Genomic DNA, 57,671 nt, shown 5'->3' with positions numbered 1-57,671 from the left:
ACGAGCGCCAAACAATGCTGTTCTCAGCAACAATGCCTCCTAACATTCAAAAATTGGCACAACAATTCTTGAACAATCCTGAGCACATTTCTGTGATCCCGAAACATGTTAGTGCACCATTGATTGACCAATCTTATATCGAAGTACCTGAGCGTCAAAAATTCGAAGCACTTAGCCGTTTGTTGGATATGGAATCTCCTGAGCTGGCGATCGTATTCGGACGTACAAAACGTCGTGTTGACGAATTGGCTGAAGCTTTGCAAAAACGTGGATATTCTGCAGACGGTCTTCATGGTGACTTGTCCCAGAATCAACGTGATGCGGTAATGCGTAAGTTCCGTGACGGCAGCATTGACGTTCTCGTTGCAACAGACGTGGCTGCACGTGGTCTCGATGTATCCGGCGTAACTCACGTTGTGAACTTTGACCTTCCGCAAGATCCGGAGAGCTATGTTCACCGTATCGGCCGTACAGGTCGTGCGGGTAAAGAGGGTGCTGCATGGTCTTTCGTTACTCCGCGTGAGATCGACCACCTGCACTTTATCGAGCGTGTAACACGTCACCGTATTCCGCGCAAACCACTGCCAACAATGGCTGAGGCTGTAGAAGGAAAACAACGTTTGACAGCTGAGCGTTTGCTCGAAATCGTACAATCTGGCGAACTGAACGAATACAAAGGTATCGCGATTCAAATGCTTGAGCAATATGATTCTGTTCAACTGTTGTCAGCTGCTCTGAAGCTCCTGACAGGTGACAAAAAAGATGCTCAAGTTGATCTGACTCCTGAAGATCCGATCCGTGCAAAACGTCGTAAACCGGATGTTCGCTCTGGCGGACGCAAACCATCTGGTTACAGCGGCAACCGCAGCAGCAGTGGTGGTGGCGGTAGTTACAACCGTGATCGCAACAGCAGTGGCGGCGGACGTGGTGGATACAACCGCGATCGTAACAGCAGTGGAACAGGAAGTGGAAGTGGAAGCAGAGAAGGTGGTTACAACCGTGACCGCAAACCGCGTCCAAGCAACAACGAAGGACGTCGTCCTGCCAAAGATTCTTCTTTCGAATAATATACAAGTGTGAACTGGAAAATGGGGCAGGGCGACTGCTCCATTTTTTTATGTGCAGATTATGCCAAACCAGTGAGCCGTCGATCTCTTTTCGGGAAGGGCTGGCTTTTCCTATCTATAATAAGGTATATTAATATTATTAGAATTAAGGCTAGACGCAAGGCTGCGGAGGAGGAGAATTGTTTGGAATTTAAAGGAGCTATGGGTGGGATCTACCGACTTACAGAGTGGATTACGAGACTGGCCGCAACCAATCTGTTGTGGGCTATTTGTTCGTCTCCGTTCTTGTTTTTCTTGTTTATGAAACTGCTCGTGATGCAGCAGAACCTGGCTAACGAATCACTACAAATGAACTGGGCTATAGCCATTGTGGCACCGCTTACACTATTCCCGGCAACGTCGGCGCTGTTTACGGTTGTTCGTAAATGGAATATGGGTGATACGGACGTGCCGATCTTCCGTACTTTCTTTGTAGGTTACAAAGAGAACTACAAGCAGAGTTTAATCGGAGGCATCTTCTATACGTTGCTGTTTGCCATCATGTATCTGGATTACACAGTATACATGACACAATTCAAGAATATGCAGCTGGTTGGAATTATTATGCTCGTACTGTTGCTGCTGCTGTTTGTTTCTCTCTTTAACTTCTTCTCGATGGTTGTACATTACCACATGTCCATCGGATTGATTATCAAAAATGCGGTTCTATTGACGCTGATTAGACCATTCCGTGTATTTTCCACGTTGTTGGGAAGTGGATTGTTGTTCTATATCGGTTTTCGTTATCCGGTCTTGTTCATCTTCTTCATTATTAGTATTGTTGCCTGGTTTGCTTTCTTCAACTTCTACGCAACGTTTAATAAGATGCAGGAGCAGATGGAGAAGATGCAGCTGAAGAAAGAAGAAGAGGAAGCTGCACAAGCCGCTGAACAGGCAGGAGAGTCAGTTGAGACGATAGAGACGGCTGAACCATCTGAGCTTAAATCATCTGACGAAAAACACGATAATCTCCAAAAATAAAACATGAGCTGTCACCATTTACTTTTTACACAGTTAGGGATATAATAATTGTACATCCTGCGATGTACGTTTCGGTTATTCGTTGTTTTGAACCAATGATGATGTCTTCGGGAGATCAATACAGAATGTTGCTGAAACGCCCTGTCTATATGACATGGGGACTTCAAAAAACATTTTTGCGGCCACCCACCTGCCAAGCAGGTTCATAAGACAATGTAGCCGGACGGCATAGGCGGGTTCCTATTTTATCATGTACAGCACCCTGACTCTTTCCTTTAATCGAGGAATTTCAGGGTGCTTTTTATTTGAGCTTATTTTGTTGAATAGGCTGTATTTTGTTAAAAGTGTCGCTTGCCCTTTTGTTACTACATGAACAATGTTACACTAGTATACATAAATGGAACGGTTACATTCAAAGGAGGAAGGGTCTTGACCTTAAAGAGAACGCTCGTCGGTATCATCCGCAGCATGGAGGGAACCAGCGATCGAGCCAAGGATCCCAAATTAAAAACACGGTATTATAACTTATCCAAAGACAGAGCCTGGGAAGAGGTTTCTTCGACACTCAAAAAAATTCCGGGTTATAAAGTGCTGCATGAAGTGCCTTCTGTAGGAGAGGTCATACTGGAGAAGCGGACTACCTTTGGACGGACGATGGATATTACGGTTTCCATTATATCGGTAAGTCCTGTACGCAGTGCGGTCGATATGTATTCGGCTTCACGTGGTTCACTTGGAGATCTGGGTTCTAATTATCGCACGATCATGAACTTGTTCTCCGTATTGGATAAGAAGCTAAGTAAGTATAAGTCAAATGATTGAAATAGATGGGTGAATAACAAAAAGCGAGAGAAGGTTAACCTTCCTCGCTTTTGTTCTGAACGTGAACTACCTTTTACAGCAAGGCTTTTACAGCGGAAATCGCTTGCTCGAAGTTAGGGGAGTCTGTCATTTCAGGCAGATATTCCACATATGTAATTCGGTCTTCAGCATCCAGCACGAAGATGGAGCGCATGTCCAATTGGAATTCTTTGATCAGAACACCATAGTCTTCACCGAATGAACGTGTTTTGTAATCAGACAGTGTTACGACGCGATCAACTCCGGCTGCTCCACACCAGCGTGCTTGTGCAAATGGGAGGTCAACGCTTACTGTCAATACGACAACATTGTCTCCAAGATCTCCTGCTTCAACGTTGAAGCGACGGGTTTGGGCATCGCATACGCCAGTATCCAGTGAAGGAACAACGCTGATTAATTTGATTTTACCTGCGAAGTCTTTCAAGGATGCATCTTCAACCAGGTTTTTACTCAGTGTAAAATCGGGTGCTTGATCGCCCACTTTCAATTCGGGTCCGATCAATGTAATAGGGTTGCCTTTAAAGGTGGCTGCGCCTGTACGTTCTTGTGCCATAATAATGTTCCTCCTTATAAGTTGGTGATCCGTGCCAAAATCCATTATAATCTTTTATGAAAGGCATTGTCCAATTCGGACGAAGGATCATTAGAATGGGTCAGACTTACAGGCCGATCTGAACAGGGTGGAGTGAAAGCAGAAACTTATGATATTTATAAGGTATGAGAACTGGAAAAGTTATTTGAAATTTTTTCCTTTGACGTCGATTCTTTTAATTGCCAATGTTGTTATGTTTATTGTATTGAGTTTGAACGGTGGTTCCACAAACAGTATGACGCTGCTTAAGTTTGGAGCGCTTGTTAACCACGAGTTATTTGCAGCAGATTGGTGGCGTTACATTACGTCCATGTTCTTGCATGCTGGTTTCAGTCATTTGTTGTTTAACAGCTTTGCTCTCATCGTATTTGCACCACCAATGGAACGGCTGCTTGGGTCGGTAAGATATGGTGTGTTGTACTTGGGTGGAGGCATTCTAGGCAACATTCTGGCTGTTGCGTGGTATAACTCGGTTGGAGCGACGACAATCTCGGTGGGTGCTTCAGGAGCAATCTATGCAATCTATGGTGCGTTTCTGTATGTAGCTTTGTTCCAGCGGACAATGATGGACGAGACCTCACGTAAAACGTTGTATACACTGCTTGTATTCGGAATTATTTTTTCCTTTGCCATGACAGGCATTAACTGGATGGCGCATTTGGGTGGGTTGTTAGGTGGATTCTTCATTTATGGACTTCTCATCCGCTTGTGGAAACCCCGCAGCTTTAAGCAGTAGTCGGATTGATCTGAAGACGGAATGCAATCAAGGATAAGTAGGGTATAGCAGATTGGAGAGATCAGTGGCAGTGGAATTAAGACAGTTGCATTACTTTTTGAAAGTGGCACAGAAGGAGCATGTTACGCAGGCGGCGGAGGAATTGCACGTAGCGCAGTCTGCGGTGAGTCGTCAGATTCATCAGCTGGAGGAGGAACTGGGAGTAGACCTCTTTATGCAAAAAGGGCGAAATCTGCAGTTGACCGCCGTTGGGCAGCTCTTTTGCAAACGGGTTGAAGGTATATTGAAAGATCTGGACAAAGCGGTCGGGGAGGTTCATGAGTTTCTCGACCCGGAGCATGGTGAAATTCGTATCGGTTTTCCTCATAGTCTCGGTATTCACTTGATTCCTTCGGTTGTAGCAGCGTTCCGTCAGCGTTATCCTAACGTCAAATTCAGATTCAAGCAAGGCATGTTCCCAACGCTCATTCGTGATGTGTTATCGGCTGAAGTGGACTTGGCATTTATATCTCCATTTCCGGAAAAGCACGACCAGGTAGATGGTGACATTGTGCTTACGGAAGAACTGCATGCAATCCTTCCGCCCAATCATCCATTGGCTGGTGAAGAGAGCATTGCGTTAGAGCAACTTAAAGATGATAAGTTTGTATTATTCAGTAAAGGGTATTCTCTGCGTCCGATTGTTTGGCACGCATGTCTTGAAGCAGGGTTTACGCCCAAGATTGCTTTTGAGGGTGAAGAGACGGATACCATTCGTGGGCTGGTTGCCGCTGGTATGGGAGTGAGTTTACTGCCAGAAATGGCGCTTTTCCAGACGAATCCGCTGCAACCGGCCCATGTAGCCATTTCTCATCCCAAAGTCACGCGTACGATTGGGTTAATCCATCGAGCGGATGACAAGCTTCCGCTTGTTGCGCAGTCATTTCGTTCATTCTTGCTTAATTATTTCGGTTTACAGCAAAACAATACCCCATCCGATTAACGGTGGGGTATTGTTTTTTTTTGTTTTTGTATTAAATTAGTCGCGGCTATTGAAAATTCCGATGTAACGAACCAGTTCCAGCAATGAGATTAACGCTGCAGCGACGTAAGTTAATGCTGCGGCATTTAATACTTTGGCGACGCCTCTTTCTTCTTCGTTCCGGATATAACCTTCCGATACCATAATCTCTCTTGCGCGATTACTAGCATTAAACTCAACCGGCAACGTAATGAGTTGGAACGCAACGGTTACGGAGAAGAAAATAATACCAATACCGACAAGGTTCATTGCATTAAAGATGAATCCGGCAATGAGCAAGAAGGGCGCAAGTCCGGATGCAAAGTTGACGATCGGGAAAATCCGGTGACGTAGTGCCAACATTGGATAACTTTCCTTGTGCTGGATCGCATGGCCAACTTCGTGACACGCAACGGAGACAGCCGAGATTGAATTTTCATAATATACAGGCTCAGACAACCTCACGACACGATTGATTGGATCGTAGTGATCGGAGAGTGCTCCACGCACGGGTTCAATAGGAACGTCGTGTAGGCCATTGGAATCAAGCATGTGACGGGCAGCATCGTAACCGGTCATTCCATTCAGGTTTTTAACATTAGACCAACGATTGAATGTACTCTTAACGCGAAATTGCGCCCATAAGGAGAGCAAAAAGGCGATAATGATCAAAACGAACATACCGTTATTAAAACTCATATTCATTCCTCCGCTTTCTAAATAATAAGCTACATCATGGTGTTCTCAAGCAAGATTTTCAAAGCTTCCATCGTACCAGCACTTTTGGTGAGCAGTCCGGCCATCATCTTGCGTGCTTGTACAGGTTTCATCTCGCCTAGCAGCGGTTTAAGCTCATTCACCTCTCGCTCCAGCTGTTGCACGTGGAGCTCCAATGTTGTCAGTTTGCTGGCAACCTGTTCTTCCGTGCTCACCAGACTCCACTTCTCAAGAGATTGCTTAATCTCGTCGAGACTATATTTCTCTTGTTTCATGTGTACAATACGTTCGAGCCTGGTTAAAGTTTCATTACTATAAAGACGATAGTTTTTTTCTGTGCGCTCTTCAGGAGCGATGAGACCGAGCTTTGTGTAATAATCAATCGTCCGTTCGCTCACACCTGCAGTTTTGGCAAGTTCGCCAATCCGAAACAATTTCATATCCCCAATGATATTCACCTCGCTTGCAAGTTCAAATGTAGGGAATTGTAGATTCCAGTTGCGGCTTTGCATAACCCGCCCAATTTTTTTCTTACTATTAGTTATGATACATGATCTTTAACCATACAGTCAAACGTTACGCTTTGGCGGCTGTCAAGCTGCGTTTCTATATCTATGTACTCATGGGACATGATTATGTACTTAAGTGCAAGAAAAAGACGTATGACTTTATTCCCAGAAATATTTTTCAATTTTGCTGAAAATACTCTTGTCAACTTTCCTGTCTTCTGCTTATAATGGCATTAAGAATTTCACGATATGTGAAGAAACTTAACATAAGAGGGAGTGGGGTATATGAGAAAGAAATGGTTGGTTTCGGTGTTAATAATGCTTACTTTATTGGCTTTCCCGGTCAGCGCATTTGCAGCTGCGGAGGGGCCGACTAACATCGAACTTCAAAGCGGTCTGAACTCAGCCTTTACGTTTCTGGCTGTTGTGCTGGTTTTCCTGATGCAAGGGGGATTTGCTTTACTTGAAGCGGGTTCAACTCGAATGAAAAACGCAGGACACATTGCGGGTAAAACAATCCTGACATTGGGAATTTCAGTTATTGCCTTCTGGGCTCTAGGCTTCGGTCTTGGTTTCGGTAATGGTAACAGTTTCTTCGGTACAACCGGATTTTTTCTGAGTGGGGACGGAATGGCTGCTTCGTTCGAATCACTGGCCTTCTCTGATGTTCCGCTAACAATCAAGTTTGTATTCCACCTTGCCTTTGCAGCAGTATCCCTGGCCATTGCCTGCGGTGGTATGGCTGAACGTGCAAAGATGAGTGTATATATCGTTTTCGGTACGCTGTACACCATTATCATGTATCCGGTTGTTGCTCACTGGGTATGGGGCGGCGGCTGGTTGGCTGAGCTTGGTATGCAAGACTTTGCAGGTTCGACGGTTGTCCACTTGACGGGTGCAACTGCTGCACTGGTAGCTACCATCTTGTTGAAGCCGCGTATCGGCAAATATAACAAAGATGGTAAACCTAACATCATTCCAGGTCATAACCAAGTTTACTCTGTACTCGGTGTAATTATCCTTTGGATTGGTTGGTTCGGTTTCAACCCAGGTAGTACATTATCTGCCATGGGTGATGGATTCTTCGGTTATGTAGCATTGACTACAAACGTAGCTGCGGCTGCTGGTGGTGTTGCAGCACTGTTGATCTCATGGGCTGTATTGGGTAAATCCGATATTCCTAGCATGCTGAACGGGGTGCTTGCGGCACTCGTTGCCATCACAGGTGCTTGTGCTTTCGTTGAACCATGGGCAGCGCTGGTTATTGGTGCTCTGGCAGGTATTATCACATTCTTCACTGCTCAATTCTTTGAGCGTAAAGGAATCGACGATCCAATCTACGCTTTCTCTGTACACGGTATTGCTGGTATGTGGGGAGCGATCTCGACAGGTTTGTTCGCAACACCAGAACTTGCTGAGAATGCAGGTGTAGGTCAAGCGGGTCTGTTCTACGGTGGCGGTTTCCACCAACTGGGCGTTCAACTTCTGGGTCTGGCTGGCGCATTTGCCTTCGTACTGATCATGTCCTTCATTATTCTCGGTGGTATGAAAGCTATCATGGGAATCCGTGTAACGGAAGAAGAAGAAACGATGGGTCTGGATTTAAGTGAGCATGGTACTTACGGGTACCCTGAACAAATGAAAAATGTAGAAACTAAATCCAATGGCGGTACGTTCAGCTCCTAAGAGGAATGATTGCTGAATCATGCTTCAAGGAGGCTGGACATGATGGAACCCATCCCGTATATAAATCAATCCTGGTCCTATCAGGGAATAGATGGTGCGGCATCTTCTCAAGAACTGCGCCAGGCACGTGTGATATTGCAGAATGAGCTCCAGGAACTGTTGTCCGCTTCCTTGTCGCCGATTGAATGGTACCAGACGGTAAATGAACTGCATGACCGGGTTGCTCGGCGGGCAGTAGAGTTATGCATCCAGGGGATGGTAGAGGAAGGCTTAGGCCGACCTCCCGTCCCCTATGCCTTTATCGTATTTGGCAGTTCCGGCAGGCAAGAAGCGACGTTATGGAGTGATCAGGATAATGGCATGATTATCAGCGATACCCCAGATGAGGGGAAAGAGGTATATTTTGCCGAACTTGGACTTCGAATGACCGATATGTTGGAGGCACTTGGCTACGCCAAATGTGAAGGCAAAGTGATGTGCTCGGAGCCTTTATGGAGGAAAACGCTGGAATCATGGAAGGAACAACTGATAGCATGGGGATCGGACCTGTCATGGGAGCCGATTCGCAATCTGATTATCGCTTCAGACATGCGTTTTGTTGCAGGTGAGCCACAGCTCGCGGAAGAATGGATTTCTGCATTTTACGAAGGATTCAGATCGGTTCCTGAGCTTTCTGATGCTGTGCTGCGCAATACCGTTAAACATAAGGCAACACTGAACATCCTCGGAAGGGTAGTGACCGAACGATTCGGTGAACATGCAGGTGGATTCGATGTGAAATACGGCTTGTATATTCCGCTGGTGAACAGTGCGCGTTTTCTGGCTTTACAGCATGGTATTAAAGAAACGTCCACGCTCAAGCGGATTCAGAGATTGGTATCACTCGAAGCAGTTCCGCTTACTTTGCTGGATTCAGCTCAGCGAGCCTTTATGACGGCTTTGAAACTGCGACGCAGTACACCCGTTGTGATGAAACAGGGGTTACAGCATAGCGGTGGTTTCCTAAATGAGAGACAGTTGAAGGAAAAACAAATGCTTTATGAACTCCGGGATACGTTAGGGTTGGTGCGGCGAGTACATCGTGCGCTGCAAAGACAACTTCGTTTTGCAGAAAGGAGACGTCCATGAGAGAGCCGGCAAGGGGCAATACTGGATTCTGGAATTCGCTGCGCCAGGGAGGGGTTCCTTCCGCCATCGCTTCCATAATGGGAGCCCCTACGGCGCAACATATGGCGTTCATCCGTTCGATGATGAGAGAACAGCGCAGACCCGAGGTACTGCACACACCCTTGAACGAATTGAATGCTGTCGTATTCGATCTAGAAACGACGGGCTTCTCTCCTCAGCATGGGGATGAGATCCTTTCCTTTGGGGCGGTGCGTATTAATGGCGGTGTGATGTTGGAGAATGAGCAGTTCTATACGTTGGTTCAGTCCAAAGTCTCCGTTCCGGAACATATTACTGAATTGACGGGAATTACTCAGGAAATGACGATGCATGCTCCGTCGTTGCTAGAAGGCTTGCATGACTTCATGTCTTTTGTTGGCGGGAGTGTACTGGTTGCCCATGCAAGCGCGCATGATCGGGCTTTTCTGAATGCGGCCTTGTGGCGGACATCCAAAGTAAGGTTAACGCACCGGCTCATCGATACGATGATGCTGGCACGTTGGCTAGAACCAAACAGGCCGGGCTATGGTCTGGATGAATTGCTGGAATCCAAAAGCATTCCGATCTATGGACGCCACCACGCTTTGGAGGACGCCAAAATGACTGCACAGTTATGGTCCTGTTACCTGGAGGATATGTCTCGCAAAAATGTAGAAACATTGGGTGATCTGTACACCCAGTTAAGTCACGCATAGCTGGGCGGGCTGTAAGCTGTATGATTGGACATGGCTCATTCCAATGCTTGAATCAACATTTGAATGAATTTGATAACCATTTAGAAGCATCTTTGATTGTGTACCAGTTGTCTGATCAGGCGAGCCTATAAAATATACCTGGAGTAGTCTGGCGAAAATCGGTAGGTTACGCAGATCCTCATTGGAAGGTACGGGAGTGGTTCGGGGGTGGGAGTGAAAGAGTCCGATAAGTTGTGGCTCATTGAACACACACCGGATCCATTCTGCATCATCCAATGCAAAATGGTGCAGCGGGTCAGGCGCTACGTTACGAATGGGCTGAAACCGACTGATTCGTATGCCGCCCGCTGCGGCTTCACCCAGCACAACCCCGCAGGTTTCCTGTGGCAGTGAAGCGAACATGTACTTAGACATCTCCTGTTCTACGGAGGAAGGGATGTATAAGGTGTTTTGCTGCCCGTGAAGTGCTGCCATTTGTATTCACCCCTCTCTCTTTGGCTCCTGCTTCGGCAGGAGTCCTTTTTTATTTTATTTTGTGTGACTCCGATTGTAAAATTTTAAAGGAAAAGGGTACAATATGATAGAGATCTTGAAATATCTCACATGTTAGAAGAGCGTGAATCTCAATATGTTTGATTATACAAAAGGGTGGCTGGTCATGAAACGAAATATATACATACTGCTGGGTGTTGTTTTGCTTGTGGGCATTGCTTTGGCCCAAAATGCAGATAACGGAATCGCAGCCGTGTTTAAGCAAGAGGAGCCAATGCCGACGGAGACGGGGCCGAAAGCGGGTTTACTGGCACCAGCATTCTCTTTGAAAGCCATGGATGGGAAAACCTACGCTGTAGGTGGAGCCAAGGAAAAGGCCATCTTCGTCAGTTTCTGGGCATCCTGGTGTGAACCGTGCAAGCAGGAAGCTCCTGCGCTCAATACATTGGCAGCGAAATACAAGGAGAAACTGGATCTCTACGGTGTGAATGTAACTTCGTACGATAAAATCAGGGATGCCAAAGCTTTTGTAGATGAATACAAACTGACGTTCCCTATTCTGCTTGATGAAGACGGAACAGCATATGCCAAATATAACGGTTTAGCTTTTCCGACGAATGTACTGATTGATTCCCGAGGTGTCGTTCAGGAAATTATCTTGGGGATTTTGCCTGAGAAAGAGCTGGAGCGCAAAATCAAGGAGTTAATTGCGGATTAACCAAGCAAGAAGCTAGCCAAGCGAGAAGCAAAAGCGCCTGTCTTCCAATGTTTTTTGGAGACAGGCGCTTCTTTTATTTTCCGGGAAATATGCATTAATGGTTGCTTAGTCCGTGAGCAGGGACGTTGACTACGCCAGGCTCGTCCTGCAATTTTTCCTGAAGAAGGGCATAACGGAAACTGTGTACGAGGGCTTCCCAGCTCGCTTCAATCACGTTCTCGGATACACCGACCGTATTCCACGTGTTTTCTGTGTTTTTGGATTCAATTAATACACGAACCTTTGCGGCAGTAGCATCTTTCTCATCCAGAACACGTACTTTATAGTCGGACAGATGCATGTTGGCAAGGGAAGGGAAGTACTGCACAAGTGCTTTCCGAAGTGCGTTATCCAGTGCGTTGACCGGACCGTTTCCTTCAGCTGCGGTATACGCACTTGTTCCGCCTACGTTAAGTTTAACAAACGCTTCCGAAACAACAGACTTGCCAGCCACTTTTTCAACAAGCATCTTGAACGATTCAAAGGTAAACAATTCTTTCATGTCACCGTTGGCTTCACGAATCAACAATTCAAGAGAGGCATCGGCGCCTTCGAACTGATAGCCCTGATGTTCCAGATCTTTAATTTTCTCAATGATCTGACGTGAGTTAGCACTGCTTGGATCGAATTCAAGACCCAGTTCCTGTGCTTTGGACACAATGTTACTTTGTCCTGCCAGTTCGGAGACGAGCACACGCTGTTTATTACCAACCAACTCAGGAACGATGTGTTCGTAAGTTCGGGAATCACGCAAGATGGCAGAGACGTGAATACCGCCCTTGTGAGCGAAAGCAGCATTTCCGACATAAGGCTGGTTGATTGGCATATTTACGTTGGCAATCTCACTGACATAACGGGCAACATTCGTGAGCTGTCTCATTGAATCCTCAGAAACGCACTCATATCCGAGCTTCAGTTGCAGGTTAGGGATAATGGAAGCCAGATTAGCATTACCACATCTCTCTCCATAACCGTTCATCGTACCTTGCACCTGTCTGGCACCAGCTTGTACAGCGCTTAAGGTGTTGGCTACAGCAAGTTCACAGTCATTATGTGTATGAATGCCCAGATGGGCTTGCGGAAGTCGTCCAGCGAGAGTGGACACGATCTCGTACACTTCATGCGGCATCGTTCCACCGTTGGTGTCACACATTACAAGCCAGTCCGCTCCAGCTTCATGGGCTTTGGTCAATACAGCTTGTGCATATTCTGGATTGTTCTTAAATCCATCGAAGAAATGCTCTGCATCAAAAATGACTTCCATATCGTTTTGTTTCAGATAGGCAATGGAGTCGTAGATCATCGACAGATTTTCTTCCAAAGTAGTCTGCAAAGCAGTGTGTACGTGGAAATCCCACGATTTTCCTACCAGAGTCGCTGCCTGAGCACCGGATTCAATCATGCGCTTCAAGTTGGCGTCTTCACTGGCGATGCTACCTTTACGACGCGTACTGCCAAAAGCGACAACCTTCGCGTTCAGGTTCAGTTCCTTGACTCTTTTGAAAAACTCAATGTCCTTGGTGTTGCTGCCTGGAATTCCGCCTTCAATATAATGAGCACCCAGGTCATCGAGCTTCTTGGCAATTTTGAGCTTGTCATCTGCCGATAAGCTGACTCCCTCCCCTTGTGTGCCGTCACGTAAAGTCGTATCGAAGATGGAGATGGCCTTTGACATGAAGATCCTCCTTTAAGATGAAGCGCTTTTTTTAGAAAGTTTAATGGTGTGTTTAAAAAACATATGGGCATGTTGGTGACGAATCCTTCGATTCTGTACCGCTACACTGTATTAAATTCAAAGTGTAGATTTGTCCTAAAATCGTGAATTTGTATAATTAATTATTATAGCACCATTATCGCCAAATGCTACATCGAATTCACCATTTGGTGTAACAAATGATGGATTGTAGAGTTAAGTGAGCTGTAAACGTAGTCTTGTAATATGTTATGCTTCATCTAAATACAAGTATTCCAGGATTGCATAGGGATTCAAATCCTGTCTTTATAAATGGAGGGAAGAGGATGCATTTTGTGTGGGAGAATACAATTATTTCATTCATTATAATTGCTATTATCGTCGTTGCCGTGTGGGGTATCATTCGATCGATCGTTAAATCTGGCCGATAATAAGGGGATATAAATGATTTTTACATAAGGGAATTTGATATAATAGAGTAGAGATTGCATGTAACGGAATTGTGTATACGAAAGGGCGGTGGTGGATCATGTCTTCAGAGCAAACGCATAACAACATTAATGTAGATCGATATTATCCTACCGCCGGACGAGTGATTTTGCATGTCGATATGAATGCTTTTTATTGCTCTGTACATGAAGCCGAGGAACCGGAATTATATAGAGGAAAAGCGACGGCCGTTGCTGGCAGTAGTGAAGTGCGCAAAGGTGTCATTGTAACTTGTTCTTACACGGCACGAAGCAGGGGTATTTCCACAGGTATGGTCGTTCATCAAGCATTGAAGAAATGTCCTGACTTAATTGTGATTCGTCCGGATTTTCATTTATATCGTAGATATTCGAAAGAATTCATGAAAATAGCTTACAGCTATACACCATTGCTTGAAGCGACCTCAATCGATGAGTGTTACCTCGATATTACGGGGTCCAGACAGTTCGGTACACCGCTGGAGATTGCGGAAAGTATTCAGACCAGAATCCGGGATGAGCTGGGGATGCCCTGTTCGATCGGAATTGCACCCAACAAGCTGCTTGCCAAGATGGCCTCTGATTTGAAAAAGCCTAATGGCATTTCGATTTTGCGGATGAGGGATGTACCTCAGATTTTATGGCATAGACCTTGCAACGAGATGTTTGGGATTGGCAAAAAGACAGCGGAAAAACTGAAGAAGCTGGGCATTGAAACAATAGGCCAGCTGGCCAAATCAGACGAGCGGATGTTAACCGATGTGTTTGGTATTAATGGTTCTTGGTTAAAAAATTCAGCAAACGGCATTAATCATTCTGCAGTTCAGGCTGAACGTGAAGCGAACAAATCGATCGGACACACAACAACGCTGCCTGCGGATATATCTGAAATGGATGATGTACATCGGGTGTTGTTGAATATAAGTGACCAGGTTGCCAGGCGGTTGCGCAAGCACGAAATGCTCAGTCAGGGCATTCAGATTACGATTCGTACGCCGGATATGAAGACGATTACGAGATCACGGATGATGGAAGTGCCTACTGAAGATGCATCCATCATATACCGGGAGGCCTGTGCTTTATTTGCGAAACATTGGCGCGGCGGGAAGCCTGTTCGTATGTTGGGTGTGACCCTCCAAACGCTGATTCCACGTGAGGAGTCAGCGATACAGCTGGATCTGTTTGAATATGAGCAGAAACCGAAGAAGGAAAACCTGATTCGCATTATGGATCAGTTACGTGACAAATTTGGTGAGAATGCTGTCGTTACAGCTGGCATGCTGGGGGATGATCCTTCCGTATTACTGCGCAATCATAAAGTCCGGGGAACATCGCTGCAAAAAGATAATTTGCAAAGTCTTGATTAAATAGGGCATAATGGAGTCTTGAGGCTGTTAAAATTATTTGTAATAACTCTTACTTTGTATTAATATGTTTCTAGATAAAAATACTGTACGTTTTTGAATAATAGGAGGAGAGATTGGTAATGAGTAAATTTACTTGGGTAGAAAAAGATACATGTATTGCGTGCGGAGCGTGCGGAGCAACGGCGCCAGACATTTATGACTATGATGATGAAGGTTTGGCAGAAGTGATCTTCGATGGAGATGCCAACAAAGGGATCAAAGCAATTCCGGATGACTTGTTCGACGACATGCAGGATGCTTGCGACGGCTGCCCTACGGACTCCATTAAAGTTGCGGATGAACCTTTCAACAAAGAAGGTTAATTCCTTTCATATGAACATACAAGAGCACATTCTTCTGTCATTGGGACAGTCGAATGTGCTTTTTTTGTCGAATGTTGAGGCTTAGATCCGGGTACTCAAGTCCTATGGATTTCTTGTCATCATTTGCCGATATATATAGAAACGGAAAAAGGCGAAATGATGGAGGATCGGATGCAAAATACTCACCTACGAACATATGTAAAGAAACATCCTGATAATAAAATGGCCTGGTATTTACTTGGTAAGGAATATTTGGGTGAAGGGCAGGAAGCCAAGGCGAACTATTGTTTTCAACAGGCGGGTGAAGTCTACGAGGCTTTCGAGCGAAGCAAGGCACCGGCAGATATATGGGTGGATTATCAGGAGAAGCTGGTTGAGATGGCTGAGCAAAAGGAGAAAAAACATCGTGTTCGCAAGATGTGGCTTACCCTGCTTATGCTGCTTGTACTGGCAGGATTACCACCTGCAGACGCTCCTGGTTTCAATCGGGATGCAGCCGAGGCTTTGGCTTCAGCGTTGGAATCGACGGACGATTCCATGGATAGCGAATCAGGGAATAACCCGATGGAAGACTTGGCTCTTGTTGCAAAATCCAATGTGTTTACAGCTGGAGCATTCGGTGGAGGGGACCAGGGTGAGGCTGCACTTGCAGCTGCATGGTCAGGCTCTGGTGCGAAGGTACAGACATCGGCTGTGCTTGGAATGCAGGTCGCAGGTAACTGGACATTATGGAAGCGAAATATGGCGGTGAAATACATCGTTCAGACAAACAGCAGTGGCAAATTAACGGCACAGAGTTATGATGCCAAACAGTGTAACTGTGAACCGCCGGAAGTATTACCGGAGATCAAGCGTCTGGCACAAGCCTGGACAGCCAAACAGGAATCCGCGGCAGCTCTGTCGAGTGCAATGATTACATATAAAAAACAAAACGGTAGCTGGCCGAAAAGTGTGGCGCAACTTGCCCAGCCGTTTCCAAATAATATTCTGGGCGATACTGCACCTGGCATGACCCGGATGTTTCCGGCACTACTAGCCATGCATCAACAAGGGCAAATGGGAAAAGGGAAAAACACAGGTGAGGGAACACGTGAAGGTTCAGATTTGCCACAAGGCAAAAACGCTGCATTTGTGGATACGTTAGGCGGAAAGCCTTTTTTACAGGATCGGCTTGAAATCATCGTGGACAAGAGCAGACATAAGCTTGCGCTGATTAGTGGCGACACCATTATTCGGAATTACGAGGTGGGGCTTGGCGGAGATCGTACTCCAGAGGGTTCGTTTGTCATTTCAGACAAGGTTGTAAATCCAAATGGTCGCTCCAACGGCGAATTTGGAAGTAGGGGCATGCAGCTATCGGAGACGAATTATGCCATCCATGGGACCAACGAGCCAAACAGTATCGGGCTGGATGAATCCCTTGGATGTGTGAGAATGAGTACTGAAGATGTGGAAGAGCTATTTGCTCTTGCTCCTCAGGGAACTCCGGTACGCATCGGGAAAGATTTGCTGCCAGAGACAGCTATGGTTCCAGAAGCGAAGGATCGCTACCGGTACACACTTGTTCCCAAGCAAAATAATCCGAATAAAACGTATCATTGGTTGAATTAAACGATAAACCAAGTGATTCAGACCGAAGAAAACGTAAAATCCATGCTGGATTGGTATGTAGATGCAGAAACAGTCGGTTGAAGCATTTACAGGTTGGCGATAATAATAAGCGCACCAATGATAATGATCAGTCCACCGACGCTGGCTGCAGTCCAGATAATGGCTTTCCGGTTGACCTCATCTTTCTTTTGCTGCAAAGTAGGTGGTTTGCGTTTGGGAGCCATGGGCTGTTCCTCCTTCATGGAATAAGGCTATATAGATGTAGCCATGCTCCCATTGTAAAGAATTCAACTCGCCATTTCCAGTAGGCGGGTGGATTTCTTGTGAGCATTTTGCATAATACGATTCCTTCTGTCTATGCTCAAACTACTTTCCTTTTGAAGAAGAAACGGATAGACTTGTGTATAGAGTGTTTTTTTACATATGAAAAAGACGGAAAGCAGTTTTTTCAGCGTACCGGACCAGAACGGAGTGAGTGATTTGTTATACAGAAGTCTTGCTAAACCCTTGTTGTTCAAAATGGACCCTGAGCAGGCCCATCATCTAATTATCGGCGGCCTCAGTGGAATGGGGAGTATTCGCCCGGTTCCTTCCGGTTTGCGTGTCATGTATGGCGTGCGTGAAACATCGGATCTGGCTGTGGATATGTTTGGATGTCATTTTCCTACACCTGTAGGACTTGCGGCTGGTTTGGACAAAAACGGACAGGCTGTAACGGGCTTTTCTTCCATCGGGTTTGGCTTCATGGAAGTGGGCACAGTCACACCGCTTGCACAGCCAGGTAACGACCAGCCACGGTTATTCCGCCTGCCTCCCGATGAGGCATTGGTGAACCGGATGGGCTTCAATAACCTTGGAGCCGAAGCGATGGCGGGTGAATTGGCACGCCTCACGGAGCGCCGTATTCCAGTGGCCGTAAATATAGGTAAAAATAAGGCGACATCGAATGAAGAAGCGCATTTGGATTATGCAAAATGCATTCGAGCGCTATACGATTATGCGGACCTGTTTGTGGTGAATATCAGTTCACCAAATACACCGGATTTGCGTAATCTGCAACATGGGAATGAACTGAAGGAATTGCTTGCCGCTGTGATGAATGAGATGGAGACGCAGCGCAAGAGAGCGGGCGGTTCCGTTAAATCGGTACTGGTCAAAATCGCACCTGATGTGAATGACCAGGAGCTTCAATATATGGTAAGTACCATTACAGATAGTGGAGTTGCCGGTATCATCGCAACGAATACAACGATCAGCCGCGAGGGTCTGTCTCATCAGCATGCTAAAGAGACAGGTGGACTAAGTGGCAAGCCGCTGCGTGATCGTTCCACGGAAATCATTCGCCAAATCTATCGCCAGACGGAAGGCAAACTGCCAATCATCGGATCGGGGGGCATTTTCACAAGCGAAGATGCTTACGAAAAGATTAAAGCAGGGGCCAGCCTGGTGGAAATATATACGGCATTGATCTATGAAGGACCTGAAGTGAACCGGCGCATTCATGCCGGACTGCGTGAATTGCTGCGCAAAGACGGTTACAGTCATATTTCGGAAGCTGTCGGTGCAGAGCATCGTTAAGCAATGTTTCGGAGTTCCCCAGATTGGAAATTAGAAGCGTGGAAGAGGGTAATGTCGTACGGGACTCTTCCCCCCGCTTAACATCATGTATAATGGATAAGAACAGGGGAAGCTATAGAGACAGGAGGCATAAGCATGGACGGTAGAGACTGGGGTACATTTTTACTTCCTTATGAACAAGCGGTAGAGGAATTGAAAGTTAAGTTTAAAACGATGCGGGCGGAGCTTAAGAAAAGGGAAGAATACGCCCCGATCGAATTCGTTACCGGTCGTGTCAAAAAAATATCCAGCATTCTGGAGAAATCCAGACGCCTGAATGTGCCGCTTGATCAGGTGGAAACAGGCATTGAGGATATTGCAGGTATCCGCATTATGTGCCAGTTTGTGGATGATATTCGGCGGGTAGCCGAGTATATACGTGGACGTAAGGATTTGACGGTATTAATCGAGAAAGATTATATCACCAATTTCAAAGAAAGCGGCTACCGCAGTTTCCATATGATTATTGAGTATCCTGTTCAGACGGCTCTTGGGCAGAAGAATGTACTGGCCGAGATTCAGATTCGGACGCTGGCGATGAACTTCTGGGCCACGATCGAGCACTCCCTTAGTTACAAGTTTCGGGAGAGTCTGCCGGATGATATGCGCGCACGATTGAAAAAGACGGCGGAAGCCGCTTTTGTACTCGATAATGAGATGTCGGCGATCCGTCTGCAAATTCTGGAGGCGCAAAAGGCCTTTGAAGATGACTCCAATATTGTATCAAGAACGCTGAGCATCATACATCAATTGTATTTCTACCACCTCGTGAACGAAGCGATAGAGGCACAAAAGCGCTTCAATGACTGCTGGGAGCGTCATGATATGGAAGGGTTAAAAGACCTTCTGGATGATGTAAAAGCACTTCTGAATGCGGCTAGAAAGGGCGAAAACCCGGATGAGCAGCTATGAGCCGCTGTATGTTGACTATCTGATCTACTTCAATCGCGATCGGGACTACTTTGAATGCCATGAGGTATTGGAAGAACTGTGGCTTGAACGGGATCGAGATTCTCTGTACAAAGGATTGCTACAGATTGCAGTGGGGCTGTATCATTTCAGGAATGATAACCTTCGCGGAGGACGCATGATGTTACAGAGTTCGGTAGATCTGTTAAAGTCATATCCGGAAACTTCGCGAGGTATTGCCCTTGGACCGTTGGTGCAGGAAGTACAGGAGCTGGTTCATGGACTTTCGGGTCCTGAGCCGCAGAAGTTTCCTTACAGAGACTTGCATATTCAGATTCAGGATGAGGTACTGGTGCAGGAGGTTCGAGAACGTGCTCTTGAACTGAAGCCTAATATTCCCCAACGCCGGAGTCCTACACGTGGACGAATCTATGAAGAGAAGATGAAAGCATTGCAGCAGGAGCAGAACTTGCAGAGCGAGTAAGCTTGTAATAGAAAGACATCATTCACTTTATCATTAACATGTTCTCAGACATATGATCTTTAAAAAACACCCCGACCGTTCCTCTAGAGGAATTGGCCGGGGTGTTCGATATTAAAGGACATCATTAAAGGTTGGAATGATTCCAGAGCTTGTCCATGAAAAGGACAATATAATCCATGCGGGTCCATCGCAACCACGAAGAGTTATACGATTAGCTTGCTGATGGAGTGGTACTGCCTTTATATTTCTCGAAAAATTGCTTGTAGTCATCCAGTGTATAACCGTTGGCACTGCCATTTTCCTGCAGCCCGCCAACCATGCGGTCTTTCTCAACACCATCCTGATAATATACCAGAGTTGGTGTGTACTCAATGTTATAATCGGTCCAACCGGAATCGAATTCACGCAGATTGAACTGAGGCAGTTGAATCCCTTCCTCATCGACCAGTGGCATCAACTGAGGTGTTGTCGCACGGCAGTGTGAGCAGTCGGAGGCGAAGAAATATACAAAGAAGCTGTCTTTGTTATCAATTCTGGCTTTCAGATCATCAGGCAAAATGATTTGTTGGTAGTTCGGATCGTCCAGCAATTCGCGTGTTGCGGGATTAAGCTTGGAGGCGGCGATGCCATAAGCATTCCCCACGGCGTCCATTTGTTTCTTGGATTGCTGGTTCACCAGGACAAGTGCTGCAATCAAAACGACGAAAATACCCAGGAAAATAAGGATCGCAGCGCTTTTCTTTTTCTTCTTGGATTTCATTAAGACATCCCCCATCGATCATATCGAAATATAGTTTTGGCAAAAATACAGGATGGGATAATATGCATAAACACCCGAATTTTTGCACATCAATCAATCTACTTGCCATTATACTACATTACACGCTGTAGTGGAATATATATGATGTATGAAGCAATAGGAAAGCAATGCCCTGATATGATAACATAGAACTATATGCAATTTTAACAAGACAGGATGAGTGGAATTATGGCTGTACAGCTGCCTTCGATATTTGCCGAGCGAATGAAAAGCTTGTTAGGCGATGAATTTGAACAATTTATGAAATCTTATGAGCAGTCGCCACATGCGGGGCTGAGAGTGAATACGTTAAAAATATCGCTGGAACAATTCAAGGAAATTGCTCCATTTGATATGCGACCCATTCCGTGGTGCGGAACGGGTTTTTATGTGCCTCACGGGGTTAAGCCGGGGTTACATCCTTATTATCATGCGGGTTTGTATTATATCCAGGAACCAAGCGCCATGGCCCCAGTTGAATTATTGGATGTGAAACCCGGGGAACGCGTGCTGGATCTATGTGCGGCTCCTGGCGGGAAAACAACCCAGATCGCTGCCAAGCTTCAGGGGAAAGGTGTGCTCGTTACGAATGATATCCATGCGGAACGTACGAAAGCCCTCGCCAAAAACGTGGAAATGTATGGAATACGCAATGCCGTTGTATTGAATGAATCACCGGAACGGATTGCGAATGCATTTTCTCATTATTTTGATAAAGTGTTAATCGATGCGCCTTGTTCGGGTGAGGGTATGTTCCGTAAAGATGAGGACATGGTGAAATCCTGGGAAAATCATTCGGTGGAAAAATGTGTGCTGATGCAGCGCGATATTCTGGAGACTGCGGCCAAACTGCTTGCTCCAGGGGGTACCATCGTATATTCCACATGTACATTTGCACCAGAGGAAAATGAAGCGATGATAGCGGAATTCCTGAACATCAATCCTGATTTTGTGGTGAATGACATCCCGGAAAGTGCAGGATTTGCGCCAGGACGTCCGGAATGGGTGCGGCAGATGTTGCCCGAAAAAGCAGAAGAGACGGAATCTGTGCTGGACCAAACGCGCGGCACTGCGAGGTTGTGGCCTCATCTCTTGGAGGGGGAGGGACATTATGTTGCTGTATTGCAGCATCGTGCGGAATCTCTTATCGAAGAAGACGGAAATCAAGAAGAGGGCAGCGTTTTACAAAATGGACAGGCAGTGGGCGCAGATTTCACCGAACCAAGTGAATTGGTAGAACCATTTATCCGTGTATCTGCACCAATCAGTAAAGAAGAGCGGAAACGGGAACGTCTAATGAGAACCGAATCTAGAGAACGCGATAATAAGCATACCCGTGGTGGCAAGGCTCAGGGAAAACAGGGCAAAGGAAACGAACGTGGTGGTCGTAAAAACGAACGGGCTCAGGGGCGAGGAACCGACCAGGCAAATGTCGATCTAGGAACGGTGTATGCTCAATTTGTACAAGAAAATCTGGAAATCGAGCTTGCTGGAGAAACGGTGTATTATGGCGATCGAGTGTATCAATCTTCTGTGGGTGCTGCCCGTCTGGAAGGGCTCAAGGTTATTCGACCAGGGTGGTTTATGGGTACCGTAAAGAATGGGCGATTTGTGCCCTCTCATCCGCTTGCATGCGCTTTGAATGCAGCCGAAGCCCAGAGATCCGTTAACCTATCTTCCGCAGACGGTGAAGCAGTAAGGTATCTCAAAGGAGAGACGTTGAACATCGAAGAATCACGAGTTGAACGTCAAGCAGATACGGCGGCCAAAGGTTATGTGTTGGTGTGTGTGGACGGATTTGCGGCTGGCTGGGGGAAATGGCTGGATGGTGTACTGAAAAATGAATATCCGGCAGGCTGGAGGTGGACATCGGTATGAGTGGAAAAGGCAAACAAACGCTGCGTCTGGATAAAATATTGAGTCATATGGGCGTGGGGTCACGAAGTGAGCTCAAAAAGATGGTAAAACAGGGCAGAATCCGTGTGGACGGTAAACCGGTGAAAGACAGCGGTGTGCAGGTTAATCCAGACGTAAACGTAATTGAAGCTGACGGAGAGCGGATTGTGTATCGTGAAATGATCTACCTGATGCTTCACAAACCACCTGGCGTGGTGTCGGCAACCGAAGATAATCGGGATAAAACGGTGATTGATCTGCTGCGTAAAGAGGAGCGTGTCTTCGATCCGTTCCCTGTGGGACGACTCGACAAAGATACCGAGGGCCTGCTCATTCTAACGAATGATGGGCCACTTGCCCATGATCTGTTGTCCCCGCGCAAACATGTGCCCAAGACGTATGAAGCCCGTGTGCTGGGAAATGTTGAAGAAGAAGATATTGAAAAATTCAAAGCCGGCATTCAGCTGGATGATGGATATGAGACGTTGCCTGCGGAACTGACTGTGCTGGATCGTGAGGAAACGGAAGAGGGCGTGTTTTCTTCCATTTCATTGATCATTCATGAGGGCAAGTTCCACCAGGTGAAGAGAATGTTCCAGGCTGTTGGCAAACGTGTGGTTTATCTAAAACGTGTTGCCATGGGTGACCTGGAGCTGGATGCCAATCTTGAAATTGGCAGTTATCGCGAATTAACCGCTGACGAGTTAGAACGTTTGCGGAAGTAATAGTTCCCTACTTCGCGAAGCGAAGCAAGGAGTCTGGGCAGTGTACGAAGCCTTGCCCACCGTGCCAAAGGTGCGTCAGCTCCCGTCCTTCGCGAAGCGGAGCAGGGAGCCGGGCAGAAGGCGAAGCCCTGCCCGTAATGGTCCCGCTTGAGCTTGGGCGGGGCCGCCGCTGTCAAGCGGCAGACCCGGCAACCAAGCGCTCCCACACCGACCGTCACATAGCAAGATCGAAACCGCCGCCGGTAAACGAGACGGGAGTCCAGAGGGCAGAGCCCTCTGGGGCCCTCCCTCGGAAGGGAGGGTTTGGGTGGGTGCGACTCTTTTACAGATAAGGAATGAAGACAATGACAATTAAATTAATCGCACTGGATGTCGATGGAACGCTGCTTAATGATCATCATGAACTTACCGAATTGACACAAGAGACCTTAATTCGTGCTTCCCGTCAGGGAGCTGAGATTGTTCTGTGTTCAGGCAGAGGTCCTGCGAACACGATCCCGTTTATGGAGCAGATGGGACTTGACGGATATGTCATTACACATAATGGGGCAGTAACTGCACAGGTTCAGACTCGTGAAGTGGTGCACCATTTTGCCATGGATGGACAGGGGCTGGAGCCTTTTATATCTTACTGCCGTGCGCAAGGTGTACATTTTGACATCAACACGGCGTTTGGACTCTATGTGGATCAGCCCGAAGGTTTGGAGTTACAGGTACGCGAAATGTATCAAAACTTCATGGCAGAGCCATTAAAGCTGCCGCAATGGGCGGATATGACAGAGCCGCTTGCGAAATTCACAGCGTTTGGACCCATCGAGCAGATGAATGCGGTGCAACAGGAGTGGTCGACCTGGAATCTTCCATATTATATGACGCGTAGCGGTGATTTTTTCATTGATCTTATGCATCCAGAAGCCTCCAAAGGTGCAGCTCTAAAAAGACTGGCCGAAGCAAAAGGAATTCTTCCTTCCGAGATCATGGCGGTAGGTAACTACTACAATGACATCACCATGTTGACCTTTGCAGGCAAAGGGGTTGCGATGGACAATTCCCCGGAAGAAGTCAAGGCAGCTGCGGATGAGGTTACACTTTCGAACAACGATCAGGGTGTGGCCCACGCTATCCAAAAATATGTGTTGTCCGTCTAATAGTTCGCTCTTAAAATCTGAATAGCGTTGTATCTTATAAACTGTCGCTCTCAAGGGTAACCTAATAGAATAACGTTAGGAACCGAGGAGGACAGGTGCATGGAACTGAAAGTAGAGCTGATTCCTGATCTTCGAACATCAGGTGGCGAAGTACAGGATATTATGGTGGGCGGTCAATATATGGGTTCGCTGCTGCTTGTGTTCAGGGAAGGAGATCGGGTATCCGGCAGCCTTCAGATTGAGCAGAATTCGCTACCTGACGAGACAGAACAATATATTGTGGAGCAGGTGCACGAATATATTCGTTCTCTCGCGGATGCGGTAAGTGCTGCTGAGTATGAAGTGCTTGTAAGCTGCGGTACATTGTATTCTGTGTTACAGAAGCCAGAGTCTCAAACGGATATGTTCAATCAGTCGTCACGGTCTGAAGATAGCTACAGTCACGATGGACAGAATGATCGGGCTGGTGTAAATGAAGTACACGTCATTCCTGGCTCACAAGCCGAATCATTTACATATGAAGACCCGGAACATTTGCTTGAAATGGAGCTGGTAAGCGCCGGACGCAGCATATCTACCTATGTATTTAATGACGCCAATGGACAAGAACTGGCTGAAGCCTCTCTGAAACAATATGGCGCTGATGTGCAGGGTGAGATCCATTGGTATGATGAACCGGCAGAGAATTATCAGGATGCGGCTGCCGAGCTGCTGGTACGAGAGCTGGATGAAGAAATCATCGATACAATTACGATCCGCATGTGGCATCAAGGGCAGGAGATGGAATCGGCGGAATGGGTGCACCGGGATTTTGCGGATGAGGATGAGATAGAGTCCGAAGAAGATCTCGAAGAGATTGAAGCTGCTGAAGAAGCCTGTTATGTCATGTTGGTGCGCAAAGATCGGGAGTTTCGGGTATATGAACTGTTTCTACAAGAACGCGGAGGGTTACCTGTAGGTACAGCAACGATTGATACCTCAGAAGCGGATTTGTCAGGCTATATTGATTATCAGGTACCCGGCACAAGTGTTCAGCGAAAGAGTCTGGTTGAAGTTCTGATGCGAGAGCTGGACAAAGAGCTTGAGTTTGATACATTACATCTCACGATGTTATATCGTAATCAAATTATCGATGAAGCGAAGATTGAAGGGTAAGAGGCACAGCCTCTTGCCTTTTTTGTTTTCTTTTTGACGAACAAGCCATTTCCCGGTATAGTACCATTAGTTTAAGAGAGACCTGGAAGTGGAGGAGAATCATGAAGCACTCATTCAGTATCACAACAGACTACATCAATGATGAATTTAAGGCATTGCAGGCTCAGCCGGAAGACACGGAGGATGTGATGTCCCTGCTCATGGAAACAGCCGAGTGGTTGCGGAGCCAGGGCTCTTCTCAATGGAATGCGTTGTTAAAAGGTGAGGATTCTCATAATACGGCGGAGGCTATTCAGCGTGGCGACGGATTTGTATTTAAAAAGGGTTCTGACGTAGCTGGCATGGTTATTTTGATGAGCCAGCCAAGTGCATGGGATGTGCACTTATGGGGAAGCAAAGCGCATGCCGGGGATGGTGCACTTTATCTGCACCGATTAGCCATCCGCAGAAAGTACGCCCAGAGTGGATTGGGAAGGGCGATTTTGCAATGGTCCAGCAGCGGGATACAGTTTGAGGACAAACATATTGTCCGATTGGATTGCGGAGCCGAGAACGCGACATTGAACGCATTCTATGGGCGTAACGACTATACCTTTGTGGGAGAGACAGACGGCTTCAGTACGTACGAGAAGGCGGTCACACACTTGTCTGTATAAACGCTGTATTTAAACATAAGAAGTACATTCAAAAAGCCGGGGGCTACCATTGCTCACTGGCTTTCATTTGTATGTCGGCAAAAGAGGCTTAACTTTCAAAATCATACATCCGCTTCTTAGCCGAGCATCTTCTGAATATGTTGTATATACGACTCCGAAGTGAGGGCGTACGCTCAAACAAGATGAATAAGATAACGTATAGTAGAATAAAGGCAGACAGAGAGCGATGATTTCCATTGGAATTGCCCCTAGTACCTAACAGTACTCGTAATATCGTCAGCGTCAGATGCAACATGGTACAATTGATATTGAAATGAATTCTATTATTCGGCTGTAAATGAGCGAGTGATAAGAAATCTCATTTTGTACCTTTACTGAACATATGTTCTGATATATCATGATTGAAGATGTAATGAAAAGATTTATGCTAGAAAGGGGGAAACTAACGGTGAGATTGCTGCAGGCGCTTTTCTTTCCTCCGGAGCAGCCCGGAGGTGTATCCTCTATGATTCCGTATATGCAAGAGAGGTTTACAACCCCGAGGTGGGAGATGGATCTGTTCTCGTTGCCTAAGCGAATTCGCAACAAGGGCAGGGAAGATATCCAGTTTGAGACGTTCGATTGGACTCAGTATCAGGATAGTCCTGTCGTGCAAAAATATATGCAAACCTACCGGGATTATTTGTGGTGGACCAAGCTGCGTATTCAGAAGCCTTACGATCTGATTCATGCCCATCATCCTATTGCGGGGCTTGCAATGAAGAAGGTTTTCCCGGATGTTCCTCTCATTCAAACGATCCACTCCAGTTATGAGCGAGAGCTGATACTGAATGGACGCATTGAGCCGAACGGACCGGAGCATCAATTCCTGCTGGCCATCTATGGTGAGCTGGAGCACCAGGCGGAGCGATTGTTAACGGTATCGGATTCTTTCCGTCGTTATCTGGCGCCTTATGTACAGCATCCCGATGTTATCGGTGTGATTCCGAATGGTTTTGATGAGAAAAGGTTTAAGCCAATTCCCCATGAGAATGCGATACCACAGTTGGTCACGGTATGCCGTCTGGTTCCGGCGAAAGGGCTGGATATTCTGTTCAAAGCCTGTGCCGAACTGAAAGCCCGGGGACATGATTATGTGCTTCATATTATTGGGGACGGACCGATCCGTCCAGACTTGGAAGAATTGGCCCAGCGGCTGGGCATTTATAATGAGACTATTTTTTATGGTTACACGCTGCACCCTGAGGAATTCATGCCATTTTTTGATATCTTTGTACTTCCTTCGCGGGCGGAGGCGTTCGGGTCTGTTTTCGCGGAAGCAGCGCTTAGCTGTCTTGCCCTTGTAGGTACAGATGTTGGCGGCATACCCGAACAGATAGAGAACGGCAGTAACGGCTTGCTGGTGCCTTCAGAAGATCCGTCTGCACTGGCAGAAGCGCTGGAGAAGGTGATGGTTGACCCGGCGTACCGTTATGAGCTCGCTCGTTCGGCATGCGAGAAGGCCAAAACCCATTACTCTTTGGGCAGATCGGTCAATGAACTGAAAAAAATGTATTTGCAATTCTCGAGCCAGTTTTAACTTCTGGAAAGGGAAAAGAAGGAAGCCGCTGTGTGCCAGCGGCTTTTTTTATGTTTAGGGAAATGATGCTTCGCAACAAAAATACGTTGTTATAGGTGTTTGTTACGACCTCGAAAGCTTCCCCATCGATCCATTACTAATTTTGCACCCCAGACCAGTGCCAAACTGCCGAAAATGGGGTAAAGGATAGAGAGCAGGGAGCTGAACCCAAACTGGCTAAGCGAATAACATAGCAGCATGATGGCCAGTATGATTAGTTTGGGATGTACGTGGACATGCTGTCTGAGTTGGAGGGTCATTCCATAAATATCGGCTACAAATGTACTGAAGATTTCCATAAAAATCAGGGATACATAGATAGACTGGACTACCCATCCAAGTTGAAAGGCAATGCTGCCCATTGGAATTTCAAATTGCGTGATGCCAGGCATCTGGGCTGACATGGCGAAGTGGGCTGCCATAAGCATGAATCCTACACCAATCCCTCCCAGAACGCCGCCCCATTTCAGTACCTTTCGGCTGCGAATCTGATTCCCCACCGGAACAAGTACAGCTTGGGCAAGTGCCAGGTTGAATGAAGTATACAACAGAGGAGATAACCAGACCTGGATTGGATTGCTGTCCGTGGTTAATGTAATAAATCGGTTCGCGCCGGGATGATGTATGGTGCTGGTGATCATAAGCAGAGAGAGCAGGAGCATCATTGGCACTACGATACTGTTCATTTGCAGAATAGCCTGAATGCCCCTTCCAAGCAGCAGATATGTACCGATAAGGGTAACAATCAGTCCGGTCTGGTAATGAAGCCCCAGATGCTCAACAAAGACCGACCCTGCTCCAGCCAGCATGACACTGTTTACTCCGATGAGAATAAGAAGGGTAACCCAGGTAATCCAGTTTCCTGCTTTATGACCGAATAGATGCTTGTTGAGATCTTCGTATGAGCGCGAGCCGGTATCATGGGCAATCAGCATCATTTTTGTACCTAACCAGACAAAGAGCATGGTCGATAAGCCAATGGTAATGGTGGCCCATTTGCCATACTGGGTAAAAAACTGCAATATCTCCTGTCCTGTTGCAAAGCCGGCTCCTACTACCGTTCCAATGTATGTAAATGCGATCTGCAGCACCCGAAATGCCTGTTTCATGCGTTTCCCCTCTCAGGCCCCTGAATAGTTTGGACATGCGGGTGCCATGGTACAAGGTATGCTTGACCCATCAAAGTCATGACAATTGAAGTGTGACATAGGGTCATTTCTATGCTCTGGACAAGAGCAAAGGCAATTTCGCTTGAACTGATAGCCGGATCTATGATACTTTTACGTCATAGGATAGGCTTGGGAGGTCAAATTATGGAAGTATTGAAACAACGAATTTTACAAGAAGGTGTAGTCATGTCAGATCAGGTGCTGAAGCTGGATGGTCTGCTGAATCACCAGATTGATCCTGCATTGACGATGGAAATGGGACGTGAATTTGCCGCTCGTTTTCGTGAAAGTGGTGTAACTCGGGTCATTACAGTGGAGTCTTCCGGGATTCCGGTCGCCTTTGCTGCCGCACATGAACTGGGTGTTCCGCTGGTATTTGCCCGTCGCAAAAAAACACTTTTGGCTGACCCCGACGCCTACTGTGAAAGAGTACCTTCTTTTACCAAAGGGATCGTAACAGATATTATGGTGTCCCGCGAATATATTCATGAGAATGACCGTATTTTGTTTATTGACGATATCATTGCGAATGGCGATGCCGCTCGTGGTGTCATCAAAATTATCGAACGTTCGGGAGCGGAACTGGTTGGATTCGGTGTCGTGGTCGAAAAATGTTTTCAGGCCGGAGCGCGCACTATTCGTGAGCAGGGCATCCCGGTTGAAGCGTTGGTGCGCATTCGTTCACTGAACGATGGCACCGTGCAATTTGACGATAACGAATTGTGACTTTTTAAAGGAAAAAGTGCCTATTTTTATAACAATGCCTTTGCATGACCGCTGATTTCATTTATAATGGGGTTATGTTAGGGAGAGGAGGCAACACCATGGGTAACCAACCGGCAACAGAACAATTTTTTATTGATAAGCTGGCGGAATCGAAAGTACATTTTGAGCGTGCCCTGGATTGTAAACATACGGAATTCGATGACCTTTATCCCTATATGATTGAACATCCTCAATTTTTCTGGTACAAACGCTACGTTGCCTGGTCAGAATTGCTGACGATTGTAGGCTTGTGCGAAGAGTTGTCCTTCTCTTGGAAAGAACAATTTACACCGCATCAAGTGGAGTACCTTGAAGAACGTGTGATGTCCGCCAAAGTGCTTGATTTTTGGTTTGAGAAGAACGACAGCAAAGAGCACGCGCAGCGGTAACTTTCAGTCGGGACATACTTTCGAATGACATGACAGTCCAATACAGTCACGTGAGACCTAAATGACTTTTCATTTAGGTCTCTTTTTGTAAATAATTTTTTTGGGAAAGTAGGCGCCATAAATATGATCAGTGATGCACAATTGGATGCACTGCGTTTATCGGGTGAAAAAGTAAGGGTAGTACGGGACGAGATTCAGTCCAATGATGTGACAGGTATTGTAGTGGCTTGGGACGGGGAGCAGGTACTCATTCGCCGTCAGAATCGTCGTGTGGTCAAGCTTGATCGGAATTACCGATATCAATTGTTCAGCGAACCACGCGAGAGCCTGCTCGAAGAATAGGACATGCCTATTTAGGTTCATTTACCATGGATGTTTTGGCATAATTACACCTCTCGGGAGAGAAGATAGGTACAGTGAGAGCTTGTAACATATCAGCCGAGAGGATGTGCGGTAACCATGACACTGATGAATGATAAGGTTCATGCCTATAAAGATCAGATTGGTGAATTAAGCGATGTGCTACCAGCAGTGGTGAAGTCTTATCATGAGTTCACTGGAGAATGCTTTCAGGCAGGGGCGATTGATGCCAAGACCAAACAGCTGATTGCGCTGGGTATTGGACTGTTTGCGAACAATGAGGTATGTACGTTTTACCATGTGGAAGAGGCACGTGCCAAAGGAGCGACCGATCAGGAGATTATGGAGACGGTTGCTGTGGCTGGAGCGGTAGGCGGAGGCCATGCGCTGTCTCAGGGTGCAATGAGAGTACAGAAGGCTTTACATTAAGTATAGAAGTCTACAGCACACCGAATTTGTAAACAAAAGCCCCAAACAAAGAGGAGGTCCCGGATTCACCCGGAGCCTCCTCTTTGCGCTATATCAAATCAAACTTATATTTTGCCCAGCATTTTGTTATACATAAATTGTCCTGTTACCCGGCGTGCTGTTACGTAACGATCATTGAAGTAAGGATTGGATAATTGTGTGATGCTGACACCCTTGCTGCTTGAAGCATGAGCGAACTGTCCGCCCCCGATATATACACCTGTATGTGAAATGCCATTGCCCATCGTATTAAAGAATACCATGTCACCAGTACGCAGATTAGCTTTGGATACCGGAGTTCCGGCCTTGGCTTGTTGCTGGGAAGTGCGTGGTAATTCAATGCTATATTTGTTGAAAATATATCTCATAAATCCAGAGCAATCAAATCCGGCCATTGTTGTGCCGCCCCATTTGTAAGGTATGCCTGTCATGTTGTTAACGACGCTGTTGATACTGCTTGCCTCTGTGCTTGCTGCACCGGATGTAAATAGAACTGCTGCTCCAAAAATGGAGATGATAAGCTTTTTCAAAATTTTTGTTCTCCCTTCGATGCCTACGGAGTTAGCTAAGGGTTCGGTAGAAGGTTCCCTATATTTCCTATGTATAAGAATAATTCACCCAAAATGGTTCCCCCGTTTTCAAACATGAAACTCGGCAAATGAATAATTAAGTTTTTGTAACCTTTTGAAACTATATTGCATAAATGCGAAAATGTCAAACCGATTTTGAACACTTCTTATCATCTCAATGTTAACGGAATTATCGCTATTTATGTAGAAATAACTCGAATATTGGGTTTTAATAGATGACAAAAAAGTAACTACTGTTTCAAATGGAGAAAAATTGGATAATTTATTGGCTTTCTCACATTTCGATTAGACGATACCTAAAGGTTAAGATAAAGAATTTGTTACATATTGTTGCAATTATTGACAAAATTCATTGTTTTGCATAGAATTCTTTTTATCTAATCCACTTATTGGATGAAAAGAAATAGTTTGAGTTTAAAAACAAATATAAGGAGGGGAGACGCTCAAGGAAAACAGTTTGCAGAAAATGAATTGGGGAGTGTTCTAAACGATGTTGAAGGCACAAGCAAGGTTTGCATCTTTGGTAATGGCATGTACAATGATTTTCTCTGTTGTCGGAATGGTATTTCAGCCTGCTGCTAAGGTATCTGCTGCAGACGCATCTGGAACGACAGCAAGTATCTCAGATATTTTGAAGAATCAACGTCCTGACGGGGGATGGAAGAAGGATTACAAAGAAACAAGTGGTGAGTGGGCCAAATCTACGATTGATAATAAAGCTACATACTCAGAAATTAGAAGATTAGCCAAGGAATTTAAAAAGACAAATGATCCGCGATATTCGGCTACTGCCATCAAAGGAATCAACTTTTTGTTAAATATGCAGTACTCCAATGGAGGATGGCCACAAGTATACCAGAGCTCAGGCTATCACAAACACATTACCTTCAACGACGATGCCATGATTAATGTCATGTACATGCTGGATGAAGTAGGTGCACGTAAAGGTGATTTCTCATTCATCGACAGCTCTCTTGCGGATCGCAGTAAAAAATCAGTTGCCAAAGGTGTAGATGCTATTCTCAATACACAGGTTGTAGCAAATGGTAAACTGACTGCATGGGGACAGCAGCATGATTCCAGCTCCCTAAAACCTGCAGGAGCAAGGATTTATGAAGTGCCTTCTCTAAGTGCTGGAGAGAGCAGTACGATTGTAAAGTTTTTGAAAACAAGACCGTCGAACTCGAAAATTAAGGCTTCCATTCAAGCGGCAGAAGCCTGGTTCAACAACGTGAAAATTACAGGATACAAGTATGTCAGAGAAAACGGAGATAGCAAACTCGTAGCTGATTCAGGTGCAGCGCCAATATGGGCACGTTTTTACGAAATTGGAACGGATAAACCGATCTTCGTAGGACGTGATGGGGTTGTGAAATACAAACTCAGCGATATCGATAAGGAAAGAAGAGGTGGGTATGCCTGGTATGGCAACTGGCCTTCAAAGATATGATTTATAAAAAGCTTTATCATTGAAGGCGAAATTATATTTTTTTTGTTGACACTAATTACCTGCACATGATATATTATCTCTTGTCGCCGCGATATAATTTCTCGGAGATAAGACATACGCGGTCGTGGCGGAATTGGCAGACGCGCACGGTTCAGGTCCGTGTGGGCTAACCCCCGTGGAGGTTCGAGTCCTCTCGACCGCATCATATGTAACACGAAAAAGGTTCCTAGAATGGCATTGCTGCCACTCTAGGAACCTTTTTTATTTGTTTACAGATTTTGATCTTTGCTTTTCCTGATTCTTTTCAACCCATTCCCTCGGCTTGAGCAAAAATGAAGTTTCCCTTTGTTTATTTATCCATTAATGGAAATATGTTTGTTCTGCGACGGTTTGCCCCTATATTTCAGGTTAATTGTACGTAAAATACCGAATTGTACCTATCTTGGGAATGCCTCATCCACTATTCTCTTCTCGTGTGGAAGCGCTATCAACAGGAATTTGAATGACCAAATTCAGAGGGGGTAGGGATAATTTGAAACGAATCGGAAAAAGGATGGCAATGTGTTTCATGGTATTTATGATTGCGGCGGTGCAGTTCGGGATTATGGGAACGACAGGTAATGTGGCACAAGCAGCAGATAAGAGTCTGGCCCAAAAGCCGTATATGGGTTGGAGCAGTTACAGCATGCAGGTATATGACGGGCCGGGTAACTGGACATCGGCCGAGAGTATAAAGAAGCAATCGGACGCCATGCGTGAGAAGCTGCAAGCCCATGGATATGAATACATTAATATTGATGCTGGCTGGAACGGTGACGAAGATGAATACGGCCGTCCTATTCCGAGTACTGTTCTTTATCCAAATGGATTTCAGGAGGTCATTGATTACGTCCATAATAACGGACAGAAGATCGGAATCTATCTGATTCCGGGATTATCAATCACCGCCTATGATAAAAATCTTGAGGTTTATGGGTCGGGCGGGGCATGTCGTATGCAAGATATTGCAGTAAAACCGCTCGTTGTTATGGATGCTTGGGATTCGTACACGTACAAAATTGATTTTTCGAACCCTTGCTCACAGAAGTACATTGACTCCATCGCGGATCTTCTTGGCGAGTGGGGTATCAACTTTGTCAAATTCGACAGTGTGACGCCAGGATCGGGAATCAATAATCTTAGCCGGGATGCACGTGGTGATGTGGAGGCATGGTCCAAAGCCCTGGACAGAAATAACATCTGGTTTGAGCTTTCCTGGGCGCTTGATCACAATTACGTGGACTTCTGGAAAAAGTATGCAAACGGCTGGAGGATCGACTGGGACGTTGAAGCTTACGACAGCAGTAAGGGATTGACCGAATGGTCGAGTATTTCCCGCTTGTTCCCCATCGCTGCCCTCTGGTGGCGGGATGCAGGTCCCGGAGGCTGGAACGACTTCGATTCACTGAATGTCGGGAATGGCTCGATGGATGGTCTGACCAAGGTTGAGCGGCAAACGGCCACGACCTTCTGGTCTATCTCTTCAGCACCGCTTTATACAGGTGATGATTTAACAAGGCTGGACAGCTATGGATTGGAATTGCTTACGAATGACGAAGTCATTGCCGTCAATCAGGCCGGACGTCCAGGCCATCCGGTTTCCATGGAGACCAAGCAGCAGGTTTGGTATGCCAATAACGGAGATGGTACTTACAGTGTAGCCTTGTTCAATTTGGGCGACCAGAGTGCGGAGGTTAAAGTCAAATGGAGCGATCTTGGCCTCAACGGTCCGGCTTCTGTCCGTGATCTCTGGAGCCATTCCGAGCTGGGGAATTTTAATCATGAATTCAGTGGCGGCGTGCTAGAACCCCATGCTTCCCGGATGCTTAAAGTAACCGCACTGAACGGCACATCAGCCGTCAATGACGATGATACAGGCATGCTCTATATCGGGGATTGGCAGCGCAACGGGGGCAAGGAGCAGACAGATGGGAGACAGGATCTGAGCATAGCGATTACGGATTCCTCTGGCACTGGTCCAGCGAATAGCAGTCAAGGGGGTGCCTTGGACGCTGAAGCTGACAATGCTGCAAATTCAATCTCCGTGGAAGATGCCACTGTTACCAATGAGGTCTACATTAATGATGATGACAGCAGTATTAAATACACGGGCTCATGGAACTCCAATACCGGCAGAAGTTACGGTGATTACAATGGCGATGTGCATTTTACTGAAAAAGACGGCGATTATTTTGAGTATAGTTTCACGGGCACAGGCATTGAACTGCTGACGGAGAAGGATAAAGACCAAGGAGACATGATTGTCACCCTCGATAATGGAGCACCTGAAACTGTAAACGCCTATACCAGTGGAGAAAGGGAAGTCCAGCAGGTTTTGTACAGCAAACTTGATTTGGACAACGGCCCACATACCTTGAAGGTGGTCAAGGGCTCGGGCCAGTATATGTTGCTGGATGCGCTTAGAGTAACCATGGAAATTCCTCCTGGAGGGCAGAACAGCACCATTAGTCCGACCTCTGCAAACTTTGAAAAGGAGACGGAACAACAGAAGGATGTCACCGTGAGGCTGTCCTTGAACGGCAATATGCTGACCGGCGTTGAAAATGACGGGGTGCTGCTCAGTGATGACGACTACACGGTGGTCAATGACAAGCTGACTATCAGGAAGCAGTACCTCACGCAGCTGCCTATAGGGACAACGAGTCTAAACGTAATCTTTAGCGCGGGTGATCCCCAGTCTTTGGCAATAAGGATCAGCGATACTACGGGCATTCGATTTATAATGATCAATAACGACGATCCGGCAATCAAGTACAACGGCTCCTGGTCACGAAGCACTGGCCGAGGTTTGGGTGACTATAAGGACGATGTGCAGTATACCGAAAAAAACGATGATTCTTTTGAATACACCTTCAAGGGAACGGGGATCCAGTTATTTACGGAGGTTGACCAGTCACAGGGAGACATGGATATCTATGTTGACGACCAATTCAAGGAAACAGTCAGCGCCCATCGTAACGGTCGGCTGGCACAGCAGAACCTGTACAGCATATCGGGGCTGCCGGATGGGCAGCACACGCTCAAGGCAGTGAAGAAATCGGGGGAGTACATGCTGCTCGATATGCTCAAAGTTGAGCTTCCGAATCTAATTAATCCGGTAACCGCGGATTTCGACAAGTCAGCTTCCGCTCAGACGGACATTGATGTGACGCTGCTGCAACAGGTGGAAAGCTTCAGTGGTATTACTAACGGATCACTTGATCTGGTTCCGGGGTCCGATTATACAGTTGCAGGGAACCGAGTTACACTGAAAAAATCGTATCTTGCTGCGCAGTCAGTGGGGATGCTGAACCTCAGCTTTGCCTTCGGCGGTGATTATCTCAATGATGTGCATTCCACGGTGGTGGACGGGGATTCTTTCGAATACACCTTCAAGGGCACTGGAATAAGTATGATTACACCGACTGGACCAGAACAGGGCGAAGTGGACATTTATGTAGACGGACAGCTGGTGCAGACCGTGAACGCCTACAGTCCAAGCCGGCAGATTCAGCAGGAGATTTACAGCATTTCAGGACTGGCAAAAGGCCAGCATACACTCAAAGCTGTGAAGAAATCCGGTGAGCTCATGCTGGCCGATCAACTGAAGTTTATTGTCCCTACTGGAAACGGTGAACCAACGAATCCGTCGAATCCAGGTGGTCCATCCAATCCAAGTGGACCATCGACTCCTGTCGTCCAGCCTTCAGACACTTCTGTGCCTGCGCCAGCTCCTGAATCTGGAAATACAGACGGGACAACAGGAACAGAGGGTGGTCAGGATATTCCGTATAAGAAGTATATTCAAGGTTATCCGGGCGGGTTGTTCAAGCCGGATAACAAGCTCACCCGTGCAGAAATGGCAACCATACTCGCAATGGTATCTGAGAAAGAAGGCACAGGATCTGCTATTGCATTCAGTGACGTTAAATCTGAATATTGGGGAGCCGACGCCATTGCTAAGGTAAGCAAGATAGGGCTGATGAGTGGTTATAAGGATGGGACGTTTAAGCCAAATCAGTCATTGACTCGTGCGGAGATGGCCACTCTCGTAGCCCTTCTCGGTCCGGATTCCGAGAATTCAGGCGATGGATTTTCTGATATCAGCAGCCACTGGGCCAAGGAAGCCATTTTGAAAGCGCAAAGCGCAGGCATTCTGAAAGGCTATAAAGATGGAACTTTTCGACCGAATGCTTTATTGACAAGAGCGGAAGCCGTTGTAGCAATCAACAGAGCTTTGGGCAGAGCACCGCTCACGAACGTTTCGCAGCCACAGTGGAAGGATGTTCCTTCCACACACTGGGCCTTTGGCGATGTTGAAGCAGCATCCGTCGATCAGGTTGTAAAAGCCCGATCAGAGGTGGAAGAACCAAAGAAGAAATGATGTAAACTAGGATTGGGGGGCCATCTCGGCCCCTTTTTTCTGAATGATAAGGAGTTATCATCTCAAACCAAAGAACTTCGGAAATGCTAAAAAAAGCAATGATAATCGTCTTTTTATCGTTGCCTTTTATTCATTCCCGAATGAAACACGATTGAAGAATGAGATAAAACAATTGACTAACCCGGAAAATATTATTATCTTTGATAACGCTACCAATACCTCAAGGAGGGGGAGGAGGGTTACCCATTAAATATTCCAATGTTTTTCGTAAATTTTTAATTTCCTACGTGATCATTTTGGTTATACCCAGCATTGGCGGTTATATGTCTTATCTAACTTCCATCTCCGTAACACAGTCCATTTCCATTGAGAATAGTGTTACCCAACTCCAGAAAAGCCAGGAAATATTGGAGGGCCGCATGGCGGAAGTGGAGGGCTTCACCCGACAGCTTGCAGTTAATCAGGAACTGAACGTTCTGATGAATGAAAGGGACAACGAAACCAACGTATATGGAATATGGAGAACGATGGAGAATGTGTTGACCTTTGGACAGACCAATGATTTTCTGCAAAATTATTATATTTATCTTGCGAATTACAATCTAATTTTGACCCCGGGCTCTTCTTACAGACCGAATCACTATTATACTGATTTTCGTTATAACGATCTTTCGTTGGAAGAATGGATGAAGGACGTGTTGGGGAAGACCCACCGGAGTGAGATTAAACCGCTTAGTTCCTATGTTAGTAGGGGGAAGCAGACTTCGGTAATCACATATATGCAGTCATTGCCTCTGGACAGCTTCAATGATTCTTCACCGGCTGTCGCCGTTGTAATCATTGACGAGAAAATGATTCTTAGTCTGTTGTCCAGCCTGAATGACCGATACGGTGGCTGGGTTCATATCAGCGATGCGGAGGGCAATACCATTGCGCTGCAAGGGAGCTCTGAGCCCGAGATGGTGAAAATGGCCTCGGACTCTCATTTTGACCCAAGCAGAGTCAGCCAGTTCTATGGGGATGATCTCGTGATCACTACAAGATCTGATAAGAACGGATGGGTATACCAGGCGGGTATTCCCCGTCATGTCCTGATGGAGAATGCAAACAGGATCAAGGGGATGACGATGCTGATTACGGGCGGCACACTGCTCATCGGACTGATTGTTGGACTTGTGCTGGCTTATCGCAACAGCGTTCCAATCAATCGACTGTTAAGTGTAATGAAAGAGCAGTTTGGGAAGGATGAATCGGCTCCCAAAAATGAATTTGACTTTTTGAGTGGAAATATCGCTGCTATGCTTACTAAGAACAAGCTGCTTGAATCCGAATTAAATCGCCAGCTCCCACTGGTCAGGGATGCCTTCCTGAAGCGGCTGATCTCCGGCGAATTCAAATCGCGGGATGAGATTCTTTCCGCTGCCGAACAGGCAGATATTAATTTGTATCAAGGCACGGGATATGCTGGAATTGTCCAGATTAAGGGTTATGCCAGTATGGACAGCGTCGAGATCCTGAATGAACTGAATGCCTCCCGATTACTGTTGAAGCAGGCTTTGGCTGAACTGGACGTGGATGTCCTGATGACCGATATGGGTTCGGATAAAGTGGTCATCCTGTTCTTTTCCAAGGAAACCGACTCCGAATTGGATCGTGAAAAGGAAGATATCACGCATATCATGGAGAATCTGGCACAGTATGTGTTCAATGAATACAGGATCACCATCCAGTCGGGATTCGGAAATCTCTTCACATCGTTGACAGAGGTCAGCCTTTCCTTTGATCAGGCCAATCAGGCGCTGGAGTATGCAGTCTACATGAACAAAAAAGGTATGATGTGGAACAACGAAGCCCAAACCGAAAATACAACGTATTATTACCCGCTGGATTCGGAGCAGCGACTGATTGGCACCATTCGTGCAGGAGAACTTGAAGAGGCCAAACGGATTGTCGATGCAATCATTGTGCAGAACATGGAGCAGCGGGAACTGTCCATGGAAATGAAGCATCAACTTGTTGGAGAAATGAAGGGGACTTTTCTCAAGTTGCTGGATCAAAAGGCGTTTACGGAATATGCCTCCATCGAGAATGTGAAACGGCGGGTCATTGATATTGGTTCCTCGGAGCCGCTCGAAACGATCAAAGCTGAGTTTTATGAGATCATGGAAGAGCTCTGCTCCGTTATTGCAAACAAGAAGAAGGATGCTCATATTCAAATCATCAAACAGATTAAGGAATATACTGCGAAAATGTATTCAGATACAGAGCTGACTCTGTATCGGGTGGCAGAGCATGTGGAGCGGCCTGAGAAATACATTTCTCAATTGTTCAAAGAGTTTACGGGGGTTAATTTCTCCGATCACCTGATCAAAGTCCGAATGGATCAGGCTGTGATTTTGTTGAAAGAGAGCAATTATACTGTTGACGAGATTGCGTCACGGGTAGGTTACAATAGTTCTCACTCCTTTAGGAGGGCCTTCAAACGATTGAATGGCGTTTCGCCTAGTGTGTATAGACAATCGGTTGACGATTAAATGAAAGGAAGACCCATAGACTGTGTTGTCCGTGTTCCGGACAATGCGGTCTTTTTTTGCGAATGCGCCTCCGTAATGGAAAAATGGCTGTCGTACTGCGGATGTGTGCCCCCAAAAACAGGATAACTGTACGTGTAACGGCGCAGGTGTACCTGTTTATAGGACATCAAAATCGACTATGATCAGAATTAAGAAAGCGCTATCATAATTTACGCATCGCAGACAGCTAGTAAGGGGGGATTGTTCTGGAGAAGGAAATCGTATTAAATCACAAGACATCAACACAGCCGAAGGCACCTGGTTTTCTGACCAATGCCCGCAAAAGAATGATGAAGCACTGGCAGTTACACCTACTGGTGATTCCGCCCTTGCTATTTTTTCTCATCTTCAAGTATTATCCGATGATCAATGCGGTTCTTGCCTTTAAGGACTATAACGTCATCAAGGGGATATGGGGAAGTGATTGGGTTGGTTTTCAAAACTTTCGTCTGTTCTTTGAGAACCCATTATTTTGGACCCTGGTGAAGAACACCATTTTACTTAGCGGTTATTTAGTGTTGGCCGGATTTCCAATTCCGATTGTGCTCGCACTCATGATTAATGAGGTACGCGGAGCAAAGTTCAAGAAATTCGTCCAACTCGTATCCTTTGCACCCTATTTCATCTCAACAGTCGTGATGGTGTCCATGATTATGCTGTTCCTGGCACCACGGCTTGGATTTGTGAACATCGCCATGAACTTCTTTGGGCTGGATTCCGTGAATTTTCTGGGTGAGCCGGGCATGTTCCGTTCGATCTATGTCTGGTCCGACATTTGGCAGACTGCGGGCTACAGTGCGGTTATTTATTTGGCAGCACTTGCCGGAATCGATCCCACATTGTACGAAGCGGCTAAAGTCGATGGGGCCTCGCGTTTTCAAAAAATCCGTCACGTGGATCTGCCAGGGTTGGTGCCAACCATTGTCATTATTTTGATCCTGAATGTCGGAAATGTCATGGCGATTGGCTTTGAGAAAGTCTATTTGTTACAGAATCCGCTCAATCTGGCTAATTCTGAAATCATTGCAACTTATGTCTACCGAGTCGGCCTGTTGAATGCCAACTATAGCTTTGCAACTGCGGTGGGGCTGTTCAACTCACTGATCAATCTGGTCTTACTGGTTACGGTAAATGGTTTGGCGAAGAGAGTTACTAAGAATAGCATTTGGTAGGAAAGGAGTTCACCTATGGCTGCAAACGTTCAAACCAAGATTAAAGAGTCCGCTGTGGACAAAACGTTTCTGATTACAATTTACATTTTGCTCAGTATCGTGGCGTTGGTGGTCATTTACCCACTGATATTTATCGTCAGCAGCTCAATCAGCAGCCCGGCAGCAGTAACTTCCGGTCGAGTATGGCTCTGGCCCGTAGATATTTCCTTCAACGGTTACAAGGCATTATTTAATACACCTGAGATTCTCATCGGCTATGGTAACTCCATTTTCTATACGGTCGCAGGTACCCTGATCAGTGTAGCGTTAACCATCATGATTGCTTATCCGTTGTCACGCAAAACCTTTTTCGGCAGGAACACCCTGATGATGATCATTACCTTTACCATGATTTTCAGTGGTGGGCTGATTCCGACTTATATGGTTGTGAAGCAGCTTCATCTGATTGATACTCGCTGGGCGTTACTGATCCCGAATGCAATCTGGGTATGGCAGGTCATTATTGCTCGCTCGTTCTTTCAATCTTCTATTCCGGGGGAGCTTCTGGAAGCCAGTGAAATTGACGGCTGTAGTGATATGCGATTTATCTGGAGTGTTGTACTCCCGTTATCGAAGCCGATCATCGCCGTGCTGGTTCTCATGTATGCTGTGGGGCAGTGGAATGCGTACTTTGATGCCCTGATCTACCTCAAATCGGCAGACCTGTTCCCGCTGCAACTCATCTTGCGAAGTATCATCATTCAAAATAATGGTTCGGGTGCCATGGACGTCGCGAAAATGGTGGAAAGACAGCAGCTTACCGAACTGTTAAAATATTCGTTAATTGTGGTCGCCACTTTGCCTGTACTTGTCATCTATCCATTTGTACAGCGTCATTTTGTACAGGGGATGCTGGTCGGTTCTGTTAAAGGTTGATCCTTAGATTCGGTGTATGGAGAAAGAAGATATAGACAGTTCATACGCAAGGTACCATCGTCTCAACTGGTAAACTACAAAAAGGGAGTGATCAGATTTGAAGAAAAGTATGGTAACGTTATTGATGCTGGTAGTGGCATTCACAGTTGTCATGAGCGGATGTTCCAATGGTAGCTCATCTACAGCACAACCGGGGAGCTCGGAAGAGGGCGGCAAGGTGAATATCAGCGTGTTCGCGGTTCAGGACTCTAGCATTGATATTCCGACCAATAAATTCACTGCATTTGTGGAAGACAAATTCAATATCAAATTCAATTGGGAGATCAACCCATCGGATGGAGCCAAGGAAAAGCGGCAAATCTCGCTGGCAAGCGGCGACTATCCTGATGCCTATCTGCTAACCCACTATATAGACCAATTCTCTCAGGCAGATCTGCTGAAGTATGGCAAGCAGGGTGTGCTCGTTCCTTTGAACGATCTCATTGATCAATACGCTCCCAACATCAAAGCAGCTATGGAGAAGAACCCTAATTTGAAAACGCTTAATACAGCACCTGATGGCAATATCTATGGACTTGTTGCATATACGGAATGTTTCCACTGCTCCTACCCGAGTAAGATGTGGATTAATACCGAGTGGCTGAAAAAGCTGAATCTGGAAATGCCAAAGACGACCGAAGAATTCAAAAACGTGCTGCAAGCTTTCAAGACGCAGGACCCGAACGGAAACGGCAAAGCAGATGAGGTACCTCTGAGTGGTTCCATAGAGGAGTTCGGCGTACGAATTATTCCGTTCCTGATGAATGCATTTGTCTATGATGATGACCGAAACTACCTGCAAATGGAAAATGGAAAAGTTCAATCTGCGGCAATTACACCTGAATGGAAAGAAGGATTGACTTACATTAAGTCCCTCTTTGATGCAGGTCTGATTGACCCTGGCGCATTCACACAAAATGCAGAAGCGTTCAAGAAAATCGGTGAAAATGCTGACGCTGAAATTTTGGGTGCTGGTGCAGCTATGCATCCCGCAATTTTCGTGAACATTGACGAAGGCAATACTCGCTCGGCGCACTATAACCCGCTGGCGCCGATTTCTGGACCACAGGGTGTGTCCTATGCGACGCATGATGCGGGCGGTGTATCTCCAGGAGCGAAATTTGTAATCACAAACAAGGCAAGTGAAGAAGCGCAAATTGCCCTGATCAAAATGGTTGACTACATGTTCACACCAGAAGGTCAAACGAACGGTGCAAGCGGTATGAAGGGGATTGACTGGACTGACCCGGTGGAAGGTGATGTGGCACTGGGTAAAGACGTTAAACCTGTAGTGAAACAAATCCCTATGGCTGAGGGTGAGGCACCACGTAATGCGGGCTGGAGTGGTATGGCTCACTTCTATATGCCAAAAGAATATCGTGATACCTTCGTTCAAGGCACAGATATTTATGCATCCAATGGTTATGAGCGCAGATTATATGACGCATCGCTGTTGTACGAAGGGCATGAGCCGAAAGAGCTGTTCCCGATCTGGTCCGTCTGGATTGATCCAAACGAAATTGACGAAGCCAGTTTGCTGCAAACCAACATCAGAAACTACATTGAGCAAAATGAATTGCAATTCATCACAGGCAACAAGGACTTGAATAAGGACTGGGATGCTTATGTGAAAGGTTTACAGAACCTGAAGCTCGATCGTTATCTAGAAATTTTGCAAAAAGCATATGATACAAGCAAGTAATTAAGAGGGATATCGGAATCAGGTGCCTATGATGTACCGGCACCTGATTTTCCTTGTATTTAGGCAGAAGCGAAGTATGATGATGGAGTATATGTGATGATAGAGAAGAAGCAATGGATGTGTTACATACCAAGAAGGGTGGGATCATCATTTCTGTGACAGAACAAGAAGATATCACGAATTTCACGACGATAAGTTTGACGGATTATGGCGCTGTGCCTGACTCTGAGTTGGACACCCAGCCAGCCATGGCTCGTGCCATTCAGGCGGCGGCCGAAATTTCTGGTCCGGTGGTGCTGGACTGTGCAAGAGGCAGATATCATTTCTACCCGGAGGAGGCGATTCGGGCGCCTTATTATATCTCCAATACGACGAGTGAAGAAGAGAATCCAGACGTAACCAAGACCATTGCCATTTTGCTGAAAGGGATGAACGATGTAACCCTGGAGGGCAACGGCTCCCTGTTTATTTTCCACGGCAAACAGACCCTGTTTTTGCTGGACAAATGCACCAATGTAGAGATTCGCAACCTGCGTACAGACTATTACCAGCCGACGGTGACGGAGATGACGATTATCGCAAGCGGAAAGCATTATTTCGATGCGCGGGTTCACCCCGATTCCCGTTATCAGATTCGGGACAACAAGCTAACCTGGCTCGGTGAAGGCTGGAGTTTTGCGGAAGGTCCCATGCAAACCTATGATCCATTGCGGAATACAACCTGGCGAATCGACAATTGGCTGGAATTGGCCCAATCTGTGGAAGAGCTTGAGCCCATGACCATCCGTTTGCATTTTGATTTTCAACCTGATGTGGTCCCTGGTCATGTGCTACAAAACCGCGATGGCATTCGTGATCAAGTTGGAGCTTTTATGACCGAATGCTCGGATATAACGTGGAGAGACGTGAGTCTGCATTTTCTGCACGGACTCGGTGTCGTTGGACAGTTCAGCACAAATCTGACCTTCTCACGAATGAACCTGGCGCCCCGCACCGAAACGGAACGTACAGTTGCCGGCTTTGCGGATTTTCTGCACATCTCCAGCTGCAGAGGCAAGGTTGCCGTAAGGGACAGCTATTTTTCCGGTTCGCATGATGATCCTGTCAATGTCCACGGTACCTATTTACGAATTGTAGATCAGCCAGCAGTGGATTGTGTGAAGGTTCGATTCATGCATCCCCAGACGTATGGGCTTCCAGCATTTTATCCTGGTGATGAAATCGAATTTGTCCGTTCCGGTTCGTTGACGACCTACGCCTCCAACAATGTGGTTGCGGTTGAGCGTTTAAGTGCTCGTGAGCTTTTGCTGACTCTTGCTCATCCGGTACCGGACGGTATTGGCAGCCATGATGTCATTGAGAATGTAACCTGGACACCTGAAGTGGAAATTACAAATAATCATTTTGCCCGAGTACCAACACGAGGCATCCTCGTAACGACTCGTCGGAAAGTGCTGATTACCGGGAATACGTTTGAACGCATGTCCATGAATGCCATTTTGATTGCGGTGGATGCCGAGTCCTGGTATGAGTCCGGAAGGGTAGAGGATGTGACGATCTCCGATAACCATTTTATTGAATGTGGCGGCAGTGAGCATCCCGTGATATTCATATCCCCGGAGAATGTGGTGGTTGATGAGAGCGCTCCGGTCCACCGACAGGTCGTTATCCTGAATAACCGTTTCGAAACTTGTAGTGATGTCCCGATTCTAAGCGCCAAATCCACTTGTGGGTTGGTTTTCAAGTCGAATAAAATATGTTCCTCCAGCGAGACAGGAAAGTTATCCGGCGTTGAAGAAGCAGTCTATGCAATAGCCTGCAGCGAGGTTGACATTGCGAATAATACGTTCACTAATGTTCCAGAAGGTACTGACTAGCAATTGAGAAATCATGAGGGAGAGTGCACATGAAACTTCAATATGACAAACCTGCACATGTATGGACGGAAGGGCTTCCCATTGGTAATGGCCGTCTGGGCGGTATGATCTTTGGTGGAGTGGAGCAGGAGAAAATCAGCTTAAATGAGGATACTTTATGGTCCGGTTATCCGAAGAACGGCAACAATCCTGGCGCAAAGGACGCTCTGCCAAAGGTCCGCAAGCTGTTACAGGAGGAACGTTATACAGAAGCGGACACGCTGACCAGAGAAATGATGGGACCTTACACTCAATCGTACCTGCCTTTCGGGGATTTACTCCTACGTTTTGAGCACGGGAACATCTACCATTCCTATAAGCGGACGCTGGATGTAGAACATGCAGTGCACAGCCTTGAATATCAGATTGGCCATGTTATATATACCCGTGAAATGTTTGCGTCGCATCCTGATCAGGTACTTGTACTGCGGCTGGCTGCGAGTGTGGAAGGTGCGTTGAATGTACATGCGTCACTGGATAGCCCGCTTCGGCATGTGACTAGTGTTAGGGAAGGCCGCTTTGTTATGGAAGGAACGGCCCCTGAACATGTCGATCCCAGCTATGTTGCAAGCGACGATCCGATCCGATACGGTGACCCCGGAAATAACAAGGGCATGGTCTTTGAAGGACAGCTAGCGGTAAAGACAGAGGACGGACAGGTAACTGTGGATGGCAGTGGAATTCATGTATTGGGTGCGACAACGGCAACTTTTTATTTCAGTGCGGCAACAAGTTTTAATGGTATGGATGCCATTCCGGGAGTCGAGGGGAAAGATGCTTCCTTCACTGCAAGTTCATTTCTGAATGAGGCGGTAGCCAAGCCATATGACAGCCTGCTTGACTCCCATATTGCGGATTATCGTCTGCTCTTCGATCGGGTGAAGCTTCAGCTGGGGAATTCACCTGCTCCGGAGCAGATGTCCACTGAACAGCGGATTACGACCTATGGGGCGGAGGATCCGGGGCTTGTGGAGCTTCTCTTTCATTATGGGCGCTACTTGCTGATCGCAAGCTCCCGTCCGGGAACGCAGGCTGCGAATCTTCAGGGCATATGGAATGCAGTAACTCGTCCTCCATGGAGCAGCAATTACACGCTGAATATTAATACTGAAATGAACTATTGGCCGGCTGAAATATGCAATTTGGCTGAATGCCATGAGCCATTGCTGGACTTGATCAGCAATTTGGCGAAGAAGGGCGTTGAGACCGCACAGGTCAACTATGGTACCCGAGGCTGGACCACGCATCATAACACGGATATTTGGGGACAGACGGCACCGGTGGGCAATTATGGTGACGGTGATCCAAGCTGGGCTTTCTGGCCGATGGGAGGTATTTGGCTGACCCAGCATTTATGGGAGCATTATGCCTTCAGCGGAAATGAGACGTATTTGCGGAATTCCGCGTATCCAGTGATGAAGGAAGCTGCGCTGTTCGCACTGGACTGGCTCATTGACGATGGTAGCGGTCACCTTGTGACTTCGCCTTCAACTTCGCCGGAGCATAAATTCCGGACAGCGGAAGGTGTAGCAGCGGTCAGTCCGGGTTCAACCATGGATATCTCATTAATCTGGGAGTTGTTCACCAACTGTATTGAAGCCTCGGAAATACTTGGAACGGACCTGGATTTCAGAAAAGAACTGGTGAGCATCCGTGAGCGTCTGCTGCCGCTGCAAGTCGGGAAATATGGCCAATTGCAGGAGTGGGCGAAGGACTATGAGGATGAGGACATTTACCACCGGCATACCTCGCATCTGGTAGGCGTGTATCCGGGTCGACAGCTTTCGGACGAAGAGACACCAGAGTTGTTTGTCGCCGCCAGAACCTCCCTTGAGCGGCGGGGAGACGAAAGCACGGGTTGGAGCCTGGGATGGCGTGTTGCACTTTGGAGCCGTTTCAGGGAAGGAAATCGTTCCCTGCATCTGCTCTCCAACATGCTGCGTCTGGTCAGAGATGGAGCGTCGGAACAATACAACCATGGCGGTGTATATCCGAATCTTCTGGGCGCACATCCTCCGTTTCAGATCGACGGCAACTTCGCGGCCTCTGCCGGGATAGCCGAGATGCTGCTGCAATCTCACCGTCCTTATATGGAACTGCTACCTGCACTGCCGGATGCTTGGCAACAGGGCAACGTTTCCGGCCTGCGTGCCCGAGGTGGATTTGAGGTCAGTATCCGGTGGGACAACCGACAACTCGTAGAAGCGTACATCACTTCTCATCTGGGCCGGGACTGCGTGCTTAGAGGTGAAGGCCCAGTTGTGGTAACGCTTGACGGCAGCGTGGTTGAGACGGAGGACACCGATTCAAATATCATAGGTTTCCCTACATCTGCAGGACGTACTTACAAGATTAAGTTGAGTTAAATCGCGTTATGGATCGGAAGATCGTTGCATGGAAAATGCTCTATTCGGTCTTTATAATGAGGGCAGACTTGGGCAGGAGAGACATAATCAGCTCCGCTCAGGGCACAGCATGCAACAATAAGGAGGCATATGATGCTAACTAGCGATACAGCCGTACAAGTGCAGCAACAGAATGTTAATCTTGTAAGCGTTACAAATGGCCACGTGAGCCTGGAGATCAATCTTGAAAATGGTGAAGTGTCCTTCATCGGCAAGCATTCTTCCCATGTGAAGGGCATTCGTAGTGCTTTTCGCTGGCAGGGCCGGGAATACAGCACGGATCATTATCAGAACCATGAGCTGACGGCACAGGAAGATATTGTTCGAGAAGGATTTGGAAAAGGCATCCGCTTGGTCGTTCTGCATAAAGCCTCGTTGCTGCCGCAACTGGAGCAGCATTTCTATATGTATGAATCCTCACCGTATGTACTGGTGCAGACCACTATAGTCGGTGATGAAGAGCTTAAGGCGAATCGCATGGCTGTCATCCAATCCAAAACCATATCACTCGGCGGAGAATCCGGCCAGAATGAACCAAGCATTCTGCGTGTTCCGTTTGACAACGATAAATGGGTCAGATATACGGTGGTTAAGCCGCCGCTTGATGTGGAGAGTTATGAGGCGACAGCCTTGTTCGCGCCCGACAGCCGCCGGGGAATTGTGATGGGTTCCCTTACGCATAAGGTATGGAAAACAGGGATTCGTATGCAAAGCGAAAAAAGCGGACAAATTGAGGGACTTGATCTGTACGGCGGTGCGGTGGGTGAACTGACTCGCGATTCCCAGCCTCATGGGTATGTGAAGGGAAAAAGAGTTGAATCTCCATTGGTATTCGTCGGGTTCTATGAAGACTACCGTGAAGGTCTTGAAGCCTACGGTAGGGCTAATAGCTGGATTGAGGCTCAATTACCTTGGGAGGGCGGTGTCCCCATCGGATGGAACAGCTGGTCTGCGGCTATGAGTGATCTGGACTATGATCTATATACAGCGACCAGCGATTTTCTGAAAAATGAAGTGCAGCCGCTTGGATTCGAGAATGAGGATACGTTATATATCAACTTTGATGCTTTCTGGGACAATTTCACGCCGGAAGAGATGAAGAGCGCACTGGACCGAGTACGGCAAAACGGACATAGAGCGGGAACGTACTGGACCCCATTTGCCTTCTGGGGAGGGCCTGATCAGTTCAGTCAAGCGGTCGAAGGAACGAACGGCAAATACACCTATGCAGATATCCTGCTGCGTGACAGTGAGGGCGAAATTCTGCCAGATGTAGACGGTGGTCTGGCAATAGACCCGACACATCCTGGCAACCTGCAAAGAATCGACTGGTTCACGGATAAATTCATCGCGGAAGGTTTCGAATATATCAAACTGGATTTCTTGGCACATGGCTCGTTGGAGGGACAGCACCACAATTCGGATATTACAACAGGGATCGCGGCTTATCACTATGGCATGTCTTATTTGCAGCATAAGCTCTCGCCAGAAGTAATCGGACGGCCATTTTTCATAAACTTGTCCATCGCTCCATTATTTCCATATGCATTTGCCCACAGCCGCCGTATTTCCTGTGATGTCTTCGGTACACTTGCGGATACGGAATATATGCTGAACTCGCTGACACACGGTTGGTGGATGAGCAATACGCTCTATCGCTACAATGATCCGGATCATTCGGTGTTATACAAGAGCTTCAACCAGGAAGCTACCGGCTGGCATGAAGGACGTAGCCGCCTGACTGCTTCAATCATTGCCGGTACGGTGCTTCTACTCGGGGATGACTTCCGCAAAGAGGATGCTGCCGAACGAGCAAAAGAATGGCTTGGTAACAAGGAGATTTTGAACGTTGCTCGTATGGGCAAAACCTTCCGACCAGTTGAAGGTGATTTTGGGAAGCTGTCTTCTGACGTGTTTGTCCTTGAATCGTCGGAAGAGAAAAGTTTCTATCTCGCCGTCTTCAACTTTGATGCTGCACAGGCCGCGGTGAAATCCATCTCGCTGGAGCGGGCCGGACTAAACACCAATGCCGTTTACAGTTTGCAAGATCTGTGGGAAGGCTCACAAGGGGAAACGTCTGGAGAGCTTACGGTCTCACTGGAACCGGCGGAATCCAAAATCTTCAGATTGACCGTGAAGGGAAACTGACCTGGGAGAAATGATAACCCAGAGAAGTAAACGGTTTTAGAATATAAAAACAAAGTCAAACGCGCGCTTTTGTATCTCACAGATCGCGCGTTTGTCTGTTTTGGGTCATGAGTCTATCTGTATAGATAATCATTATTGAACTGGAGGACATGATATGAACGATTTTACTTTGTGGTATTCAACCCCTGCAGCGGATTGGTCTCAAGGCCTGCCGCTGGGCAATGGAAGAATAGGGGCGGTTGTTATGGCGTCTTCGCATCGAGAGGTATGGAGTATGAGCGAGGTCACCTACTGGTCGGGTCGAATTGATCCGGAGCACCCTTCCGAAGGAGGCAAGGCTGCACTTCAAGAGATGCGAGATCATTTTTTCTCTGGGGATTATGATGGAGGAGACCGTCTTGCCAAGCAGCATTTACAGCCAAAGAAACGTAATTTCGGCACCCATCTTGGATTATGTGATGTTGTTATTGATTTTGGGAAGAAGAATTCGGGTTCTGATGAAGCTGGAAGCTTCCAACGCGAGCTGGATCTGACTCATGCGCTGGCCGGGGCGTTCTGGAAGGATGACAACATCACGATTCTTCGTGAAGTTTTCGCTTCTCACGCCGATGATATAGTGGCCTCAAGAATTTGGAGCAATGCTCAGGGTTGCGTATCCTTTACACTTGGCTTGCAGGCAGGCACGGACTCATTCGAGGTAGTAGCCTTAGATGACAACACGCTTGAATTCCAAGGGCAGGCAACGGAAAATGTACATAGTGATGGGACTTGCGGCGTATGGGCCAAGGGTTTGGTCAAGTTGGTTGTATCCGGGGGTACCATCGTAAGTAGAGATGGTCGATTGAACGTGACCGGAGCGGATGAGGCATGGATTTATTTTAGTGTAAGCACGGATTATCGCCGTACAGATCAGGATTGGAAAACAGAGAACGAGTATACGCTGATGAAGGCTTTAAACAAGGGGTATGCCTTGCTTAGGGAGGATCATATCCGCGATTACGGCAAGCAATATGACAAGGTTGATATTCAGTTGGGGCTCAAGGGGAAATCCGGTCTGGCTACAGATCAACGTATTCGTTTGTTGGAACAGGGTAATGGGGATGAAGATCCGCAGCTGTACTCATTGTTTTTTCAATATGGACGGTATCTGACCATTGCGGGGTCTCGCGAGAACTCTCCGCTGCCACTCCATCTCCAAGGAATCTGGAATGATGGTGAAGCGTGCCGAATGGGCTGGAGCTGTGATTATCACCTTGATATGAATACCCAGATGAATTATTACCCCACAGAGATTACGAATCTAGGAGAGAGCCATCTTCCGTTATTTAGGTATGTTGAGGATCTGGCACAGGCGGGCAGGGAAACGGCTCGTAATGTATATGGATGCGATGGGTGGGTCGCTCATGTCTTCTCCAATATATGGGGCTTTACGTTGCCTGGATGGGAGACCTCATGGGGGCTGAACGTTACAGGCGGATTATGGCTGGCTACACACCTGATTGAGCATTATGAGTATAGTCAGGATCGTGTTTTCCTAGAGAATGTGGCCTATCCTGTACTTAAGGAATCCGCGGCTTTCTATCTGGACTACATGTGTGAGCATCCTCGGAACGGTTGGCTGGTGACGGGTCCTTCCAATTCGCCGGAAAATCATTTCTATTCTGATAATTCGAGAGAGGGGGCACAGCAGCTGTCCATGGGAACAACAATGGACCAGATGCTGGTGCGCAGGCTCTTCGAATTTTGTCTTAATTCAGTTGAACTTTTGAACAAAGACGAGGAACTTGGACGCAAGCTGGAAGAAGCAATCAGCAAGCTACCACCTCTACAGATCGGCAAGAAAGGTCAGTTACAGGAGTGGCTGGAGGATTATGAGGAGGTGCAGCCGGAGCATCGGCATTTGTCTCATATGTATGCGCTGTATCCGGACAATCAGATTACACCTGACCATACACCGGAACTCAGTACTGCAGCACGAGTAACGCTGGAGAACCGCATGGTCCAGGAAGAGCTGGAGGATGTTGAATTTACAGCTGCTTTGTTTGGACTGGGTTTTGCGAGATTGCACGATGGGGAGACGGCATATAAACACCTCTCACATTTGATCGGCGGCCTGTGCTTCGATAATCTGTTCACCTATTCCAAATCCGGAATTGCTGGAGCAGAGAGTAATATTTTCGTCGTTGATGGAAATTTCGGCGGTACAGCTGTCGTAGCGGAGATGCTGCTGCAAAGTTATGCGGGCGAGATCCACCTTCTCCCAGCGCTTCCACAGGCATGGAGCACCGGCTCGATAACTGGGCTGAGAGCAAAAGGAAATGCCGAGGTTGACATCGTCTGGGAGAATGGAAAGCTGACTTCTACGAACATTCACACTTTCTCGCCGGGAACGTTCACCATTTGTTGGGGCAACCATAGAACGATCCTTCATGCCGAAGCAGGCGAAAGTTACTATTTCAATAGCGAGCTGGAGTTGGTAAAATAACGATCTATACTTGAAAATAACTTTCATTTATATGGACCATGGTCCAACGGGGGGAAAAACATATAATAGAGACAGAAAGAGACAAAGGGAGGGGACGTTGATGTACAGTATTTTTTTGGTAGACGATGAAGAACTGGGACTTGAGATGATGAGGGATTACATTCGTTGGGAAGAGATGGGTATCTATATCATGGGAACGGCGAGTAACGGCAGGGAGGCCTTGGAGAAGATTGAGGCCACCCAGCCTGATATCGTTCTTACCGATGTTCAGATGCCGATAATGAACGGTATTGATCTGGCGAGAAAGATACATGAGAGCTACGACTCGATCCAGGTGATGTTTCTGACCGGGCACGATGAATTTCAATATGTAAAATCGGCTATCAACGTAGGGGCCGTGGGATATATGCTAAAACCTTTGGATTTAAACGAAATTGAAAGCGTTATCAGTAAAGTTAAACAGCGTTGTGAAGAAGTTGCAATGAAGAACCGTTCCATGGAGGCGGCCAAAGCCAATATCCTGAAGGAGTTATCTTACGAAAAAAATGAGGATCGTGCTCTTGATCTCGCTTTTAGTTTCAGCCGTCTAACCCGACAACCGGAGACCACCCGATATGCAATGGCCTTGTTCAGTATCGATCCCAAGGAGGCTGAAGAGGAACAGCAAAGTCTGGAGGAATGTACAGGACGGCTGGTGTCTTTTCTCGACCATTTCTTCAAGGCGAAGAACCTGAAAGCGATCTTTGTGGATTACAAGGAAGGAGAGACGGGTGTATTTATGGAAGCGGCCCAGCAGCCGGGACATTATGCGTGGGAAGACTTGGCTGAGGCTATTCGTAGTGCCCTCGATTTTACGGTGACGGCAGCTGTAGGAGGACAAGAGACAGAGTTATCCCATATTCACTGTCTGTACGAACAGACACGCATCGTTTTGAATGAGCGTTTCTATGAAGGTACAGGCACCATTATTCATGCGGAGTCGCTTTCGAACCAGTTTTATACGGAGCATATGCCCCCTTTTGAACAAAAGGAATGGTTTGAGGCCATTAACCGACTGGATTTTGAATGGGCGGCACAGAAGCTGCACGGGTATATTGAGGGGTTGGCAACACTGCGAGTTAAGAAGAAAATGATCTGCGACTGGTCGATAGATCTCGTTAATGAGCTGCTGGAGCAACTTCATAAACCTGTTCCGAAGCGGGCAGAGCTGTATCATTCCATCTATAATGCACTGACTCTGCATGAGATCGAGGATCTGATTCTCGGTACTGCGGAAGATGCCGTGAGTATGCTGGGTGAGCGGTTTATGGACAAAAATGCAAAATTGATTCACAAGGTCCGTACTCTCATCGATCAGAATTACAATCAGCCGATTACCATCAACAGCCTGTCTGATCAGGTCTATTTGTCACCAAACTATTTGAGATCCATTTTTAAGGACAAAACAGGTATGACCATTCACGATTATCTGACACGCATCAGACTGGATAAAGCCAGGGAACTGCTGGCAGATGGCTCGCTCAAGATTCACGATATCGCGCAGAACGTGGGCTATGAAAGTTCATCTTATTTTATATCTCTTTTCCTGAAGACAGAGGGCGTAACACCCAACGAATACAGGAAAAGTATATGAAGATACAGGCTGTCTGGTAACATCATGATCCTCCCGTTTTCCTTGAACATGATTTGGATAGGCTCCCTCTTATTAACCCATGATATGGCGAATGAAAGAGGCTTTCCTGTATGAATAGTAACAATGTGGTATGGAACATCCCCCTCCTCCTTTTTACAATTAGGCATATAGGAAAGGAAGGAGGAGAGAGGGGATTTAACAGCTCTTTATGAAAGCGATTACAGATGATGGCTGTGAACCGCCGCAGGATAGGCATATGGAGACCTAACTCAATCATAAGAAAATGGAGGCATGTTATGTTGGGACGGATTATGAAAAAAGGATTTGTGTTCTTTATCATTTTTTGCTTGGTAGTTGGCGGGGGCCAGTTCGTCCGAACAGCTCACGCCGATGATATGAATACCTATGAAGCCGAGGCCGAGGGGAATATTTTGCTTGGTAACGCGAAAATCTCTGATAGCCCGACGGCTTCAGGCGGCAAAAAGGTCGGAGGCATGTACCAAGGCAGTTCCTTGCAATTTAACAATGTTACTGTAAGTGAGACAGGAAATTATAAGATTTCCGTTTACTACATTTCAGGTGATTCGCGGCCGTTTAATATTAGTGCGAATGGCGGGGAGAAGCAATTTGAAGAACCGCCCAAGACAGTCGACTGGGATACGGTGGGAACGTATGATGTGACTCTTGCGTTGAACGCGGGTACCAACACAATCCTGATTGATGACAACAACTGGTATTCTCCCGACATCGACAAGATTGTGATCCGCGGTTTGGACAGTGACCACCCGGGAGAAGGTGGCGGAGACGGCTGGAAGAAAAATCTGCATGGTGCAATCATTGAGGCAGAAGCAGCCGACAATATTTTGAAAGGCAATGCCAAAGTGGTGGACAGCAGTATCAGTTCAGGCGGGAAAAAAGTAACGGATCTGAACAAAAACAGTTCACTGCAATTTACGAATGTTACTGTACCGGCAGATGGTACATATTTGATCCGAATATCTTATATTTCTGGTGACCAGCGACCTGTCTATATGCAGGTGAACAATGAGACGGATGAGATGATTGATCTGCCCAAAACGGCAAGCTGGAATACGGTAGGCACGTATGATGCAGAAGCTTCCCTCGATAAGGGAGTTAATACCATTACGTTCTCGGATCATGATGGTTACTCCCCCGATTTTGACCGAATTGAAGTAATCCCGTATACGCTTAGCTATGAAGCCGAAGATTCGGGCAATACACTGACTGGTGAAGCGCGTGTAACAGAGAGTCCGAATGCTTCCGGAGGCAAAAAGGTCGGCTACCTGAATGGCGGGAGCTCCTTGACGTTCAATAAAATTATAGCCCCAATGACAGGTGATTACCGCGTTAAGGTAGATTATTTTTCCGGTGATCCGCGGAGTTTCTATGTCCATGCGAATGATGGGGAAGAACAGTTCCACGACCTGCCTAAAACCCCGGATTGGGATACGGTAGGTACGTATGATCTTACCCTCCCATTAACTGAGGGCGAGAATACGATTACCTTTTCAGATAACAATGGCTATTCTCCCGATCTGGACCGAATTATCGTAGAGCCTGCGATAGAGACAGAACCCGAAAATCCAGGTGAAGGAGATGACGATCTGGGAACACCGGGTGACTCGCAACAATACGGGGATATCACGGTGACTGATTACACGTATGGCCTTCTGGTATCGAACGGACAATACGAAGTGTCTTATAATACCCAGACTGGATTCGTCGGCTATAGCTGGGCAGAAGGGCAGAAGATGCGGGGGATTTTCAGCAGCATTAAACTTGGTGACGGCCTTGTGGAAACCAAAGGTTATGAGAGTCATAAGAGCGGTGGAACACCTGTGGAGATTCAGGATGGATTCGGCAAAGGCATTGAGTTGAACTTTGTTCATACGTCAATTGGCAAACCAACCCTGAAGCAGGTCTATCGGTTTTATGAAGATAAATCGTATTTCCTCAACCGTCTGGATGCCTTCAGTGACACAGAGATCCAGAGTAATTACATGTCACCAATTACTGTGAAAAATACGGGTGGTGTGGATATCGGCGTCAGCTCGGATAATCGTGTACTGACAGTACCTTTTGACAATGACGCCTGGATTCGCTATAAATCTCAAACGATGAACCGGGCGGATACTAGCTACGAGATGACGACGGTATTCAATAACTCAACTCGTAACGGTCTGGTGATCGGTTCAGTAACCCATGATACCTGGAAGACCGGTATTGACTGGAAAGGCTCAGCTAATCGTCTGAATGAATTTGCTGTGTATGGTGGTGCAGCGAGTGACGTTACTCGCGATACCCAACCACATGGCAGCCTGACCGGTACTGAACTGTCCTCACCGCTGATTATGGTAGGTGGTTTCAGTGATTACCGCACAGGGCTTGAAGAATACGGTAAAGCCAATGCGATTATTACACCTCCGCTGGCGTTGAATCCGGAGCTGCCACAAGGTGTTCCAGTAGGTTGGAATAGCTGGGGAGCTTATGACAGCGGGCTTTCGTATCAGAACGTAGTGGATGTGTCCAATTATTTCAAGAATAACCTTAAGAAATTCAACAATAACGGAAATGTATTCATTAATATGGATTCCTACTGGGATAATCTAAGTGATGCAGAGCTTGCCCAAGCCGTATCTGTAATTAAGGACAATGGTCAGCATGCAGGCATCTATTGGGGACCATTTGTGTATTGGGGCAACGATATGAGCCAAAAAGTAGATGGTACCAACGGGCAATATACGTATGGTGATATTGTGCTCAAGGATGCTCAGGGGAAACCTCTGCCTACGCTGGATGGAGCATATGCACTGGATGTGACACATCCGGGGAGTCAAATGCGTATGAATTATTTTCTGGATAAGTTTAAATCACTTGGATTCACATTCATCAAACTGGATTTCCTGACCCATGGATCACTGGAAGGCCAACACTATGACACTACCGTGACGACAGGAATCCAGGCATACAATGAAGGGATGCGTTATGTCGAAGATCGATTGGATGGGAAAATGTTTATTAGTGCGTCCATTGCTCCGATTTTTCCAAGTCAATACGCGCATAGCAGACGGATCTCTTGTGACACCTATGGCAAAATCAATGAGACGGAGTACATGCTTAATTCATTGACATATGGTTTCTGGCAAAATGGAACGATCTATTCTTATACAGACCCAGATCATTTGGCATTAAGCAGTGCTTCAAGCCTGGAGGAAGCCCGTAGTCGGGTAAATTCCGGTGTG

At 46.8% G+C, this 57,671-nt stretch carries 46 protein-coding genes, 1 tRNA gene, 1 other RNA gene and 1 riboswitch (2 of these 49 running past the window's edge); of the genes, 39 read left to right on the top strand and 9 right to left on the bottom strand.

From position 1 onward, the window contains the following. The 4 genes from cshA to A6049_RS11660 form a co-directional block, all read left to right on the top strand. A protein-coding gene (gene cshA, locus A6049_RS11675) for a degradosome RNA helicase CshA (RefSeq protein WP_063564799.1) crosses the window boundary here: on the top strand, window positions 1-1,067 show its 3' portion. It extends 526 nt beyond the left edge of the window; only the last 1,067 of its 1,593 coding nucleotides appear in the window; the start codon falls outside the window, past its left edge; the stop codon is at window positions 1,065-1,067. 183 nt (window positions 1,068-1,250) lie between these two features. After that, window positions 1,251-2,087 (top strand): YesL family protein, encoded by an 837-nt coding sequence (locus tag A6049_RS11670; protein ID WP_063564798.1) that lies wholly within the window; start codon window positions 1,251-1,253, stop codon window positions 2,085-2,087. 51 nt (window positions 2,088-2,138) lie between these two features. Continuing rightward, a non-coding RNA gene (ssrS, locus tag A6049_RS11665) (6S RNA) lies at window positions 2,139-2,330 on the top strand. Window positions 2,331-2,516: 186 nt separating this feature from the next. Next, window positions 2,517-2,909: a DUF1499 domain-containing protein gene (locus A6049_RS11660; RefSeq protein ID WP_024629239.1), complete on the top strand. Its 393-nt coding sequence runs from the start codon at window positions 2,517-2,519 to the stop codon at window positions 2,907-2,909. A 73-nt stretch (window positions 2,910-2,982) separates the two neighbouring features. Here A6049_RS11660 and tpx read toward each other — a convergent pair whose 3' ends face one another. Further along, complete coding sequence (gene tpx, locus A6049_RS11655) at window positions 2,983-3,501, bottom strand: thiol peroxidase (RefSeq protein WP_063564797.1); 519 nt, start codon at window positions 3,499-3,501, stop codon at window positions 2,983-2,985. A gap of 148 nt (window positions 3,502-3,649) precedes the next feature. On the opposite strand from tpx, the gene A6049_RS11650 reads away from it, so the two are divergent. Together A6049_RS11650 and gltC are read left to right on the top strand one after the other, a co-directional pair. Next, window positions 3,650-4,276, top strand: a complete 627-nt coding sequence (locus A6049_RS11650) for a rhomboid family intramembrane serine protease (RefSeq protein ID WP_063564796.1) — start codon at window positions 3,650-3,652, stop codon at window positions 4,274-4,276. A 70-nt stretch (window positions 4,277-4,346) separates the two neighbouring features. Continuing rightward, entirely contained in the window at window positions 4,347-5,258 is a 912-nt protein-coding gene (gltC, locus tag A6049_RS11645) for a glutamate biosynthesis transcriptional regulator GltC (protein WP_024629242.1), read from the top strand. Window positions 5,259-5,294: 36 nt separating this feature from the next. Here gltC and A6049_RS11640 read toward each other — a convergent pair whose 3' ends face one another. Further along, window positions 5,295-5,975 carry a zinc metallopeptidase gene (locus A6049_RS11640; RefSeq protein WP_063564795.1) on the bottom strand — a complete coding sequence of 227 codons (681 nt, stop codon included), beginning with the start codon at window positions 5,973-5,975 and terminating at the stop codon, window positions 5,295-5,297. Window positions 5,976-6,004: 29 nt separating this feature from the next. Beyond that, window positions 6,005-6,433 carry a MerR family transcriptional regulator gene (locus A6049_RS11635; protein ID WP_063564944.1) on the bottom strand — a complete coding sequence of 143 codons (429 nt, stop codon included), beginning with the start codon at window positions 6,431-6,433 and terminating at the stop codon, window positions 6,005-6,007. Window positions 6,434-6,787: 354 nt separating this feature from the next. On the opposite strand from A6049_RS11635, the gene A6049_RS11630 reads away from it, so the two are divergent. Genes A6049_RS11630 through A6049_RS11620 form a run of 3 tightly spaced genes read left to right on the top strand, consistent with a single transcriptional unit; the run spans window position 6,788 to window position 10,050 of the window. Beyond that, on the top strand, window positions 6,788-8,188 hold the full coding sequence (locus A6049_RS11630; RefSeq protein ID WP_063564794.1) for an ammonium transporter: 1,401 nt from the start codon (window positions 6,788-6,790) through the stop codon (window positions 8,186-8,188). Window positions 8,189-8,221: 33 nt separating this feature from the next. Then, a complete protein-coding gene (locus A6049_RS11625; RefSeq protein WP_481852692.1) occupies window positions 8,222-9,316 on the top strand; it encodes a DUF294 nucleotidyltransferase-like domain-containing protein in 1,095 nt (364 codons plus the stop codon). Then, entirely contained in the window at window positions 9,313-10,050 is a 738-nt protein-coding gene (locus A6049_RS11620) for an exonuclease domain-containing protein (RefSeq protein ID WP_063564793.1), read from the top strand. Before A6049_RS11625 ends, A6049_RS11620 begins: the two co-directional genes overlap by 4 nt. Here the strand turns inward: A6049_RS11620 and A6049_RS11615 are convergent. Then, a complete protein-coding gene (locus A6049_RS11615) occupies window positions 10,036-10,524 on the bottom strand; it encodes a M67 family metallopeptidase (RefSeq protein ID WP_063564792.1) in 489 nt (162 codons plus the stop codon). The genes A6049_RS11620 and A6049_RS11615 overlap by 15 nt on opposite strands. 184 nt (window positions 10,525-10,708) lie before the next feature. Between A6049_RS11615 and A6049_RS11610 the strand changes: the two genes are divergently transcribed. Beyond that, entirely contained in the window at window positions 10,709-11,260 is a 552-nt protein-coding gene (locus A6049_RS11610; RefSeq protein WP_063564942.1) for a TlpA family protein disulfide reductase, read from the top strand. A gap of 94 nt (window positions 11,261-11,354) precedes the next feature. Here the strand turns inward: A6049_RS11610 and cimA are convergent, their stop codons facing one another. After that, entirely contained in the window at window positions 11,355-12,974 is a 1,620-nt protein-coding gene (gene cimA, locus A6049_RS11605; RefSeq protein WP_063564791.1) for a citramalate synthase, read from the bottom strand. 547 nt (window positions 12,975-13,521) lie between these two features. Between cimA and A6049_RS11600 the strand changes: the two genes are divergently transcribed. The 3 genes from A6049_RS11600 (at window position 13,522) to A6049_RS11590 (ending at window position 16,799) form a co-directional block, all read left to right on the top strand. Further along, the gene (locus A6049_RS11600; protein ID WP_063564790.1) at window positions 13,522-14,826 is read left to right on the top strand and encodes a DNA polymerase IV; all 1,305 of its coding nucleotides are present in this window, start codon (window positions 13,522-13,524) and stop codon (window positions 14,824-14,826) included. Between the two features lie 119 nt (window positions 14,827-14,945). Then, complete coding sequence (locus A6049_RS11595) at window positions 14,946-15,188, top strand: ferredoxin (protein WP_024629252.1); 243 nt, start codon at window positions 14,946-14,948, stop codon at window positions 15,186-15,188. 171 nt (window positions 15,189-15,359) lie between these two features. Further along, window positions 15,360-16,799, top strand: a complete 1,440-nt coding sequence (locus A6049_RS11590; protein ID WP_063564789.1) for a L,D-transpeptidase family protein — start codon at window positions 15,360-15,362, stop codon at window positions 16,797-16,799. An 86-nt stretch (window positions 16,800-16,885) separates the two neighbouring features. Here A6049_RS11590 and A6049_RS33610 read toward each other — a convergent pair whose 3' ends face one another. Then, on the bottom strand, window positions 16,886-17,023 hold the full coding sequence (locus tag A6049_RS33610; RefSeq protein ID WP_162842436.1) for a hypothetical protein: 138 nt from the start codon (window positions 17,021-17,023) through the stop codon (window positions 16,886-16,888). A gap of 256 nt (window positions 17,024-17,279) precedes the next feature. Here A6049_RS33610 and A6049_RS11585 point away from each other — a divergent pair, with 256 nt between their 5' ends. The 3 genes from A6049_RS11585 (at window position 17,280) to A6049_RS11575 (ending at window position 19,809) form a co-directional block, all read left to right on the top strand. Beyond that, complete coding sequence (locus tag A6049_RS11585; RefSeq protein WP_063564941.1) at window positions 17,280-18,377, top strand: quinone-dependent dihydroorotate dehydrogenase; 1,098 nt, start codon at window positions 17,280-17,282, stop codon at window positions 18,375-18,377. 135 nt (window positions 18,378-18,512) lie between these two features. Beyond that, complete coding sequence (yjbM, locus tag A6049_RS11580; protein WP_063564788.1) at window positions 18,513-19,328, top strand: GTP diphosphokinase; 816 nt, start codon at window positions 18,513-18,515, stop codon at window positions 19,326-19,328. Beyond that, window positions 19,315-19,809 carry a DUF309 domain-containing protein gene (locus tag A6049_RS11575; protein WP_063564787.1) on the top strand — a complete coding sequence of 165 codons (495 nt, stop codon included), beginning with the start codon at window positions 19,315-19,317 and terminating at the stop codon, window positions 19,807-19,809. Before yjbM ends, A6049_RS11575 begins: the two co-directional genes overlap by 14 nt. 211 nt (window positions 19,810-20,020) lie before the next feature. On the opposite strand, the gene A6049_RS11570 is transcribed toward A6049_RS11575, so the two are convergent. Beyond that, a complete protein-coding gene (locus A6049_RS11570) occupies window positions 20,021-20,569 on the bottom strand; it encodes a thioredoxin family protein (protein ID WP_063564786.1) in 549 nt (182 codons plus the stop codon). Between the two features lie 228 nt (window positions 20,570-20,797). Here A6049_RS11570 and A6049_RS11565 point away from each other — a divergent pair, with 228 nt between their 5' ends. The 6 genes from A6049_RS11565 to A6049_RS11540 all read left to right on the top strand — a co-directional run bounded on the left by A6049_RS11565 (window position 20,798) and on the right by A6049_RS11540 (window position 27,767). After that, the gene (locus A6049_RS11565) at window positions 20,798-22,486 is read left to right on the top strand and encodes an RsmB/NOP family class I SAM-dependent RNA methyltransferase (RefSeq protein ID WP_063564785.1); all 1,689 of its coding nucleotides are present in this window, start codon (window positions 20,798-20,800) and stop codon (window positions 22,484-22,486) included. After that, a complete protein-coding gene (locus A6049_RS11560; protein WP_063564784.1) occupies window positions 22,483-23,229 on the top strand; it encodes a pseudouridine synthase in 747 nt (248 codons plus the stop codon). Before A6049_RS11565 ends, A6049_RS11560 begins: the two co-directional genes overlap by 4 nt. A 344-nt stretch (window positions 23,230-23,573) precedes the next feature. Continuing rightward, window positions 23,574-24,377 (top strand): Cof-type HAD-IIB family hydrolase, encoded by an 804-nt coding sequence (locus A6049_RS11555; protein ID WP_063564783.1) that lies wholly within the window; start codon window positions 23,574-23,576, stop codon window positions 24,375-24,377. Between the two features lie 99 nt (window positions 24,378-24,476). Next, window positions 24,477-25,532: a hypothetical protein gene (locus A6049_RS11550; RefSeq protein ID WP_063564782.1), complete on the top strand. Its 1,056-nt coding sequence runs from the start codon at window positions 24,477-24,479 to the stop codon at window positions 25,530-25,532. Between the two features lie 101 nt (window positions 25,533-25,633). Further along, on the top strand, window positions 25,634-26,188 hold the full coding sequence (locus A6049_RS11545; RefSeq protein WP_063564781.1) for a GNAT family N-acetyltransferase: 555 nt from the start codon (window positions 25,634-25,636) through the stop codon (window positions 26,186-26,188). Between the two features lie 448 nt (window positions 26,189-26,636). After that, window positions 26,637-27,767: a glycosyltransferase family 4 protein gene (locus tag A6049_RS11540; protein ID WP_063564780.1), complete on the top strand. Its 1,131-nt coding sequence runs from the start codon at window positions 26,637-26,639 to the stop codon at window positions 27,765-27,767. Between the two features lie 89 nt (window positions 27,768-27,856). Here the strand turns inward: A6049_RS11540 and A6049_RS11535 are convergent, their stop codons facing one another. Then, window positions 27,857-28,915: a YkvI family membrane protein gene (locus A6049_RS11535; RefSeq protein ID WP_063564779.1), complete on the bottom strand. Its 1,059-nt coding sequence runs from the start codon at window positions 28,913-28,915 to the stop codon at window positions 27,857-27,859. A gap of 204 nt (window positions 28,916-29,119) precedes the next feature. Here A6049_RS11535 and A6049_RS11530 point away from each other — a divergent pair, with 204 nt between their 5' ends. The 4 genes from A6049_RS11530 (at window position 29,120) to A6049_RS11515 (ending at window position 30,918) form a co-directional block, all read left to right on the top strand. Next, on the top strand, window positions 29,120-29,701 hold the full coding sequence (locus A6049_RS11530; protein ID WP_063564778.1) for a xanthine phosphoribosyltransferase: 582 nt from the start codon (window positions 29,120-29,122) through the stop codon (window positions 29,699-29,701). A gap of 98 nt (window positions 29,702-29,799) precedes the next feature. Further along, the gene (locus A6049_RS11525) at window positions 29,800-30,129 is read left to right on the top strand and encodes a hypothetical protein (RefSeq protein ID WP_024629266.1); all 330 of its coding nucleotides are present in this window, start codon (window positions 29,800-29,802) and stop codon (window positions 30,127-30,129) included. Between the two features lie 123 nt (window positions 30,130-30,252). Continuing rightward, window positions 30,253-30,471 (top strand): hypothetical protein, encoded by a 219-nt coding sequence (locus A6049_RS11520; protein ID WP_063564777.1) that lies wholly within the window; start codon window positions 30,253-30,255, stop codon window positions 30,469-30,471. A 117-nt stretch (window positions 30,472-30,588) separates the two neighbouring features. Next, entirely contained in the window at window positions 30,589-30,918 is a 330-nt protein-coding gene (locus A6049_RS11515; RefSeq protein ID WP_062322073.1) for a carboxymuconolactone decarboxylase family protein, read from the top strand. Window positions 30,919-31,022: 104 nt separating this feature from the next. Here the strand turns inward: A6049_RS11515 and A6049_RS11510 are convergent, their stop codons facing one another. Continuing rightward, the gene (locus tag A6049_RS11510) at window positions 31,023-31,487 is read right to left on the bottom strand and encodes a C40 family peptidase (RefSeq protein ID WP_063564776.1); all 465 of its coding nucleotides are present in this window, start codon (window positions 31,485-31,487) and stop codon (window positions 31,023-31,025) included. Between the two features lie 5 nt (window positions 31,488-31,492). Continuing rightward, window positions 31,493-31,624, bottom strand: a riboswitch (cyclic di-AMP (ydaO/yuaA leader). 413 nt (window positions 31,625-32,037) lie between these two features. On the opposite strand from A6049_RS11510, the gene pelA reads away from it, so the two are divergent. The 13 genes from pelA to A6049_RS11445 form a co-directional block, all read left to right on the top strand. Beyond that, window positions 32,038-32,997 carry a pectate lyase gene (gene pelA, locus A6049_RS11505; RefSeq protein ID WP_063564775.1) on the top strand — a complete coding sequence of 320 codons (960 nt, stop codon included), beginning with the start codon at window positions 32,038-32,040 and terminating at the stop codon, window positions 32,995-32,997. A 118-nt stretch (window positions 32,998-33,115) separates the two neighbouring features. Then, window positions 33,116-33,199 (top strand) — tRNA-Leu (locus tag A6049_RS11500). 330 nt (window positions 33,200-33,529) lie between these two features. Continuing rightward, a complete protein-coding gene (locus A6049_RS11495; RefSeq protein WP_063564774.1) occupies window positions 33,530-37,420 on the top strand; it encodes a X2-like carbohydrate binding domain-containing protein in 3,891 nt (1,296 codons plus the stop codon). 419 nt (window positions 37,421-37,839) lie between these two features. Continuing rightward, window positions 37,840-39,954, top strand: a complete 2,115-nt coding sequence (locus tag A6049_RS11490) for a helix-turn-helix domain-containing protein (protein WP_240321374.1) — start codon at window positions 37,840-37,842, stop codon at window positions 39,952-39,954. A gap of 356 nt (window positions 39,955-40,310) precedes the next feature. Further along, window positions 40,311-41,165 (top strand): ABC transporter permease, encoded by an 855-nt coding sequence (locus A6049_RS11485; protein ID WP_024629272.1) that lies wholly within the window; start codon window positions 40,311-40,313, stop codon window positions 41,163-41,165. 15 nt (window positions 41,166-41,180) lie between these two features. Further along, window positions 41,181-42,080 carry a carbohydrate ABC transporter permease gene (locus tag A6049_RS11480; protein ID WP_063564773.1) on the top strand — a complete coding sequence of 300 codons (900 nt, stop codon included), beginning with the start codon at window positions 41,181-41,183 and terminating at the stop codon, window positions 42,078-42,080. A 97-nt stretch (window positions 42,081-42,177) separates the two neighbouring features. Beyond that, a complete protein-coding gene (locus A6049_RS11475) occupies window positions 42,178-43,821 on the top strand; it encodes an extracellular solute-binding protein (RefSeq protein ID WP_063564772.1) in 1,644 nt (547 codons plus the stop codon). Between the two features lie 113 nt (window positions 43,822-43,934). Next, entirely contained in the window at window positions 43,935-45,698 is a 1,764-nt protein-coding gene (locus A6049_RS11470; protein ID WP_095206057.1) for a right-handed parallel beta-helix repeat-containing protein, read from the top strand. A 29-nt stretch (window positions 45,699-45,727) separates the two neighbouring features. After that, window positions 45,728-48,103 (top strand): glycoside hydrolase family 95 protein, encoded by a 2,376-nt coding sequence (locus A6049_RS11465; protein WP_063564771.1) that lies wholly within the window; start codon window positions 45,728-45,730, stop codon window positions 48,101-48,103. A gap of 129 nt (window positions 48,104-48,232) precedes the next feature. Beyond that, window positions 48,233-50,290, top strand: coding sequence for an alpha-galactosidase (locus A6049_RS11460; protein WP_063564770.1), 2,058 nt, complete (start codon window positions 48,233-48,235; stop codon window positions 50,288-50,290). A 154-nt stretch (window positions 50,291-50,444) separates the two neighbouring features. Next, entirely contained in the window at window positions 50,445-52,775 is a 2,331-nt protein-coding gene (locus A6049_RS11455) for a glycoside hydrolase family 95 protein (protein ID WP_063564769.1), read from the top strand. Between the two features lie 100 nt (window positions 52,776-52,875). After that, window positions 52,876-54,408, top strand: coding sequence for a response regulator (locus tag A6049_RS11450; RefSeq protein WP_063564768.1), 1,533 nt, complete (start codon window positions 52,876-52,878; stop codon window positions 54,406-54,408). 296 nt (window positions 54,409-54,704) lie between these two features. Then, window positions 54,705-57,671, top strand: the 5' portion of a protein-coding gene (locus tag A6049_RS11445) for an S-layer homology domain-containing protein (protein ID WP_063564767.1). Its footprint extends 1,620 nt past the window's final position; only the first 2,967 of its 4,587 coding nucleotides appear in the window; its start codon is at window positions 54,705-54,707; its stop codon lies beyond the right edge, outside the window.

Source organism: Paenibacillus sp. O199 (assembly GCF_001636635.1).
In the GTDB taxonomy this organism is placed as follows: Bacteria; Bacillota; Bacilli; order Paenibacillales; family Paenibacillaceae; genus Paenibacillus; species Paenibacillus marchantiae.
Note: the sequence above shows the minus strand (reverse complement) of the source record. Positions and strands in the feature narration are given on the sequence as shown.

What these genes read in the sequence shown, in the direction of transcription:
- A6049_RS11555 (WP_063564783.1), top strand. Translation starts at nt 23,574, where the DNA reads ATGACAATTAAATTAATCGCACTGGATGTCGATGGAACGCTGCTTAAT.
- A6049_RS11550 (WP_063564782.1), top strand. Translation starts at nt 24,477, where the DNA reads ATGGAACTGAAAGTAGAGCTGATTCCTGATCTTCGAACATCAGGTGGC.
- A6049_RS11470 (WP_095206057.1), top strand. Translation starts at nt 43,935, where the DNA reads ATGGATGTGTTACATACCAAGAAGGGTGGGATCATCATTTCTGTGACA.
- A6049_RS11560 (WP_063564784.1), top strand. Translation starts at nt 22,483, where the DNA reads ATGAGTGGAAAAGGCAAACAAACGCTGCGTCTGGATAAAATATTGAGT.
- A6049_RS11520 (WP_063564777.1), top strand. Translation starts at nt 30,253, where the DNA reads ATGATCAGTGATGCACAATTGGATGCACTGCGTTTATCGGGTGAAAAA.
- cimA (WP_063564791.1), bottom strand. Translation starts at nt 12,974, where the DNA reads ATGTCAAAGGCCATCTCCATCTTCGATACGACTTTACGTGACGGCACA.
- yjbM (WP_063564788.1), top strand. Translation starts at nt 18,513, where the DNA reads ATGGACGGTAGAGACTGGGGTACATTTTTACTTCCTTATGAACAAGCG.
- A6049_RS11600 (WP_063564790.1), top strand. Translation starts at nt 13,522, where the DNA reads ATGTCTTCAGAGCAAACGCATAACAACATTAATGTAGATCGATATTAT.
- A6049_RS11630 (WP_063564794.1), top strand. Translation starts at nt 6,788, where the DNA reads ATGAGAAAGAAATGGTTGGTTTCGGTGTTAATAATGCTTACTTTATTG.
- A6049_RS11620 (WP_063564793.1), top strand. Translation starts at nt 9,313, where the DNA reads ATGAGAGAGCCGGCAAGGGGCAATACTGGATTCTGGAATTCGCTGCGC.
- A6049_RS33610 (WP_162842436.1), bottom strand. Translation starts at nt 17,023, where the DNA reads ATGGCTCCCAAACGCAAACCACCTACTTTGCAGCAAAAGAAAGATGAG.
- A6049_RS11570 (WP_063564786.1), bottom strand. Translation starts at nt 20,569, where the DNA reads ATGAAATCCAAGAAGAAAAAGAAAAGCGCTGCGATCCTTATTTTCCTG.
- A6049_RS11615 (WP_063564792.1), bottom strand. Translation starts at nt 10,524, where the DNA reads ATGGCAGCACTTCACGGGCAGCAAAACACCTTATACATCCCTTCCTCC.
- A6049_RS11545 (WP_063564781.1), top strand. Translation starts at nt 25,634, where the DNA reads ATGAAGCACTCATTCAGTATCACAACAGACTACATCAATGATGAATTT.
- A6049_RS11465 (WP_063564771.1), top strand. Translation starts at nt 45,728, where the DNA reads ATGAAACTTCAATATGACAAACCTGCACATGTATGGACGGAAGGGCTT.
- A6049_RS11455 (WP_063564769.1), top strand. Translation starts at nt 50,445, where the DNA reads ATGAACGATTTTACTTTGTGGTATTCAACCCCTGCAGCGGATTGGTCT.
- A6049_RS11575 (WP_063564787.1), top strand. Translation starts at nt 19,315, where the DNA reads ATGAGCAGCTATGAGCCGCTGTATGTTGACTATCTGATCTACTTCAAT.
- A6049_RS11525 (WP_024629266.1), top strand. Translation starts at nt 29,800, where the DNA reads ATGGGTAACCAACCGGCAACAGAACAATTTTTTATTGATAAGCTGGCG.
- pelA (WP_063564775.1), top strand. Translation starts at nt 32,038, where the DNA reads ATGTTGAAGGCACAAGCAAGGTTTGCATCTTTGGTAATGGCATGTACA.
- tpx (WP_063564797.1), bottom strand. Translation starts at nt 3,501, where the DNA reads ATGGCACAAGAACGTACAGGCGCAGCCACCTTTAAAGGCAACCCTATT.
- A6049_RS11650 (WP_063564796.1), top strand. Translation starts at nt 3,650, where the DNA reads ATGATATTTATAAGGTATGAGAACTGGAAAAGTTATTTGAAATTTTTT.
- A6049_RS11565 (WP_063564785.1), top strand. Translation starts at nt 20,798, where the DNA reads ATGGCTGTACAGCTGCCTTCGATATTTGCCGAGCGAATGAAAAGCTTG.
- A6049_RS11450 (WP_063564768.1), top strand. Translation starts at nt 52,876, where the DNA reads ATGTACAGTATTTTTTTGGTAGACGATGAAGAACTGGGACTTGAGATG.
- A6049_RS11535 (WP_063564779.1), bottom strand. Translation starts at nt 28,915, where the DNA reads ATGAAACAGGCATTTCGGGTGCTGCAGATCGCATTTACATACATTGGA.
- A6049_RS11595 (WP_024629252.1), top strand. Translation starts at nt 14,946, where the DNA reads ATGAGTAAATTTACTTGGGTAGAAAAAGATACATGTATTGCGTGCGGA.
- A6049_RS11590 (WP_063564789.1), top strand. Translation starts at nt 15,360, where the DNA reads ATGCAAAATACTCACCTACGAACATATGTAAAGAAACATCCTGATAAT.
- A6049_RS11610 (WP_063564942.1), top strand. Translation starts at nt 10,709, where the DNA reads ATGAAACGAAATATATACATACTGCTGGGTGTTGTTTTGCTTGTGGGC.
- A6049_RS11480 (WP_063564773.1), top strand. Translation starts at nt 41,181, where the DNA reads ATGGCTGCAAACGTTCAAACCAAGATTAAAGAGTCCGCTGTGGACAAA.
- A6049_RS11490 (WP_240321374.1), top strand. Translation starts at nt 37,840, where the DNA reads ATGGCGGAAGTGGAGGGCTTCACCCGACAGCTTGCAGTTAATCAGGAA.
- A6049_RS11635 (WP_063564944.1), bottom strand. Translation starts at nt 6,433, where the DNA reads ATGAAATTGTTTCGGATTGGCGAACTTGCCAAAACTGCAGGTGTGAGC.
- A6049_RS11640 (WP_063564795.1), bottom strand. Translation starts at nt 5,975, where the DNA reads ATGAGTTTTAATAACGGTATGTTCGTTTTGATCATTATCGCCTTTTTG.
- A6049_RS11530 (WP_063564778.1), top strand. Translation starts at nt 29,120, where the DNA reads ATGGAAGTATTGAAACAACGAATTTTACAAGAAGGTGTAGTCATGTCA.
- A6049_RS11460 (WP_063564770.1), top strand. Translation starts at nt 48,233, where the DNA reads ATGATGCTAACTAGCGATACAGCCGTACAAGTGCAGCAACAGAATGTT.
- A6049_RS11515 (WP_062322073.1), top strand. Translation starts at nt 30,589, where the DNA reads ATGACACTGATGAATGATAAGGTTCATGCCTATAAAGATCAGATTGGT.